General features: G+C 71.3%; 47 protein-coding genes and 2 tRNA genes (2 of these 49 running past the window's edge). 20 read left to right on the forward strand and 29 right to left on the reverse strand.

The features are described from left to right. From WME97_RS20695 to WME97_RS20705, 3 genes are all read right to left on the reverse strand, one after another. On the reverse strand, window positions 1–1,389 hold the 5' portion of the coding sequence (locus WME97_RS20695; RefSeq protein ID WP_437554200.1) for a sigma 54-interacting transcriptional regulator. The gene continues 186 nt to the left of window position 1, outside the view; only the first 1,389 of its 1,575 coding nucleotides appear in the window; it begins with the start codon at window positions 1,387–1,389; the stop codon falls past the left edge of the window. Window positions 1,390–1,814: 425 nt separating this feature from the next. Further along, entirely contained in the window at window positions 1,815–2,738 is a 924-nt protein-coding gene (locus WME97_RS20700; protein ID WP_437554202.1) for a hypothetical protein, read from the reverse strand. A gap of 123 nt (window positions 2,739–2,861) precedes the next feature. Continuing rightward, a complete protein-coding gene (locus tag WME97_RS20705; RefSeq protein WP_437554204.1) occupies window positions 2,862–3,122 on the reverse strand; it encodes a hypothetical protein in 261 nt (86 codons plus the stop codon). Window positions 3,123–3,200: 78 nt separating this feature from the next. On the opposite strand from WME97_RS20705, the gene WME97_RS20710 reads away from it, so the two are divergent. Together WME97_RS20710 and murJ are read left to right on the forward strand one after the other, a co-directional pair. Further along, window positions 3,201–4,715 (forward strand): alkaline phosphatase family protein, encoded by a 1,515-nt coding sequence (locus tag WME97_RS20710; RefSeq protein ID WP_437554205.1) that lies wholly within the window; start codon window positions 3,201–3,203, stop codon window positions 4,713–4,715. Window positions 4,716–4,775: 60 nt separating this feature from the next. After that, a complete protein-coding gene (murJ, locus tag WME97_RS20715; protein WP_437554207.1) occupies window positions 4,776–6,431 on the forward strand; it encodes a murein biosynthesis integral membrane protein MurJ in 1,656 nt (551 codons plus the stop codon). Here the strand turns inward: murJ and WME97_RS20720 are convergent. After that, on the reverse strand, window positions 6,400–7,014 hold the full coding sequence (locus WME97_RS20720; RefSeq protein ID WP_437554209.1) for a protein-tyrosine phosphatase family protein: 615 nt from the start codon (window positions 7,012–7,014) through the stop codon (window positions 6,400–6,402). The genes murJ and WME97_RS20720 overlap by 32 nt on opposite strands. Before the next feature lie 293 nt (window positions 7,015–7,307). On the opposite strand from WME97_RS20720, the gene WME97_RS20725 reads away from it, so the two are divergent. Further along, the gene (locus tag WME97_RS20725) at window positions 7,308–8,867 is read left to right on the forward strand and encodes a L,D-transpeptidase (RefSeq protein ID WP_437554210.1); all 1,560 of its coding nucleotides are present in this window, start codon (window positions 7,308–7,310) and stop codon (window positions 8,865–8,867) included. 59 nt (window positions 8,868–8,926) lie between these two features. Here WME97_RS20725 and WME97_RS20730 read toward each other — a convergent pair. The 10 genes from WME97_RS20730 to WME97_RS20775 all read right to left on the reverse strand — a co-directional run bounded on the left by WME97_RS20730 (window position 8,927) and on the right by WME97_RS20775 (window position 19,063). Further along, window positions 8,927–9,003, reverse strand: a tRNA-Met gene (locus WME97_RS20730). Between the two features lie 149 nt (window positions 9,004–9,152). Next, the gene (locus WME97_RS20735; protein ID WP_437554212.1) at window positions 9,153–10,541 is read right to left on the reverse strand and encodes an energy transducer TonB family protein; all 1,389 of its coding nucleotides are present in this window, start codon (window positions 10,539–10,541) and stop codon (window positions 9,153–9,155) included. A gap of 66 nt (window positions 10,542–10,607) precedes the next feature. After that, a complete protein-coding gene (locus WME97_RS20740; protein WP_437554214.1) occupies window positions 10,608–11,402 on the reverse strand; it encodes a TatD family hydrolase in 795 nt (264 codons plus the stop codon). Window positions 11,403–11,410: 8 nt separating this feature from the next. Next, window positions 11,411–13,684: a PrkA family serine protein kinase gene (locus WME97_RS20745; RefSeq protein WP_437554216.1), complete on the reverse strand. Its 2,274-nt coding sequence runs from the start codon at window positions 13,682–13,684 to the stop codon at window positions 11,411–11,413. 153 nt (window positions 13,685–13,837) lie between these two features. Then, window positions 13,838–14,359 (reverse strand): hypothetical protein, encoded by a 522-nt coding sequence (locus tag WME97_RS20750; protein ID WP_437554218.1) that lies wholly within the window; start codon window positions 14,357–14,359, stop codon window positions 13,838–13,840. A gap of 165 nt (window positions 14,360–14,524) precedes the next feature. Beyond that, window positions 14,525–15,796 (reverse strand): serine/threonine-protein kinase, encoded by a 1,272-nt coding sequence (locus WME97_RS20755; protein ID WP_437554220.1) that lies wholly within the window; start codon window positions 15,794–15,796, stop codon window positions 14,525–14,527. Window positions 15,797–15,809: 13 nt separating this feature from the next. Next, window positions 15,810–16,565, reverse strand: a complete 756-nt coding sequence (locus WME97_RS20760; protein WP_437554222.1) for a zinc ribbon domain-containing protein — start codon at window positions 16,563–16,565, stop codon at window positions 15,810–15,812. A gap of 35 nt (window positions 16,566–16,600) precedes the next feature. Beyond that, window positions 16,601–16,674 (reverse strand) — tRNA-Ile (locus tag WME97_RS20765). 339 nt (window positions 16,675–17,013) lie between these two features. After that, on the reverse strand, window positions 17,014–18,003 hold the full coding sequence (locus WME97_RS20770; protein ID WP_437554224.1) for a formylglycine-generating enzyme family protein: 990 nt from the start codon (window positions 18,001–18,003) through the stop codon (window positions 17,014–17,016). Window position 18,004: 1 nt separating this feature from the next. Next, window positions 18,005–19,063, reverse strand: coding sequence for an SUMF1/EgtB/PvdO family nonheme iron enzyme (locus WME97_RS20775; RefSeq protein WP_437554226.1), 1,059 nt, complete (start codon window positions 19,061–19,063; stop codon window positions 18,005–18,007). A 252-nt stretch (window positions 19,064–19,315) separates the two neighbouring features. Here WME97_RS20775 and uvrA point away from each other — a divergent pair, with 252 nt between their 5' ends. Both uvrA and WME97_RS20785 read left to right on the forward strand, forming a co-directional pair. Further along, on the forward strand, window positions 19,316–22,309 hold the full coding sequence (gene uvrA, locus WME97_RS20780; protein WP_437554228.1) for an excinuclease ABC subunit UvrA: 2,994 nt from the start codon (window positions 19,316–19,318) through the stop codon (window positions 22,307–22,309). 10 nt (window positions 22,310–22,319) lie between these two features. After that, window positions 22,320–22,445 (forward strand): hypothetical protein, encoded by a 126-nt coding sequence (locus WME97_RS20785; protein WP_437554230.1) that lies wholly within the window; start codon window positions 22,320–22,322, stop codon window positions 22,443–22,445. Here the strand turns inward: WME97_RS20785 and WME97_RS20790 are convergent. Further along, window positions 22,436–22,798: a TraR/DksA family transcriptional regulator gene (locus WME97_RS20790; RefSeq protein ID WP_012236416.1), complete on the reverse strand. Its 363-nt coding sequence runs from the start codon at window positions 22,796–22,798 to the stop codon at window positions 22,436–22,438. The genes WME97_RS20785 and WME97_RS20790 overlap by 10 nt on opposite strands. Window positions 22,799–23,325: 527 nt before the next feature. Here WME97_RS20790 and WME97_RS20795 point away from each other — a divergent pair. Both WME97_RS20795 and WME97_RS20800 read left to right on the forward strand, forming a co-directional pair. Beyond that, window positions 23,326–24,243: an NUDIX hydrolase gene (locus WME97_RS20795; protein WP_437554233.1), complete on the forward strand. Its 918-nt coding sequence runs from the start codon at window positions 23,326–23,328 to the stop codon at window positions 24,241–24,243. A gap of 3 nt (window positions 24,244–24,246) precedes the next feature. Then, window positions 24,247–24,834: a response regulator gene (locus tag WME97_RS20800; RefSeq protein ID WP_012236418.1), complete on the forward strand. Its 588-nt coding sequence runs from the start codon at window positions 24,247–24,249 to the stop codon at window positions 24,832–24,834. A 40-nt stretch (window positions 24,835–24,874) separates the two neighbouring features. Here the strand turns inward: WME97_RS20800 and WME97_RS20805 are convergent, their stop codons facing one another. Beyond that, window positions 24,875–26,692 carry an N-acetylmuramoyl-L-alanine amidase gene (locus WME97_RS20805; RefSeq protein WP_437554235.1) on the reverse strand — a complete coding sequence of 606 codons (1,818 nt, stop codon included), beginning with the start codon at window positions 26,690–26,692 and terminating at the stop codon, window positions 24,875–24,877. 213 nt (window positions 26,693–26,905) lie between these two features. Here WME97_RS20805 and WME97_RS20810 point away from each other — a divergent pair, with 213 nt between their 5' ends. Next, a complete protein-coding gene (locus WME97_RS20810) occupies window positions 26,906–27,322 on the forward strand; it encodes a YbjN domain-containing protein (protein WP_437554237.1) in 417 nt (138 codons plus the stop codon). A 576-nt stretch (window positions 27,323–27,898) separates the two neighbouring features. Here WME97_RS20810 and WME97_RS20815 read toward each other — a convergent pair. Then, window positions 27,899–28,306 (reverse strand): hypothetical protein, encoded by a 408-nt coding sequence (locus tag WME97_RS20815; RefSeq protein ID WP_437554239.1) that lies wholly within the window; start codon window positions 28,304–28,306, stop codon window positions 27,899–27,901. 535 nt (window positions 28,307–28,841) lie between these two features. On the opposite strand from WME97_RS20815, the gene WME97_RS20820 reads away from it, so the two are divergent. Further along, on the forward strand, window positions 28,842–30,209 hold the full coding sequence (locus WME97_RS20820; RefSeq protein ID WP_437554241.1) for a hypothetical protein: 1,368 nt from the start codon (window positions 28,842–28,844) through the stop codon (window positions 30,207–30,209). Window positions 30,210–30,245: 36 nt separating this feature from the next. Here the strand turns inward: WME97_RS20820 and WME97_RS20825 are convergent, their stop codons facing one another. After that, window positions 30,246–31,586: a sigma 54-interacting transcriptional regulator gene (locus WME97_RS20825; RefSeq protein ID WP_437554243.1), complete on the reverse strand. Its 1,341-nt coding sequence runs from the start codon at window positions 31,584–31,586 to the stop codon at window positions 30,246–30,248. Window positions 31,587–31,845: 259 nt separating this feature from the next. Here WME97_RS20825 and WME97_RS20830 point away from each other — a divergent pair, with 259 nt between their 5' ends. Together WME97_RS20830 and WME97_RS20835 are read left to right on the forward strand one after the other, a co-directional pair. Further along, window positions 31,846–32,643, forward strand: a complete 798-nt coding sequence (locus tag WME97_RS20830) for a hypothetical protein (protein WP_437554245.1) — start codon at window positions 31,846–31,848, stop codon at window positions 32,641–32,643. Window positions 32,644–32,744: 101 nt separating this feature from the next. Continuing rightward, window positions 32,745–33,932: a Stp1/IreP family PP2C-type Ser/Thr phosphatase gene (locus tag WME97_RS20835; protein WP_437554246.1), complete on the forward strand. Its 1,188-nt coding sequence runs from the start codon at window positions 32,745–32,747 to the stop codon at window positions 33,930–33,932. Here the strand turns inward: WME97_RS20835 and WME97_RS20840 are convergent. The 3 genes from WME97_RS20840 to WME97_RS20850 form a co-directional block, all read right to left on the reverse strand. Continuing rightward, window positions 33,922–34,050: a hypothetical protein gene (locus tag WME97_RS20840; protein ID WP_437554248.1), complete on the reverse strand. Its 129-nt coding sequence runs from the start codon at window positions 34,048–34,050 to the stop codon at window positions 33,922–33,924. The genes WME97_RS20835 and WME97_RS20840 overlap by 11 nt on opposite strands. After that, on the reverse strand, window positions 34,047–34,376 hold the full coding sequence (locus tag WME97_RS20845) for an FKBP-type peptidyl-prolyl cis-trans isomerase (RefSeq protein ID WP_012236426.1): 330 nt from the start codon (window positions 34,374–34,376) through the stop codon (window positions 34,047–34,049). Before WME97_RS20845 ends, WME97_RS20840 begins: the two co-directional genes overlap by 4 nt. A gap of 116 nt (window positions 34,377–34,492) precedes the next feature. Beyond that, the gene (locus tag WME97_RS20850) at window positions 34,493–35,338 is read right to left on the reverse strand and encodes a M48 family metalloprotease (RefSeq protein WP_437554251.1); all 846 of its coding nucleotides are present in this window, start codon (window positions 35,336–35,338) and stop codon (window positions 34,493–34,495) included. A 378-nt stretch (window positions 35,339–35,716) separates the two neighbouring features. Between WME97_RS20850 and WME97_RS20855 the strand changes: the two genes are divergently transcribed. After that, window positions 35,717–36,289, forward strand: coding sequence for a hypothetical protein (locus WME97_RS20855; protein ID WP_437554253.1), 573 nt, complete (start codon window positions 35,717–35,719; stop codon window positions 36,287–36,289). 117 nt (window positions 36,290–36,406) lie between these two features. Here WME97_RS20855 and WME97_RS20860 read toward each other — a convergent pair whose 3' ends face one another. After that, window positions 36,407–37,462: a hypothetical protein gene (locus tag WME97_RS20860; protein ID WP_437554255.1), complete on the reverse strand. Its 1,056-nt coding sequence runs from the start codon at window positions 37,460–37,462 to the stop codon at window positions 36,407–36,409. Window positions 37,463–37,641: 179 nt separating this feature from the next. Here WME97_RS20860 and WME97_RS20865 point away from each other — a divergent pair, with 179 nt between their 5' ends. The 4 genes from WME97_RS20865 (at window position 37,642) to WME97_RS20880 (ending at window position 42,578) form a co-directional block, all read left to right on the forward strand. After that, complete coding sequence (locus WME97_RS20865) at window positions 37,642–39,063, forward strand: protein kinase domain-containing protein (protein ID WP_437554257.1); 1,422 nt, start codon at window positions 37,642–37,644, stop codon at window positions 39,061–39,063. A gap of 198 nt (window positions 39,064–39,261) precedes the next feature. After that, the gene (pdhA, locus tag WME97_RS20870; RefSeq protein WP_437554259.1) at window positions 39,262–40,239 is read left to right on the forward strand and encodes a pyruvate dehydrogenase (acetyl-transferring) E1 component subunit alpha; all 978 of its coding nucleotides are present in this window, start codon (window positions 39,262–39,264) and stop codon (window positions 40,237–40,239) included. After that, the gene (locus tag WME97_RS20875) at window positions 40,236–41,219 is read left to right on the forward strand and encodes a pyruvate dehydrogenase complex E1 component subunit beta (RefSeq protein ID WP_437554261.1); all 984 of its coding nucleotides are present in this window, start codon (window positions 40,236–40,238) and stop codon (window positions 41,217–41,219) included. The genes pdhA and WME97_RS20875 overlap by 4 nt, the downstream gene beginning before the upstream one ends. A 39-nt stretch (window positions 41,220–41,258) precedes the next feature. Then, on the forward strand, window positions 41,259–42,578 hold the full coding sequence (locus WME97_RS20880; RefSeq protein WP_437554262.1) for a pyruvate dehydrogenase complex dihydrolipoamide acetyltransferase: 1,320 nt from the start codon (window positions 41,259–41,261) through the stop codon (window positions 42,576–42,578). Window position 42,579: 1 nt separating this feature from the next. On the opposite strand, the gene fxsT is transcribed toward WME97_RS20880, so the two are convergent. The 3 genes from fxsT to WME97_RS20895 all read right to left on the reverse strand — a co-directional run bounded on the left by fxsT (window position 42,580) and on the right by WME97_RS20895 (window position 48,200). Beyond that, on the reverse strand, window positions 42,580–45,450 hold the full coding sequence (fxsT, locus tag WME97_RS20885) for an FxSxx-COOH system tetratricopeptide repeat protein (protein ID WP_437554264.1): 2,871 nt from the start codon (window positions 45,448–45,450) through the stop codon (window positions 42,580–42,582). 147 nt (window positions 45,451–45,597) lie between these two features. Beyond that, the gene (locus WME97_RS20890) at window positions 45,598–46,674 is read right to left on the reverse strand and encodes an ATP/GTP-binding protein (protein ID WP_437554266.1); all 1,077 of its coding nucleotides are present in this window, start codon (window positions 46,672–46,674) and stop codon (window positions 45,598–45,600) included. A gap of 26 nt (window positions 46,675–46,700) precedes the next feature. Continuing rightward, window positions 46,701–48,200, reverse strand: coding sequence for an SIR2 family protein (locus WME97_RS20895; RefSeq protein WP_437554268.1), 1,500 nt, complete (start codon window positions 48,198–48,200; stop codon window positions 46,701–46,703). A gap of 258 nt (window positions 48,201–48,458) precedes the next feature. On the opposite strand from WME97_RS20895, the gene WME97_RS20900 reads away from it, so the two are divergent. Further along, window positions 48,459–49,424, forward strand: coding sequence for a formylglycine-generating enzyme family protein (locus tag WME97_RS20900; protein ID WP_437554270.1), 966 nt, complete (start codon window positions 48,459–48,461; stop codon window positions 49,422–49,424). Window positions 49,425–49,541: 117 nt separating this feature from the next. Then, window positions 49,542–50,486, forward strand: a complete 945-nt coding sequence (locus WME97_RS20905; RefSeq protein ID WP_437554272.1) for a metallophosphoesterase family protein — start codon at window positions 49,542–49,544, stop codon at window positions 50,484–50,486. A 165-nt stretch (window positions 50,487–50,651) separates the two neighbouring features. Here the strand turns inward: WME97_RS20905 and WME97_RS20910 are convergent, their stop codons facing one another. Continuing rightward, on the reverse strand, window positions 50,652–50,858 hold the full coding sequence (locus WME97_RS20910; RefSeq protein WP_012236438.1) for a cold-shock protein: 207 nt from the start codon (window positions 50,856–50,858) through the stop codon (window positions 50,652–50,654). Between the two features lie 920 nt (window positions 50,859–51,778). Between WME97_RS20910 and WME97_RS20915 the strand changes: the two genes are divergently transcribed. Both WME97_RS20915 and def read left to right on the forward strand, forming a co-directional pair. Continuing rightward, window positions 51,779–53,989: an ATPase, T2SS/T4P/T4SS family gene (locus WME97_RS20915; RefSeq protein WP_437554274.1), complete on the forward strand. Its 2,211-nt coding sequence runs from the start codon at window positions 51,779–51,781 to the stop codon at window positions 53,987–53,989. A gap of 135 nt (window positions 53,990–54,124) precedes the next feature. Beyond that, entirely contained in the window at window positions 54,125–54,637 is a 513-nt protein-coding gene (def, locus tag WME97_RS20920; RefSeq protein WP_437300843.1) for a peptide deformylase, read from the forward strand. Between the two features lie 18 nt (window positions 54,638–54,655). Here the strand turns inward: def and ribD are convergent, their stop codons facing one another. The 3 genes in view from ribD to fabF are tightly spaced (at most 24 nt apart) and all read right to left on the reverse strand, a layout consistent with a single transcriptional unit that may run on beyond the window. Then, on the reverse strand, window positions 54,656–55,801 hold the full coding sequence (ribD, locus tag WME97_RS20925; RefSeq protein WP_437554276.1) for a bifunctional diaminohydroxyphosphoribosylaminopyrimidine deaminase/5-amino-6-(5-phosphoribosylamino)uracil reductase RibD: 1,146 nt from the start codon (window positions 55,799–55,801) through the stop codon (window positions 54,656–54,658). 16 nt (window positions 55,802–55,817) lie between these two features. Continuing rightward, entirely contained in the window at window positions 55,818–56,279 is a 462-nt protein-coding gene (nrdR, locus tag WME97_RS20930) for a transcriptional regulator NrdR (protein ID WP_012236442.1), read from the reverse strand. 24 nt (window positions 56,280–56,303) lie between these two features. Continuing rightward, window positions 56,304–57,154: the 3' portion of a beta-ketoacyl-ACP synthase II gene (fabF, locus tag WME97_RS20935; protein ID WP_437554278.1), read on the reverse strand. 394 nt of this gene lie beyond the right edge of the window; 851 of the gene's 1,245 nt are visible here — the last part of the coding sequence; its start codon lies beyond the right edge, outside the window; it ends in the stop codon at window positions 56,304–56,306.

A 57,154-nucleotide genomic window follows, 5' to 3' on the forward strand; every position in this document is an offset into this window, starting at 1 on the left:
CCCGATCGTCGGCGCGGAGCTGGGCGGCCCTGCGAGCTCGACGGGGGTCCGATCGGGCGGCGGCGTGGAGCGTTTGGGCGCCGAGAGCGAGTGGATGCTCTCCGGCAGGTCGAGCGGGGTGATGACATGCCCCCGCGCGATGACGACGGCGCGCTCGATGGCGCTGCGCAGCTCGCGTACGTTGCCCGGCCAGGGGTACTGTTCCAGGAGCGCGAGCGTCTCCGGATCGAGCGAGCGCACGTTCCGGCGGTGCAGCTCGCTCGCCTGCCGGAGGAAGCGCTGCGCCAGCGGTCCGATGTCCTCCCGCCGCTCGCAGAGCGGCGGGATGCGCAGCGGCGCCGCGTTGAGCCGGTAGAGCAGATCCGAACGGAACGTGCCCGCCTCGCACATCGCCTCGAGATCGCGGTACGTGGTCGCGACGATCCGCACGTCCACCTCGATCTCCTTGGTCGAGCCGACGGGGACCATGCGACCGGTGTCGAGGACGTGCAGCAGCGCGGCCTGGCAGGAGGGCGGGAGGTCGCCGACCTCATCGAGCACCAGGGTGCCGCCCGCGCACGTCTCGAAGACGCCCTCTTGCGCGTGGACCGCGCCGGGGAAGGCGTCGACCTCGTGACCGAAGAGCGTGCTCTCGAGGAGCTGGGCGGGCACGCCGCTGCATCCGACGCGGATCATCTGCATCTTGTGGCGAGGGCCAGCCTCGTGGATCAGCCGCGCGAGCACGTCCTTGCCGGTCCCCGTCTCGCCCTGGAGCAGCACGGGCGCGGACGAGCGCGCGAGGCGCATCGCGGTCTCGAGCACCGGGCGCATCGCGGGGCTGCGCATCACGAGCCCCTCGTCGCCGACCGTGCGCAGCCCACCCACCGGCGTGGGTCCGCCCACCAGGTTCTCGATGCTCGGCATCTTTCTCCGTCCCGAGGCGCCGCGACGCCCGTCGAGCGCGTCGAGGTTCAGCACCGGCAGCTCGGCGCTCGCGATCACGCGCAGCGACGCCGTGATCTCGCCGAGCATCACCTCGTCGCCGGGCTTCAAGACGCCGTGCTCGACGCGCTGCCCGCTCAGGAAGGTGCCGTTCGTGGAGCCGAGATCCTGGATGAGCACGTCGCCGCGCTGGAACGTGAAGCGCGCGTGGCGTCGCGACAGGCTGCGCTCGGGGATCGCGACATCGGCGCTCGGATCGCGGCCGATGACGACGCCGACCCCCTCGATCAGCCGCACCGTCTCGGCGCCTTGCCGGTGGTAGATGATGAGCAGCACGTTCGGCTGCGTCCCGCGCTCGCGGCTCAGCTGCGTCAACGCATCACGGACCTGCGACATGGCGATCGGGTCCGTCACGCCCAGCTGCGACTCAACCTGGACCTCCTGTGCTCCGAGGTCGTCGTGCGGCATGGATGGCCGTACGCCCTTGGGCTCCACAGGCAAGTCGATGCCAGCGTGGCCTTCCTCAGACGCGCCCGGCGCGCGGACGTCCGGCGAAGATAGACTCGTCGGAGCGGCCGGACGCGAGTGATTCATGCGTTCTCTCTCATGCGTGCCCGAGGAGCCTCCGGCGCCAAATGTTGGCCCGCGAGCCCTGCTCGCGCTCGTCCCGTAATCCTATGACCATAAGCCAGAGGTTGCCCGGCGCGCAAGGCGCGAGCAGCACTTCGTCGGCGCTGCGGCGGTAAGCTTTGTTATCTCCGCTTCCTCCGCTTCCGCTTCCTCCCCTCCCTCGCTGCCTTTGCCTCTGCTGCCTCTACATCCCAGTCCTTTCTCTTTCGTTTCTGCAGTGTAGCCCTCGGACGCATCCTCTGCAGGCTGCCTCGGCGCTTTGCTCAGATCTCGCGCACAACGCGCTCGTCAGAGGCGAGCGATCGCGCGGATGGCTCGGCGCTGCAGTGTGCGCTGAAGCGAGAGCACGGGAGGTCCTCGAGCGACGGGAGCTCCGCATAACCGCGGGGACCGGCGATCTCGTTGAAGCAGCGCCCGAGCCAGCCCGGAATGACGAGCGCGTAGGTGCGCGCAAGCCGTCGAGGATCGTCCAGTGTGCGCAGCATCGCAAGGTAGGTCACTTCTCCATAGGTCGCCTTGAAGGCAGCCGCCTGCTCAGGGCGCGCCAACCAGCTCATGACGCCGGCGCGATCCGCCTCCGGGTGGAACTGGACCGCCTCGACGCCGGGCGCGACCTGCAACCCAAGGATCGCCCGCCCCTTGGAGATGCCGTCACGGCTCTCGCGGGCGAGGAGCTGGCCGCCGAGGGAGCTCAGCTGGCGCTCGTCGAGGTTCACCGCCTCCCAGTTGCGGTGCTCGAACGCGAAGAGACGGTCCCCAAACGGCGCCAGCAGCGGGTGTTGCTGGCCGACGGGCGTCGTGTAGATCGGCATGACGCCGAACTTGCGATCGGCGCGGGGCACGACGTCGGCCAGCTTGTAGTGATGGACGACGAGCTCGAACGAGTAGCAGATCGCGAAGAGAGCACGCCGGTGCGCGCCCCCCTGGATCGCCGACTCGACCACGCCGTCCACAAAGCGCGCAAAATCCCGCGTCCAGGGCTCGCCCTCCCCATCAAAGGGAGAGCCGGGCCCCCCTGACGCGAGGTACAGATCGCAGTCCGTAGGGATGGGTGCGTTGGTGTCTCTGGGGGACACCTCGACGACCTCGCAGGAGAGGCCCGGATTGCGCGCCTGAACGCGTTCGAAGAACCCCGCGGCGAGCCCGCGTAGACAGCGCATCGCCTGGTTCACGTGGCCATTGTTCATGTCCACGATGCACAACCGCAGCGGCCGGCCGTTCGCGACGGTAGCTTGCCGGCCGGGAGTAGGTGGAAGTGGATTGGAGCTCATCGGAAGGTGGCAGTTTGCGGACGTAGACCCCCACGTTTTTTACCCATACCACCCCGCTGACCTCGCGAAAAGAATGGTCTTCTCCGGTACGCCGGTTACGCCCGTTACGCCGGTTGCTCCCGCTACTTCAACTTCATCGGCTGCTCCCTTTACGTTCACGTCAGCCACATCCGTCACATCCGTCACATCCGTCATGTCTGTCACATCCGTAGCGCTTGTTATGTCCATCACACCAGGCACGTCCATTACAGCGGTTACATCAGCTTCAGTTACGTCCGCTACGTCCGCTTCATCGATCACGCAGCGGACGATTCGTCACCTTCTGGAGGAAACCAAAACTCCTTCCTCGGACCCGCGTTCGTGGGAATCCTGTGCGTGATGAACAAACGGAATGGTTCGACCCGTGATCCTCTGACCCGCCGCCATGTGCTGACCGGGCTCGGCGCTGCGCTCGGCGCCTCGGCCTTCGGATGCAGCACCCCAGAGGGCGCGATGTTGCTCGGCAACGCCCCGCCGAGCGCGGGCGGCGCGGACGAGAGCGACGGAGCCGGCGGTGCGGGTGGCTCAGAAGGAGCGGTCGGCTCAGGACGGCCGGAAGGTGGCGAGGCCGGCGGCGCTCCGGATCGCTGCGCGGAGACGGGAGGTCTGAGCCCGGCGGAGCTGCTGGCGCCCATCAATACCATCGTCGTTCTCTGTATGGAGAACCGCTCCTTCGACCACTATCTCGGCTCGCTGCTGCTGAAAGAAGGCCGGCAGATCGACGGTCTGACAGGCACAGAGTCGAACCGAGCGCTCGATGGGACGCGGATCTCGCCCTTCCAGCTCGACAATTTCACGCCCGCCGACCCGCCGCACAGCTGGGACGCTGCCCACACGCAGTGGAATCAAGGGATGAACGACGGGTTCGTCATCGCGCACGCAGGGCCGCACCAGCGCGACGTCATGGGCTATCACGTGCGGGAGCATCTGCCGGTCCTCTACGCGCTCGCAGACGCGTCGACGATCTGCGAGCGCTGGTTCTCCTCGGTGCTCGGCCCGACCTGGCCGAACCGGTTCTACCTGCACGGCGCCACGTCGAGGGGCGTCTCGAGGAACGTGCCGGTCACCGGCTTCACGAGCGTGTTCGAGCTGCTGAGCGACGCAGGGATCTCGAGCAGGAACTACTTCCACGACGTCCCGTGGTGCTCGGGTGCGTACTTCAAATTCAAGGGCGTCTCCGGGATCGAGCGCTTCTTCGAGGACGCGGCCGCGGGGATCCTCCCCTCGTTCTCCGTCATCGATCCCCAGTTCTTCGGCGCCACCGCGAACGACGATCACCCCGACCACGACGTGCAGCTCGGGCAGGTGCTCATCGCCAGCATCTACAACGCGCTGGCGAAGAGCCCCCAGTGGGGCCAGTGCCTCCTCGTGATCACCTACGACGAGCACGGGGGCTTCTTCGACCACGTCGCGCCGCCGTCGACCACGGACGACGACCCCCTGTTCACCCAGCTCGGGTTCCGGGTGCCGTCGCTCGTGGCAGGCCCGTTCGTCCGGAGGGGCTGCGCGGTGAGCACCGTGCTCGACCACGCGTCGGTGATCCGCACGCTGGAAGCGCGCTTCGATCTCCCCTCGCTGAACGCGCGCGCCGCCGGTGCGAACGATCTCTCATGCTGCATCGATCCGGCGCTCCTCCGCGATCCTCAGGAGCCGATCCTGCTGCCCGAGATGGACATCTCCCTGTCGCGGCTGCGCTCGCGCACCGAGTCCGGGATCTCTCATCCGGAGCTGTGGGAGGCCGCTGAGCGCGGGCTCATCCCGCGGCACCTCGATCGCCGGGACGAGGGTCCGGCCATCGCCCGGCGGGTGCTGGCGCACGCGGAGCGGCTCGGCACGGCGAGGCTCAGGGACTGAGGCGCCGGCCAGCCGGCGCCGAGGTCGCCCGGGGGCGGGAGGTCTGATAGAAGCGCCGCCGTGCCGCCCGATCTCCATCCGCCCGCCGCCATACAGGCGGGGACCACGCCGGCGAGCGCAGCCCCGGGCGCGCCCCCGGCGACCAGCGCAGGCCCGCCGGCGGCCGGGCAGGAGAAGGCGACCAGCGCGGCGCGCTCGTCGGCGATGGTCACCGCTGGGATCATCCTCTCGCGGCTCGTCGGGCTGCTCCGCCAGCGGGTGACGGCGCACTTCTTCGGGACATCCGAGCTCGCCGACGTGCTCGCCGCGGCGTTCCGCGCGGGGAACATCACCCAGAACCTGCTCGGCGAGGGGACGCTCTCCGCGACCTTCATCCCCGTCTACGCGCGCCTCCGCGCGGCCGGCGACGCGCGACGCGCGGCGCACTTCGCGCTCTCCGCCCTCGGGATCCTGCTCGTCGCCGCCGCGGTCGCGTCGCTCGCCGGCGTGCTCGCGGCGCCGTGGCTGTCCTTCCTGGTCGCGGCGGGCTTCGACGACGACAAGCTCGCCAGCACGACCCGGATCGTCCGGATCATCTTCCCGATGACCGGCCTGCTCGTGCTGTCCGCGTGGGGGCTCGGCGTGCTCAACGCGCACCGGCGGTTCTTCCTCCCGTACGCGGCGCCCGTCGCGTGGAGCGCCGCCCAGATCGCGGGGCTGCTCGCGTGCGGCGCGTGGCTCGGGATGCGCGGGGAGCCGCTCGCCGAGGCGCTCGCGTGGAGCGCGCTCGCGGGCGCGGCGCTGCAGCTCTCGCTGTTGCTCCCCTCGGCGCGCTCGCTGCTCGGCGGGCTCAGGCCGCGCCTTGACGCGCGCGACCCGAGCGTCCGAGAGGCCGGCAGCAAGCTGCCAGCCGCGCTGCTCGGCCGCGGGATCATCCAGGTGTCCGGGCTCGTCGACACGCTCCTCGTGAGCTTCCTCGGCGCCGGCGCGAACGCGGCCTTCGGCTACGCGCAGACGGTCTACCTCCTGCCGATGAGCATCCTCGGTGTCGGCGAGGCCGCGGTCGCGCTGCCCGAGATGGCGCGCGACACGGCCGAAGCCGACGTTGCGCGGCGCAACGAGGCGCTGTCGCGCCGACTCGGGGCGTCGCTCGCGCGGATCACGGTGCTGACCGTGCCGGCCACGGCCGTGTTCATGGTGCTCGGACGGGAGCTCATCACGCTGCTGCTGCAGACCGGGACGTTCGACCAGGAATCGACGGCGAGGGTCGAGCCGCTCGTGTGCGCCTACGGCCTCGCGCTGCTCGGGAACGCCGCCGGGCGCGTGCTGATCACCGCGTCGTTCGCGCTGGGGGACACGAGGACCCCGGCCCGCTACGCGCTCTATCGCGTGGTCGTCAGCACAACCGTCGCGCTCCTCCTGATGCAGTGGCTCGACGTGCTCGGCGTGGTGCTCGGCGCCGTCATCGCAGGGTGGGTCGAGGCGATCGCCCTCGGGTACCGCGTGCGGCGCGAGATCGGCGGGCTCGGGCTGGATCAGCTCCGGATCGGCCGCGTGGCGTTGCTCGCGGCGATATCGGTCGGCTGCGGCGCCGCGTTGAAGGCGGCGCTGCCCGAGGCGGTGGCCGCGGCGCCGTGGGGTGCCGCGCTCATCCTCGCTGCGTGCGGCGGTGCCTTCGCCGTTGCGGCGCCGGCGCTCGGGCTCTTCAACCTGAAGTCCCTCCTGCGCCGGAGGTGATCACGAGCGGCGCCGCGCCCGCACGGCGCTCGGCGTGCGCACGGTGCCACGCGACGTAGCGCTCGACGAACGCGCGCTGCACGGGGCGCAGCGCGACGCGCGGGCGCCGTCGCTCGATCAGGGCGAGCGCCTCGCCCACCTCGATGCCGCCGCGGGTGGCGAGGTAGCAGAGCGCGAGCGTGACGCTCCTGCCCACGCCGCTCGCGCAATGGACGTGGACACGGTGGCCAGCGACGATATGCCGCTCGAGGAACGCCACGCCGCGCGCGGCCTCCTCGATCGTGGGAGCGCACATGTCCCAGCAGGGGATGCGCAGGTACTCGACCCCCGCCGCGCGCAGCGCGAGCACCGGATCGTACAGCTCGCGCGACACGTTGATCACGGCGCGGACGCCGAGGCGACGAAGCTCGACCACGTCGCCTGGAAGAAGGAACCCCCCGATCAGGAGGTTCGGGCTCACCCACGTGCGCCACGGGTGCCGCAGCCGGAGCGACGCGGAGGCGCGGCGCAACGCCAGGAATGCATAGAAAACCAGGGCATACGGCGCGAGCAGGAGGAACACCACCGCAGGGCGAAAGCGCACGCGCACCTCATGGCGTCGACGCTCGCTTCGCGCCAGCGGCCGGGCGGCACGCGCGCCGACGACGCGCGCCCACGACACGCGCGCCGAGCGCACCGACGATACGCAGGCGACGCCACGGAACTTGGCCCAGCGCGCGCGAACCGGGCATGCGTCGGCAGATGCCGCTCGCTTCCTTGCCGACGGATCTCTCCCGCTCGGCCTCGCCTCCGCGCCTCCGGACGCCGCTGCCCTGCGCGCCACGGCGCCCCGACCGCGGCCCCCGCTCGCGACGCGTCGATGGGCGGCTCGCAACCTTGCTCGTCGCGCTGACCGTGTGCGGATGCAAGCCGGGAGGCGCGGCGGTGGAGCTGTCGAAGGAGGGGGCGAGCGACGACGCGCTCGAGGTCGCCGCGCTGCCAGCGGACGGCCCCAAGCTGGTCGCGCTTCGCGCAGGGACGCCGGTGCTCGCGCGTCCGCAGGCGGGCGCACGCAAGCTCGGCGAGCTCTATCCTGGCGCCGCCGTCGTGAGGTCCTCGGAGCCGTACGGACGCGCGGGGTGCAGCGGCGGTTGGTATGCGATCCGCCCTCGCGGGTTCGTCTGCGCGGGCGACGGCGCGACGCTGAACACCGACGTGCTCGCGCTCCTGCCGGCTCTGCCCGACACGTCGCGGCCCCTCCCCTACCGCTATGGCCGCGCGCGAACCCAGGGCGCCCCGGTGTATTTCGGGGTGCCCAGCCGCGAGGAGCTGCAGCACGCCGAGCCGGATCTCGATCGCCATCTCGAGCGTGTGCAGCGCAGCGACGCGCAGCTCGGCGCGTCAGCCAACGACGTCCCGCTGGACGCGCGCGGCGTCTCCTCCGGGCCCCCGGTGCTGCTGCCGAGAGGCGACGGCATCGGCGAGGACGGGCGCAGGACCGAGGCCGGATACTTCGTCTTCCCGATCGCCGACGTGATCGCGCCGCTCCCGCCCGTCGCCGTGCTCGGCATCGACATCGGCGGAAAGGACGGCGCCCGCGTCGATCTGCGCGCGGCGCTGAAGACGGTGGCGCTGCGCAAAGGCAGCGGGGTCGCGATCACCCGCACGTTCACCTCGGAAGCGACCGACGGACGCAGGTTCGGCGTGACGCCGGAGGGACGGCTCATCCCGACCGACCGGCTCCAGGCCGCGCTCGGATCACCGTGGCACGGCCTCGATGTCGAGAAGCTCGGACTGCCTGTGGCGTTCGTCCATCGCCACGACGTTCACACGTGGTCGCTCGGCCGCGGTAAGGCGAATGAGAACGACGAGGAGCTCGAGCGCCACACGGGCGTGCCGCTCACGGGCAAGTTCAGGACGGTGGACGGCGTCCGCTTCGAGGAGGCGCGCGACGGCTTCTGGCTGCGCGCGCAGGACCTTGTCGTCGTCGTACGTCGCACCAAGCTCCCCGACTTCGCCAAAGGCGCGCAGCGCTGGCTCGACGTCAGCCTGGTGAACCAGACCCTGACGGCCTACGAGGGGCAGAAGCCCATCTACGCCACGCTGATCTCGTCCGGACGCGACCAGCTGCGCGACCCTGAATCGACCGCGTCCACCGGGCGCGGCACCTTCCGCGTTCGGAGCAAGCACGTCACGCGCAACATCGATCCGCGCGAGGTCGCCGACAGCTTCGACGTCACCGACGCCCCGTGGGTGATGGACCTCGCGCCGGGCCAGGCGATCACCGGCATGTACTGGGGCGCCGGGGTCGGCGAAGCGCAAGGCTTCCACGACATCGCGCTGACGCCCATCGATGCGCGGCGCATCTTCCTGTGGGCCGAGCCGGAGCTCCCCGAAGGGTGGCACGCTGTGTACAGCAACGACGAGGAAGGAACCCTCGTCCACGTGCGGCCTTGATGTTCACGCAGCCACCGCTGGCCCTCCGAGGGAGGCCAGCGGCCGACTGTCACCATTGCTGGTGCCGAAGGAGGGAATCGAACCCCCGACCCGGCGCGTATGAAACGCCTGCTCTAGCCAGCTGAGCTACTTCGGCAAAAGTGAGGGCGGACTAGTACCGCCCCGTCTCCACTCTGTCAAGCGAGGTCGTGCGCGTTACGACGCGTGATCGTCGCGGTCATCTCCGCCTCCTCGGTCATCCCGGTCATCCCGGTCATCGCAGTCATCCCCAAAGTTTGCTCGGGATCACCGTTCGCGCTCTCGGTGCTTCGGCAGGACCGCGGGGTTCCTCGCCTCGAACGGCATCGACCACCGGAAGCTCTCGCCGAGCTCGGGCGGCACCGGGGGGTACGGCGAACCGCGCAGCACCGCGCGCCGGCAGTTCTCATCGAACTCGGGGATGCCGCTCGGCCGCGTCACCGACGCGCTCCCCACGGTCCCATCCGCGCGGATCACGAAGGTCACGATCACGGTCCCCTGAAGCCCCTCGCCTGCGGCCCACTTGGGAAACGCGTCGGCCCACAGCGGATGCAGCTTGGCCATGACCTGCCTCATGTAGTGGCTGCGCCTGCGATCGAGCGGATCGTTGTCGAGCAGCCGGCCGCGCCCTGAACCGAGCGCGCTGGAGCGCGCACCGCTGCCCGCCACGCCGCCCGCGCCGGTCGCGCCCGGTCCTGCCTGTCCGCCTGGCCCGAGCCCACGAGCCCCTCCGGCCGAGCTGGCGTGAACGAGCGACTGGATCGCCGTCGCCACCTCCTGCTCGCTGTCCACCGTGTCGTTCGGGCGCCCCACGGCGTCCGCGGGGACGGATGGCGTGCCCACCGCGACCATCGGCCGCGCCAGCGGAACCGCCGCGCTCTCGCGGTGATCCTCGCCGGGCCGCCCGTCGCGAACGCCCAGCCCCGCCGACGCGCGCTCGCCTCCCTCCACGGCGCCGCCGGCGGCGCGCGGGCTCGCCCCCGGGGAAAGCGTCGCGTCGCGCGCAGCGGACACGTCGGTCGCGCTGTCGATGCCTGCAGGCTGGGCCGCAGCGCCGAGCACACCGCCGCGACGCTGCGGCGCGCCGCCATCGCGCGCCCCGAGCGACGGATCGCGCTCGGCCGACGTGCGTCGCTCGGCCCGACGGCCGATCCGCCCCCCCGCGAGGAACGTGAGCTCCATGGGCTCCCGGCTGGCGCGCCAGTCCTCGCGCGATGCGCGCTGGGACGACGAGCGGATGCGCTGGATCTGGCTCCTGTCGAGGCGCGAGCGGATCTCTGGAGACAGAAAGGTCGCGTCGTCCCTGTCGGCGAGGTTCAACGCAGGCAGCTCCGCCGCGTCGGTACCTCCACGCCCGCTCGTCCCCGTGTCCGGCCGCGGTGCGTCTTCCCCTCCGCCGCGCGAAACGCGGACGGCCAGCTCGGACGCGGTCGCCGCCACGCGGTCGAGCGTGCCGTCCGTGACGACGGGCAGCTCGATCTCGATCGGCGCGCTCATCGCGGCTGGCGACCCGACCGTCCGCGCGCGCGCTACCTCCGGTGCCGAGAACGAGCCTGCGACGACCAGCGCGCCTGCGCCCACCAGCCCTGCGTGGGCTGCGACGGAGAGCGCCCACGCGGATGCGATCCGGCGGCCGTCGCGAGACCTCTGCGCCATCGTGCTGTCACTATGCCTCGAAACGTGCCTGGGGCGAGCCCGCAGGCGCGAACGCGCGCGCTCGTCTCAGCCGGCGAGCGCGCCGTCCTGCGGAAGCCGCAGCCGCCTGCGGGTGTTCTCCGCGGTGCGCGCGGCCAGCGCCTCGAAGGGCTCGCCCCGGAGCTCCGCGACGAAGCGCGCCGTGTGCAGCACGTGCCCTGGCTCGCACCGTTTCCCCCGGAACGGCACCGGCGCGAGGTAAGGACTGTCCGTCTCGACCAGGATCCGATCCCCCGGAGCCCAGGCGGCGACCTCCTGGATCGCGCGCGCGGTCTTGAAGGTCACGATGCCCGAGAACGAGAGGTCGAAATCGAGCGCGAGCGCTCGCTCGGCGAACGCGCGATCCTCGGAGAAGCAATGGATGATGCCGCCCACGTCGCTCGCCTGGGCGCGCTCCAGGATCGCGAGCGTGTCTTCCGGCGCCTCGCGCGTGTGGATGACGATGGGCTTCTCCACCCTCCGAGCGAGGGCGACGAGGTCGGCGAAGACGCGCTGCTGTGTGTCCTTCGGCGAGTGCAGGTAGTGGTAATCGAGGCCGATCTCGCCGACGGCCACGACCTCGGGCCGGCGCGCGAGGACCTCGAGCTCCGCGAGCATCCGGTCGTCCAAGGCGGAGGCATCGTGCGGATGGACGCCGACCGCGGCGTGCACGTCGGCGCGCCGCGCCGCGAGATCCGCGGCGAAGCGCGCGGCGGAGAGATCCGCGTCGACGCCGACGACCACGAACGCGTCCACGCCGGCGGCCCGCGCGCGGTCCAGGACGGCGTCGGCTCCTTCGCGGAAATGACGCGGATCGACGTGGCAGTGCGAGTCGATGATCATGCTTCGCTTCAGGTGACGAGCTCCGCGAAGCGCGCGCGGAGCAGCGCGCTCGCGGCGTCGAGCGCGCAGCGGTCGCAGTAGCCCATCCCGCGCAGCCGCTCGAGCGCGCGCGTCGCGTTCCTGCGCTCCTCTTCGCGCAGCTCGCCCCAGCCCTTCTCGGACTTGCCGTCGCTCTGCGCGTCGCGGAGGAGCGCGACGAGATCGCGAACCAGGAGCGCCACGCCCTTGCGCCGCTCCGTGAACACCGCCTCCCGCAGCTTGCGGATCTGCTGCGGGAACACGACCGCGTTGACGATCTTCTGGCCAGGGTGGTCGATGGCCCACGCCGCGATGGCCGAGATCAGGCCGCGCCGGTGATCGTCGTGCTTCGTGCGGACGCCGAGGAGCCCCTCCACCTCGCGCATCATGCGCTCGTCCGGGTTCTCGAAGTCGCCGGTGTGCGGGTTCCTGATCTTCTCCCCCTTCACCCAGACGCCGACGTGGGAGACGTACCGATCGAACAGCTCGGCGTAGCGCGTCTCGTCGACGAGGCCGCTGGCCGTCCGCATCTCCTCCTCGGTCGTGTCGAGCAGGCGCGTGCGCACGACCTCGCGGAAGAGCCGGTGATCGTGGTAGCCGCCCGCGAGCTGCTTCTCCTTGAGCCAGTCGTACTCCGCCTGCCGCTTGCAGAGCGCGTCGAGCTCCGAGAGCACCGCGAACGGGGAGAGGCACGCGTGATCCTCGCTCTGCGCCGCGTCGAGCAGGAGCGTCCGCACCTCACGCGGCGAGACGCCGAGGCGCCCCTCGAAGTCCACGGACGCATCGCTCTCGTGGTAGATCGCCTCGATGCCCGCGCGCAGGACCTTCTGCGCCTCGGCGTCGAACCGCTCCGGTGCCGTGCCCGTCGCGAACAGCTCCATCTTCTCGACGGCCGTGAGGCTCGAGACGAGCGGCGCGAGCGCGTCGGGGTACCGCTTCGCCTCCGGCTGCCGCATGCGGGTGAGCACGGCGAACTGCGCGGCGACGCGCGTCGCGTGCGGGGCGACGTGGCGGGTCACGAACGGGACGATCTGCGTGTCGTAGATCGCCTGCTCGTCGGGGTAGCTCCGGAGGTAGGGCGCGCGCAGGAGCTCGAAGCGCCCGCGGAAGCTCGGGAACTCCGGGTGCTCCCGGAAGGCGTTGAGGTGCACGTCGTTGGCGCTGCCGATCATCACGACGTTCGTCTGCACCGTCTGCTGCGGCAGGCTGACCTCCCCCGTCTCCAGCGTGAGCTGGAGGTACCGGAAGGCGTCGAGCGGTCGCTTGAGGAGATCGCTGAACTCGAGCACGCCCCCGGCGGCCTCGATCAGCTCACCGTGCGCCTCGAAGAGCGTCGTCGCCTGAAGCGAGGTCGGGAGCGAGGCGAGCGAGCGATCTGCCGTGATCTGCCGCTCGCCGGCGTCGACCGAGAGCTCCGGGCCGATCGTGACGGCGCCGACGCGGTAGCGGCGGGAGATGAAGTACCGCTCGACCTGTACGTGCCGCAATGTCTCGACGAGCGAGCCGCCGCTCGCGACGAGGAGCGCCTCGAAGACCTGCTGGTTCTTGTGGGACAGCTTGCCGCTCATCAGCCACTCGGGCGGCGGCTCCGTCGCGCCGGCGTCCTCGTAGAGCTTCAGGATGAGCGCCCGCCGCTCTCGCACCGGGAGCAGGAACAGCGGGTGATCCCTGAGCTCGATCACGAGCCGGGCGTCGATCTGATCGTCCTCGAGGTGGGCGTAGCTCGTGCCGTCCGCGGCGCTCGCCTTCACGTCGCCGCCGAAGCCGATCGAGCCGCGCATCGTCTTGCGGCTCGGGAACACCCAGTGGAAGCGGTACACGGCCCCCTCGTCGAGGGTCGAGTAGTGCTCCAGGGCGCGCAGGATGCAGGCGGCGAGCGTGCTCTTCGCCGAGCCGTTCGGCCCGTGCATCAGGACGAGCCTGTTGGCCCTGCCCTCGCGCACGAAGTTGCAGAGCACCCGGTAGACCTCGGACTGCAGCTCTTCGTGGCCGATCAGCGCGAAGTCCCGCCCGTGGTAGGAGGCCGCGGCCGGCGCGCCCTGCTGCGCGGGCTCGGCTGCGGGCAGCTCCCACGGCAGATCGAAGAGCTGGAACCGGGTCAGCTCCCCCCAGGGCTTCTTGATCGTCCGCGTGCCGAAATGGTCGAACATGTCGCGGACGTAGCGAGCCGCGTCGCGTCCGAAGCGGACCGGATTGGAAGCGAAGAGCTCCAGGTACTGCTGGAACGAGAGGACCCGCTGCTCTTCGTTGAAGCGCCTGGCCATCGAGGAGGCGATGGCATCGAGCTCGGAGAGGGCCTTTCGAGCCCGCTCAGCCGCACTGCCTTGGACCGTCTGGCTGGGGCCGACCTCGCTGGGCTGGCCCCCCCGGCAACCGGAGGTGTCGTTGTTCACGTGAGGCTGAGTTTACCGTTCCGCCTACTGCACGTCGACGACCGCCTCGAGCTCCTGCTTCTGCATCAAACAATTCGCGGCGCTGCAGATGCTGAAGGAGAGCACGCCCGCCACCTTGGTCTTGCCCTTCTTGGCCGCCACGAACGGGACCCTGAGGGAACCCTTTTTCTCCTCGAACATGCCGTCCTCGCGCTTGAGCAAGGGCTTCGGGTACGAAACGCCCTCGGCGGCCGCCTCGGTGACCTTGAACTTGATCGGGTATTTGTCGTTGATGTGGTAATCGCCCTTGGACAGGAGCGACACCTCCACGAGCCCCTCCTGGCCGGCCTTGTACGTCCCTGTCGGCTTCATTTCGAGGGTGTAGACCGCATCCTCGACCTTCGATTTTCCGCCCTGGGGTGGGGCCGCAGGTGCTGCGTCGGGGGCGCCGCGAGAGGTCGCCGCTTCGCTCTGGCTACAGCCGAGGACGGGGAGCCCGGAGAGCGCGATCAGGCACATCGCGGCGGAGAGGGGCTTGCCGGTCCGAGTTGAAGGATGAGTGCTCATGGTCAACACAAATAACACAGCGGCGGCGCCAGCGCGAACGCGGGGCCCCGGCGCCCAGGACGATGGCGCACTGAACCGGAGCGCGCGCGCCATACGCCGCCGCCTCCGCCGCCACTGCGGCGCGTAAGGCGCAACGTCGCACGAGCGCACGGCCCGGCGCCGCCGTCAGCGCGAAATCAGCAGCGCGACGAGCGCACAGAGCAGGACTGCCGCGCCGGCCACCGCGGGGATGAACCACCGCGGCAAGCGCTGTGGCACGCCCATCACGATGTCCTCGGCGAACGTCTCGGAAGCGTCCGGCGAGGGCGCGATGACCGCGGCGGCGCTCGACCCGCCGCTCGCGCCAGCGGGGACCGCGCCCACGCTCGCCGAGGCATGCGGCTGGCGGGCCAGGACCGACGGCAGCGCGGCGCGGATCCGGGCCGCGAGCTCCTTCTGCGGCAGGTGCGCCCAGTCGCGGTGCGACCCCGCGAGGCCGTACGCCTGGCCCACGCGATCGGCGAGCAGGCCGACGGAGGGCAGGCGCGCCTCCGGGCTCTTCATGAAGGCCTCCTCCATCACCGGATCGAGCGAGGCCGGCGCCCCGTACGCCTTGCCCGCCACGCTCGGAGGCAGCGGATTGTTGCCCATGATGGCCACGAGGATCATCGGACCGGTCGGCGCGTGGAACGGGACCTGCCCCGTGACGCACTCGAACACGATCGCCGCGACCGACCAGACGTCGGCGCGATGGTCCAGCGCGAGCAGCCCCTGCGCCTGCTCGGGGGACATGTAGAAGGGCGACCCGATCGTCGTGCCGACGACGGTCAGCTTCTTCGCGCCCTCGCTGTTGTCGCGCACGCTGCCGAAGTCGAGGATCTTCACCCTGTCGCCGTCGTGCGTGCCGACCAGGAAGATGTTGTCCGGCTTGAGATCGCGGTGCACGACCTTGCGCTTGTGCGCCTCCTCGAGGCCGAGCGCGATCTGCGACAGCATCCGCACCAGGCGCTCGGGGGGCAGCACCTTGTCGCGCTTGAGGACCGTCCGCAGCTCCTCACCCTCGAGGTACTCCATGACCAGCGCGAAGCTGTGGTCCTCGGTCTTCTCGAAGGCGAGCACGTCGACGATCTGCTCGTGGGGAAGCGACGCGCTGACCTCGAACTCGCGGTGAAAGCGCTCGACGCTCACCTCGTCGAGCGCGACCTCGGGGTGGAGGATCTTCAGGGCGACGCTGCGGCCGGTCCGAAGATCGAGCGCCTGGTAGACGCGCCCCATGCCCCCGTCGGCGACGATCCGCCAGATCTGGTAGCGCCCGCCGCAGAGGGTCGCGCCGACGCGCCTGTCCTCCGGGTGGACCGGCGGCGCTACCTCAGCGACCGGGATGAGGCGCTGCCCGTCGACCGGACAGAAGCCGCTGTCGTGCGAGAAGAGCCTGAAACAGGCGGAGCACGTCTTCAAGCCGCACCCGGGATCAGGCGCGGGAGGGGTCCGCGGCCGGCGTGCTGCCCGACGCGGGCTCCGGCGGCATGTAGTAGAGGATCCGGTTGCAGTTCGGGCACCGCTCGAACTCATCCTGGCGGCGCATCTTCTGGAACATCATCGGCGGCACGGACAGGTGGCAGCCGAGGCATGTGCCGTCGTACGTGCGGGCGATCGCGACGGGCCTGCGCGTCCGGATCGACTCGTAGCGGCGGTACAGGACGACCGGCAGCTTGCCGACCACCTGCTCGCGCGCCTCGGCGCGCTGGGCGCGCTCGGCCTCGAGCGCAGCCAGCGACGCCTGCGTCCCCGGCGCGCTGCCGTCGATCGCCCCCGCCAGCTCGACGCGCTTCGCCTCCGCCACATCGATCGCCGAGCGCGCCCCCTCGGAGGCCGAGTTCAGCCGCTCGATCTCTTCCTCGCGATCGCGGTGCAGCTTGCGCAGCTCCTCGATCTCGCGCTGCGCCGCGTTGGACTCGCGCTCGTTCCGGGAGCGCTGCAGCTTCTCCCGCGAGCGCTCGATCTGGCTCGACATCTGGCGGAGCTCGACGACGAGCTCGGAGCGCGTCTTCTCCATCGCCGCCAGGGTCTCCCGATCGCCCTTCAGCCGCTCCTCCAGCCGCTTCAGGTCCGACCGCATCCCTTCCAGGCTGCCGCGCTGCTTGTCGAGCTGCTCATCGATGCGGCGGATCTCGCTGTCGATGGCCGACAGCTCTTCGAGGAATGCGATCTGCTCGCGGATGCTCACGTGCTTCCTTGTCTCCTTCTGTTTCGTGGCTTTCGTGGGCCCACCTGGACTCGAACCAGGAACAGCCCGGTTATGAGCCGGGGGCTCTGACCGATTGAGCTATAGGCCCTGGAACAAGGGCGAACCCCCGATCGGGTCCGCCCACTTTCGCACCGGCGGACAACGTAGTCCAAGCGGCGCGCAGTTGGAAGGGGAGCGGTTCGGCCGGACCGGGTTCCACGATGGCGCCACGGCGGTCGGGGGTGGGCTCGGCCGTGAGGGAAGCCCGTTCGCAGACGGGGCGCAGCGCGAGGGAGGCCTCGCCGGGCATGGCGCACGGACATTGCGCCGGCGTGCGCGGTCAGTCCACGCCAGAGGCCACGCCAGAGGCCACGCCACAGGCCACGCCAGAGGCCACGCCAGAGGCCACGCCAGAGCCGCGCCACAGGCCCGCGCGGGCTGCGGCCCCTCACGGCCCCTGCCGCCCGCCCGGATCGACCATCGGGCTGCGGCGCGGGATGCGCGCTGTCTTGGCCGCCGGGGTCACGGCCTTGCCCCCGTCGAGCGCGTCGGAGCAGCACCGGAACCCGACCTGATAGAAGCGGAACCACCGGTTGTGCGTCGACGTGACCGGGCGGCATCGCGAGCGGATCGGCCCCCAGTAGCCCCCTTTCAGCGTCGATCGAAACGGCTTCTCGTCCAGCGTGCCGAGCTCATTGTTCACCCACTCGTCGACGTTGCCGGTCATGTCGCGCACGCCGAAGGGGCTGACGCACCGGTGCATCTCCCCGGACGCAACCCGGCGATCGAGCCGCTCGACCTCCGCCGAGATCTTCCATGGGTCAGCGAACGTCTCGAGCACCGGCATCGAGATCTTCTTGTCGATGTTGCAGGCGTCAGGATCGCGAGCGATCCCGTAAGGATAGGGCCACATCTGCGGCCCCTCGCACGCGAACTCCCACTCCTCGCCGGAGCAGAGCCGCTTGCCCTCGATCTCGCAGGCGCGCTTCGCCTCCAGCCAGTTGACCATCACCACCGGGCGGACGCCCTCGATGTTCGGGTACTCGAAGACGTCGATGCAGAAGCGCCGGTGCTGGAGGCGCCCCTCGCAGAGGACCTCCGGCTCGAACCGCGCGCAGATGTCCTTCTCCTCGTCGATGTAAGCGGCGCAGTGGTGCCCGACGTACGGGCAATAGATGCCGTCGACGAGCACCATCCCGCCGAGGCATGCCGCGCGGCTCTCCGGGTCGACGCGCACGTACGCAGGCAGCGGCGGAGGCGCCGGAGGCGCCAGCGCGGGCGCGGGCGGGGCCGGCTCCGGCGGGGCGATGCTCGCAGCCGGGGCCGCGCTCGCCGCCTCGAGCGGCCCAGGCGGCCTCTGGAAGCGCGGGGCGAAGAGGAGCGCGCTCACCAGGGCGGCGACGACGAGGGCGGCGATGAAGGCGATGCGCTCGCGCATGTCAGTCGTACACGCCGTCCTTCTCGCGGTCGCGCTCGATGAAGGGCCGCGGCGGCGGCGTGACGACGCCGTCGACCGTGTCCGAGCAGCAGCGGAAGCCGACCTGGTAGAACTTGAACGTCGGCCCGTGCCCTCCGGTCGTGAGCCGGCAGGTGTTCCGAACAGGACCCCAGTAGCCGCCGTTGAGCGTGGCCGGGCGCGACGTGCCCGGATCGTCGGCGAGGTTGTCAGTCCACTCGTCGACGTTGCCGGAGAGGTCGTACGCCCCGTAGGCGCTGATGCAGTTCGGGTGCGATCCGATGGGATCGGCCTGCCACAGCCGGGCGATCTCGCCCTCGCGGGTCGCCTCGTCCACCATGGCGTCGATGTCGAACTCGATCGCGGCGCGGTCGATGTTGCAAGGGCTGGGCGTGCGCACGAAGCCCCAAGGATACGGCAGGCGCTTCGGTCCTTCGCAAGCGAGCATCCACTCGGAGCGCCGGCACAGCCGCCTGCCGATCGAGGCGCAGAGCGACTTCGCCTCGTACCAGTCGACGTAGACGCGCGGGAGCTCGCCCACCCGGTTCGGCCACTCGTGGCGGTCGATGCAGAAGCGCCGGTGATCCGAAGGAGCCCGGCAGCGGGCGCCGCGCCCGTACTCGGGGCAGCCATGGCCGGCTCCATCGCCGCTGCGGGTGCAGACATACGGGAGGGATGGACAGAAATCGCCCTCCACGAGGCTCATGTCGGCGGGACACGCAGCGCGCGCCGCGGGATCCTCCGCGAAGGGATCGACCAGCGGGGCCGCCGCGGCGGCCTGCTGGCTCGCGCTTCGCGGAGCCGGGGCCGCACCGGGAGGCGAGCCCGGAGCGGGCGCTGCTGCCTCCCCCTGACCAGCGGCCGTGGCGGGTGCAGGCGTGGACGATGCTGGTGCCGCGGGCCCGACAGAAGGTGCCGCAGCGGGGCCGGGCTCGGAGCGCCCGGACGGAGAGGGCGGCTCGAGCAGCAGCGCGTCGAGCTCAGGGGCGTACCGCGCAAGGAGCGCGACCACGCCGAGCGCAGCGCCGGCGCCGACCGCCATCAGGACACTCCTTGCACGCGCTTCCACCTGCGCGCCCTCTCATAGTCCAGCTCGCAGCGCAGCGACGTGAGAAGAATTGCAAGACAACCGGAAGACCTGGCGCGCGCCGTGCGCGGCGCGTCGCGGCGCGCGGCGCGCGACGGGGCGGGGCCACGAGGGCAACAGGGGGCAACAGAGCCAACAGAGCAGCGAGCGGCGAGCAGGAGCGGCGCCACGCCCGCTTCCGTGTGTGATAGCTCTCCGGTTCCCCCTATGGATCGACTGGTCGTTCGAGGCGCCCGGCAGCACAACCTCAAGAACGTCAGCGTGTCGCTTCCGCGCGACCGCCTGGTGGTGATCACCGGCCCGAGCGGCTCGGGCAAGTCGTCCCTGGCGTTCGACACCATCTACGCGGAAGGGCAGCGCCGCTACGTCGAGTCGCTCTCCGCCTACGCGCGGCAGTTCCTCGAGCAGCTGTCCAAGCCGGACGTCGAGTCGATCGAGGGCCTCTCGCCCGCCATCGCCATCGAGCAGCGCGCGCTGGCGAAGAGCCCGCGATCGACCGTCGGCACGGTGACCGAGATCTCGGACTACCTCCGCCTGCTCTTCGCGCGCGTCGGCACCCCGCACTGCCCCGCGTGCGGCAAGCGGATCGAGGCCCAGACGGTGCAGCAGATCGTCGACCGCATCCTGGATTTCGGCGACAAGACGCGGGTCACGATCATGGCGCCCATCGCGCGAGGCCGCCGCGGAGAGCTGAAGCTCGACATCGAGCGGCTGCGCCGGGAGGGCTTCGTGCGAGCGCGCATCGACGGCGAGATCGTCGATCTCGGCGACGAGATCGTCCTCGACCGGACGCGCGCGCACGACCTCGACGTGGTCGTGGACCGGATCGTGGTCAAGGACGGCATCAAGGGCCGGCTCACCGACTCCGTCGAGCTCGCGCTCAAGCTGGGCGAGGGCAGGCTGCTCGTCGACATCTCCAGCGACGGCATGAAGATCGAGCCGCTCTGGATGAGCGAGCGCTTCGCGTGCATCGACTGCGGCATTTCGCTGCCGCCCATCGAGCCGCGGATGTTCTCCTTCAACGGCCCGCACGGCGCGTGCCCCGCCTGCGACGGCATCGGCGCGAGGACCCGCATCGATCCGGACCGCGTGGTCCCCGATCCTCGGCGCACGCTCCGCGAGGGCGCGGTGGTGGCCTGGGGGCGCCGCGGCTCGCTCTCGCTCGCCACGGAGACGGAGCGGGCCGTCAGCGCGCTCGGCTGCGATCCGGACGTCCCGTGGGCGAAGCTGCCGGCGGCGGCGCGGCAGGCGATCCTCGAAGGGAGCGACGCCCAGGGCGCCGGCGGCCGGGGGAAGAAGAGGGCCGCCTACGAGGGGATCATCCCGCGGCTCGAGCGCCTGCTGAGCAGCGGCGAGCCCGCCCTCGCCGACGAGGAGGAGGCCGATCCCGACGAGGACAGCGCCGCGCTCTCCGACGAGATCGGCCGCTTCGTCATCACGCGCGTGTGCGACGCCTGCGACGGCAGGCGCCTGCGCCCGGAGGCGCTCGCCGTGCGCCTCGGGGATCGCAACATCGCGGACGTCGGCACCCTGCCGCTGCGCACGCTGCGCGTCTTCCTCGAGGGCCTCATGCCGCCGAAGGAAGGCGCGCCGCAGGCCGCAAAGGGAAGCGCGCCGCGGGCCCCCGCCGATGGGCAGGCCGCGGGCGAGGCCCACGTCGATGGGGCGCTCGCGCCGCGCGAGCGCGCGATCGCCGAGCCGCTGCTCCGGGCGGTGATCGCCCGCCTCGGGTTCCTCATCGACGTCGGGCTCGACTACCTCACGCTCGACCGCTCCGCGCAGACCCTCTCCGGCGGCGAGGGCCAGCGCATCCGCCTCGCGACGCAGATCGGGGCCGCGCTCGTCGGCGTGCTCTACGTGCTCGACGAGCCCTCGGTGGGCCTGCACGCGCGCGACAACACGCGGCTGCTCGAGGCGCTCAGGCGGCTCGTGGACCTCGGCAACACCGTGGTCGTCGTCGAGCACGACCGCGACGCCATCCTCGCGGCCGACCACATCGTGGACATGGGCCCGGGCGCGGGCGTGCACGGCGGCAACGTGGTGGCGCAGGGCACGCCGGAGGAGCTGAGCGCCGATCCGGCGTCGATCACCGGCCCGTACCTCAGCGGCAAGAAGCAGCTGGCGATCCCCACGAAGCGCCAGCGCCCCGATGGGCGCTTCATCCGCGTGAGCGGCGCGCGGGCCCACAACCTCCTCAACGTCACGGCCGAGATCCCCGTCGGCCTCTTCTGCACGGTCACCGGCGTGTCGGGCTCGGGCAAGTCGAGCCTCATCGTCGACACGCTGCTGCCGGCCGCGAAGAACGAGCTGTACAGGAGCTCCGCCCCGATCGGCGCGTGCGACGGCATCGAGGGCCTCTCGCACATCGACAAGGTCATCTCGATCGATCAAGCCCCGATCGGCCGCACGCCGCGCTCGAACCCGGCGACGTACACGGGGGTCTTCGGGCTGCTCCGCGAGCTCTACGCGGGCCTCCCGGAGGCGAGGACGCGCGGGTACAAGGCGGGCCGCTTCTCGTTCAACGTGAAGGGCGGTCGCTGCGAGGCCTGCCAGGGCGACGGCGTGCTCCGGATCGAGATGCACTTCCTGCCCGACATCTTCGTGACGTGCGAGACGTGCGGCGGCCGCCGGTACAACCGCGAGACGCTCGAGGTGCTCTACCGCGGGATGTCGATCGCCGACGCGCTCGACCTGACGGTCGAGCAGGCGATCGACCAGTTCGAGGCGCTCCCCCGCGTCCGGGAGCGGCTCGCCGCGCTCGCGCGCGTCGGCCTCGGCTACATCACGCTGGGGCAGCCCGCGACGACGCTCTCGGGCGGCGAGGCGCAGCGGGTGAAGCTCGCGCGCGAGCTCGCGCGCAAGGCCACCGGCCGCACGCTCTACGTGCTCGACGAGCCGACGACAGGCCTGCACTTCTCCGACATCGAGGTGCTCACCGCGAGCCTGATGAGCCTGCGCGACGCCGGGAACACCGTCCTCGTGATCGAGCACAACCTCGACGTGATCGCCTGCAGCGACTGGGTGATCGACCTGGGCCCCGAGGGCGGTGAGCGCGGCGGGACGATCGTCGCCGCTGGCACCCCGGAGGACATCGCGCAGGAGGAGGCGTCATTCACCGGCGCGTACCTGCGCGAGGTGCTCGTGGCGTCGAAGCGTCGCACCCCGCAGCAGCCGCGCAGCCGCGCGGCCGCCCGCAAATAGCAGAACGGGCGTGGCCCCTGCCGGTCCGCGCGACGTGGACCGGGAGCAGGAGCGCACGCCCGACGGCGCCGAGGCCCCCTCGCGCGAGGAGGCGACCGGCGGCCGGCCTCCTCGCGCGGCGCAGCGTCAGCCGTAGTCCTTCTCGACCCGCTCCTGATCCTCTTTGCAGCGGATGCACAGGGTCGTCTCGGGGCGCGCCTCGAGGCGCTTCGCCGAGATCTCCTCTTCACACTCCTCGCACTTGCCGAACGAGCCGTCCTCGATCTTCACGAGCGCCTTCTGGATCTTGTCGAGGAACGACTTCTCGCGGCCACGGAGCCGGAAGGTGAACGACTGCAGGTACTCGCTCGACGCGAGGTCCATCTCGTCAGGGAGATCGTTCGCGTCGAGCATCATGTCCTCGGTCAGCGTTTGCTTGGCCTTCTTGACGATCTCGTCGCGCTTCGTCTCAAGCAGGGTCTTGAACTTTTTCAGCTGGGCCTTGTTCATAGGTCCTCTCGCGTCGAATGCGCCGTTCGGCGCTGCCGTCTGAGCTCCCTGGCGCATGCAAGCCGCGGGGCGCTGACCCCGGCTGCCGGGACTTACGGCTCCGCGACATGTCCGGAGAGGCCAGACAGCCCCCCGAAATTGCGAGGCGCGGGATTCTAGGCGTGGGAGCCGAGCCCGTCAACGACGCCTCCGTCGCAGGCAGAGATCGCCCGAATTCACTGCGGCCGATGCCTCTCGATTCACCCTCGGTCGCCATCAAAGGCCACCACGCCCGCGACCGACCGGACGCTGCGGCATCAATCGGCATCGGTTGTCGGGACAGCGTGGAAAGCATCTGCGGGAAGTCCCCGAGCCGCCGGAAAAGGCGGCGGACTTGGCCTCAAACCCGCATGCTCACCCCAGAGCACGCCGGAAATGAGACGCAGCGGACGGTTTGACGAAAGGCAGCTCACGTGGAACAAATTTATCCCATATTGCTGGATTTCGATCAGAACCGAACCCCGGTCCGTCCCCGCGATGCCTCCACGGTGATCGTCCTCCGTGACGGTCGCGCTGGAATCGAGGTGTTCTGCGTTCGCCGCCACGCGAGCTCGAGCTTCATGGGGGGCGCCGTGGTGTTCCCTGGTGGGAAAGTGGACGCGCAGGACGGCGCGGAAGTCTGGAGGGATCGGGCGACCGAGCCACCGGCGCGCGCCGCTGCGTTCGCGACGGGCGAGACGCCGGCGCGAGCGCTGTGCGTGGCCGCGTGCCGCGAGACGCTGGAGGAAGGGGGCATCCTGCCAACCGATCTTCCTCTGTCCGGCGACGAGGTCGACGCGGTGGGGCGGGAGCTCGCCGCCGGGGCGCCGCTCGATGCGATCCTCGCGCGGCGCGGCCTGAAGCTCGCGCTCGCGGCGCTCGTCCCGTGGGCGCGGTGGATCACGCCCCTCGCCGAGGCGCGGCGCTTCGACGCGCGCTTCTTCCTGCTACCGCTACCGTCAGGCCAGATCGGGCGACACGACGGGCACGAGACGACGATGAGCTTCTGGGCAGCGCCGTCCGACGTCCTGGAGCGCGCCGCGCGTGGGGAGATCCTTCTCGCTCCGCCGACTTCACGCACGCTCGAGCTCCTCGCCGCGGCCCTGGACGTGCGCAGCGCCGTGGCGCTCGCGGAACGCCAGTCGCTCTTGCCGATCTGTCCGCGCTTCGTCCCGGGCGCTGGGGCCGAGTCGCCCTACCTGGCGCTGCCAGGCGACCCTTCGCACGAGACGCGCGATCGGCGCGCCGAGGGTCCGACCCGTTATGTCCTGCGCAACGGGCGCTTCGTCGCCGAAGAATGCTGCGCACATGGATCCCTGATCCACATCAAACAGGAACGAGAGCCAGATCCACCCGTGCCGACCAGCTTCGACGCCCCCCAGACGAATGCCCCCTCCGTGCCGGCGACGCCTGATCTCGAGGAGTGAGCCATGGAAACGAACCCGAAAGAGAACACGACGCAGCCCGAGCTGTTCACCGCGAGCGACGTCGCGCGCTTCTGTCAGGTGGACCTCAAGACCATCCACAATTGGGCGGACAAGGGGGAGATCCGCCACTTCCGCACGCCCGGACGGCACCTCCGTTTCCGGCGGCTGGACGTGCTCGATTTCCTCCGAAAGTACGGCTACCCGATCCCGGAGATCCTCCGGATGGGCAAGCCGAAGGTCGTCGTGGTCGACGACGACCCCTCCGTCCTCGCCGCGCTCCGCAAGACGCTGTCGCGGAGGTTCGACCTGACGACGTTCCAGGATCCGTTCGACGCGCTCGTCGCGGTGGGCAACCTCCAGCCCGACGCGCTCATCCTGGACATCATGATGCCGGGCCTCGACGGCGTGCGCTGCCTGGAGCGGCTCCGCTCCATCGACGCGACCTCGCACATCCGCTGCATCGTGTACTCGAACCACGAGGACATGAAGAAGAACGCGACCGAGGCCGGCGCCTACGACTTCATCAAGAAGGGCGAGGCCGGCGAGCTGCGCGACTCGCTCGAGCGGCTCATGGGCCTCGAGCGAGGGTGACGCCTGCGCGGGCGACGCCCGCGCAGGCCAGCGGCGCCCCTCACTTGCCCTCGCGGTAAGCGCGGATCGCGTTCACGATGGCGTCCGCCATCTTCTGCCGGAAGTCGGCGGTCGCGAGGCGAGCCTCGTCCTCGGGGTTCGAGATGAACGCGGTCTCGAACAGCGCGGCCGGCATGTCGGCGCCCGCGAGGACGAAGAAGCCCGCGCCCCTGACGCCCTGATCCTTCGTGTCGGGGTAGCGGGGCGAGAGCGAGGCCAGCGAGGACCGCTGGAGGAGCTCGGCGAAGTGGCGCGAGCGGGCCGCCATGTCGCCGACGTTGAGGTTCGACAGGATCGCCGCCACCTCGAGGCGGGCGCCGGGATCACCTGGGTCCACGCCCTGCCCTCCCCGCCCGGCGCGGGCGGCGTTCTCGCGCGCCGCGAGCTGCGCCGACGTCGCCTCGCCGTCGTGAGGGGCCGCGAGCGAGAACGTCTGGACCCCACGAGCGCGGCCGTTCTCGCTCGCGTTGCAGTGGATCGAGACGAACAGGTCCGCGTGGAACGCGTTCGCGCGCGCGGTGCGGAGCTCCAGCGGGACGTAGGTGTCGCTGTCCCGCGTGAGGAGCGTCTCGATCTTGAGCTCGCGCGCGAGGAGCGGGGCGACGCGGTGGGCGACGTCGAGCGTCACGTCCTTCTCCTTCAAGCCGGTGGGGCCGACGGCGCCGGTGTCGTTGCCGCCATGCCCCGGGTCGATCGCGACGCGCCGGACCTCTCGCGCGCCGCCGGGGCTGTCCTTGTCATCGCGCAACGGAGGGCGGGTGCTCACGTCGACGACGATCCGGAACGGATCGGGGAGGTAGAAGATCCGGCGGTGCAGGTTGGCGGCGAGATCGAGGACGACGCGCGTTCCATCCGGCTGGACGCCGACGCGCACCCGCCGCAGGACGCCGCCGACCTCGATCTCCCGCGCGATGCCGCGCGACGTCGCCCTCGCGATGTCGACGAACACGCGCGCGTCCTTGCCGGCGCTCTCGTCCGCCGCGAGCGTGCCGACGTCGAACGTCGTCGGCGCGGAGAGCTCGACCACGACGCGCGCCCCTTTGTCCGAGCCGTGCCGCTCGATCGAGGTGATCTTCACCGGGCCGGTGGGCGCGGCCGGCGCCCGGGGGGCGACGACGACATCGCCGGTGGCTTCGGCGGTCGTCACCTGCACCGGCGCCGCGCCCGCCGAGCTCGCGGGCGCGGCGGAGGAGCCCGGCGCCGGGCTCGATGCGAGCGCGAGCGCGAGCGCGACGCCCTCGACGCGGTGTCCCTCCTGCTCCAGCGCGCGCAGCGCATCCCCGCTCGGCCGGTAGGCAGCGGCTTGCGCGAGCGCGAGCGCGAGCGCGCCCAGGCACTGCGAGCGCGGCGCGCCGCCGGACGGCGCGGGCGGGGCGAGGGCCGCGTAGCGCCGCGAGACCAGGTAGAGCTCGCGGTACGCGACGGCCGCGTCGTGAGCGAGCTCGCCGGCGAGCAGCGCGCGGCGGCGCTCGGCCTGGCACGCGCGCTCGACGTTGGCCGGATCGGCCGAGGCGCGGAAGGCCGTCGCCGCCGCGCTGTAGAGCTCCATCGCCTCGCGCGCGTCGGTGACCGCCTGATCGAGGCGGAAGAGCCGCACGCGAAGATCGCCGGCCAGCTCGGCGAGCGAGGCCGCCTGCGCCGGCGCCCCGGCCCGCGATGACGCGATGGCGACGGCATCGGCGAGGGCGACCGTCTCGGCGCGGGGTGGGAGGAGCGCAGCCGGATCGAGCAGCGCGGCGGCGCGCTCCTCGTCGGAGACGCCGGCGGGCGCAGCCGGCGCGCTGCCCTCCGCGCTGCACCCGAGGGTGGCGTGCGCCACCACTGCAAAAAGCGCGATCACCGCGAACGCCGGAGCGCTACGATGTAACCACGCCGGGCTGGTGTGCTGTCGGTTCGCCAGTTCAGCCCCGCGCGCCGAGCGACTGGCGATTCGTCCAGGAGGTTTCACGTGCCCGACCTCACGCCCACTTCATCCACAGGACCCCTCTACGCGGACCGCGCGTCGGGGGAGAGGTTTGCCGACGCGACGAGCATGGTCAACGCGTATCTCGCCCGGTACAACGCGAGCTCTCAAGGCGGTGCCAGTTCGCCGAGCGGCGCTGGCGACAGCACGCTCGACGAGACGGGGTACGCGCAGCTTCAGCACGGGAGCGCGACGATCGGCGTCAACGTGCTGGAGGCGCAAGGCGTCCTGATGGTCTTCTCTCCCATCATGGCCGTCCCCCTGAGCGGGCGCGAGGCGTTCTACAGGCGTCTCCTGGAGCTCAGCTTCGTCATCACCTCCGACGCGGCCTTCGCGATCGACAAATCGCGCAACGAGGTGGTGGTGCGCTGCCTGCGGCGCCTCAGCGCGCTCGAGTACGAAGAGTTCGAGGATATCGTCACGACGGTGAGCCAGGTCGCCGACACCTGGGATGACGCGTTGCTGCGCGAGGCGCGCGGCGGATGACCCGTTCGCGATGGTTTCCGGAGGCACCAGGGGGGTGCTCATTCCCGCCGTACGCGGCAGCTGGTGATGCGCCGATCCGTCGCGAGATTGCGGTGCAGCAGACGCGGGTGGTAAGTTCCTCACCGCGATGACTGCGGGGGAGCAACCGACGACCGCGGAACCTGGTGAGCGCTCCCTCTCTGCTGAGGAGGCGGAACGGATCGCGTCGTCGATCCGGCCATCCTGGGAGGGGTTCGACGAGCTGTCGGGCGCCCGAGGCGACGCGCGCGGCGGCGCCCTTGGTCAGGAGCCCGGCGCATCCGCTGCGAAATCGTCGGAAGCCCAGGCGGCCTCCCCCGCCGAAGCGCCGGCGGTGAAGCCTGGACCCGCGGTGGCGCCTTCTCCTGCTGCACCTGCGGCGCCCACGACGCGCGTCATCGAGGCCCCACCAGCCGGCGCGTCCGGCGTGTCCGACACCGTGATCGAGGGGGTCCCGACCATCGCGATCGGCGAAGACCCGCCGGGGCCGCCCGCGGCGGGGGCCAACTCCCGCGACGCGGGAGCGGCGGGGGCCGGTGAGCAGGCCAGCCCCTCGCCTCAGCCGCTCATCGACGCCCGGACGGCCGGCGGCGCCGCGGACGCGAGCGCCCCGATTGCCCAGGAGAGCGGCGCGGTGACGCGGAACCAGCCGCCCGCGCCGGCAGGGAAAACACAGGTAGGAATGGGTGAGCCGGCGGCCGCGGCCGGCGCGCACGCCCCTGAGCCGCAGCCGCAGCCGCAGGTGGACCGGTCCCCCTCCCCGCCCCCGGAGAACGAACCGCCGTCGGCACGGCCGGCGCGCAGAGGCTCCCGCGCGGCGCATCCGGCGAGGGAGAGCGCTGATTCCGTGGCCGCGTCCGGCGTCCGCACGGAAGACCAAGATCCGATCGAGATCCCCGTGTCCACGCCGAACAAGACGGCGCTGCGGGTCGTGCTCGCCCTCGCGGGCGTGGCCTTGCTGCTCATCGTCGTTCGCACCTTGCGTCAAGACGACGCCGGACAGGATCCAGGGCCCCCGGCGGCATCGTCGATGGCGGAGACACCCGCCGCAGCGACCACGCCCCCCGCCGCCTCGCAGGCGCCTCCCGCGGCAGCGACGGCCGCCCCCGCTAAGGACGACGGCGCCTCGCCGGCGCCGAGCGCCTCAGCGTCGCCTCCGGCTCCGACGGCGACAGCATCTGCCGCCGCGGCGGCGCCTCCCTCTGTCACGACGCCTCCTGCGGCCACGGCGCCTGCATCGGCCACGGCGCCTGCTTCCGCCGGGAGCGCAGCGACGCCCGCGGTGCCAGCGACCAGCCCGAAGGCAGCCCCCCCTGCACAGAGGCCCGCGCCTCCAGCACCCGCGCAGCGTGGCACGAGTTCGACAGGAGGCAGCAAGGGCGGCGGCATCATCCGCGATGCGCCGTTCTGAAGCGCACCTCTCTCTCGCCTCGGCAGCGAGGCCTGCTGCAATCGTATCCTTTCGCGGACGCCGACGAGGCGAAGCCCGATCTGAGGAGCCATGAAAACACGCGCCTGCGCCCCAGTCCTCCTGCTCTCGCTGATCGCTCCCGCCGTGCTCACGGAGGCCGGGCTCCCCCCTTCTCTCTTCAGCGAGCCGCTGAGCTTCGCGCAACCGTCCGATCCCGTGACCGAGGTCGCGCGCCAGCGCTACGAGGAAGGGGTCAAGGCGTACGACGCCGGTCGGTTCGAGGAGGCACGCACCGCGTTCCTTCAGGTCTACGCGCTCAAGCGACACCCGGCAGTGCTGCTCAACCTCGGCCAGAGCGAGCTTCGCTCCAATCACCTCCAGGACGCCGGCAAGCACCTGCAGCAGTTCCTGCGCGAGCACGCCGCGGCGACGCCGGAGCAGCGCGCCGCAGCGGAGAAGGCGATCGCCGATGTGAAACGGAAGACCGGCTTCCTCGTCGTGACCGCTGACGCGAATGGCGCGGACATCAGCGTTGACGGCGTCCTCATCGGCAAGGCGCCGCTGCTCGATCCGGTGTTCGTGACGCCCGGCAAGCACACCTTGTTCGCGACCTACCTCGACCGATCAGCGACCACGCAGGTGGACGCGAAGATCGGCACAGCCACGCCCGCGACGCTCACCCTCGGAACGACCGGTGCGACGCCCGCGACGCCGCCTGTCGGCGCGCCCACCCCGGCGACGCCGACCGCTGCGCCCACCTCAGCCCCCCCGGGCGCCGTGCCGACAACGCCGGCACAGCCTCCGGCCACGAACACCACGCCGCCAGCGCCGGGCGCGACCGCTCCCGGCGCGATGGCTCCGGGCGCCGCCGCGCCGAGCCCCTCACCGTCACCAGCAGCGCCGACGAGCTCGGGCGCCGTCAGCGTCTCGACGAGCAGCACGATGGGCTCGATGAGCTCGGCGCAGGCCTCCGGCGGACGCGAGCCGTTCTTCCACTGGTACGCTCGCAAGCCGCTCGCCTGGGCAGGGACCGGCGTCGCCGGGGTCGGCCTGGTCATGGGGATCGTCGGCTCGGCCATCACGGTGGACGCGCGCAGCAGCGCCGACGACATCGGGCAGCAGATCGAGACGTACGTCGCGGGTCACCAGAGCGCGATCCCCGTGAACCGCAGGTCTCAGCCCTGTGGCGCGCGCGAAGATCCGTCGGGCGACCTCCCCGACTTCAGGAACGCGTGCGGAAAGCTCCGCGAGAAGCTCGACCGCTTTGACGGCGCGGTCCCTTTGGCGATCACAGGGTGGGTCCTCTTCGGCGTCGGGGTCGTCGGCACCGCGACCTACGCCATGATCGATTGGTACCCGCAGAAGCAGCAGACCGCGGCCGACGGGCCGCGCATCACCGCGATCGCGCCGTTCGTGGCGCCAGGTCAGGCCACGCTCAGCGTCGCAGGCGCCTTTTAGCGCTGCGGTCCGGTGCGCTCGCGCCGCGGATCGAGCTCACGTATCCCTCGCGGCACGAAGCAGATCCCGCATGGTCGACCGCGGGACATCCGCGAGCCGCGCAGCGGCGCTGACGTTGCCGCCCACCTCCTCGAAGGCGCGGAGCGCATCGGCGGGCGTGATCTTCCGGCGGACCGGGGGCTCGCGATCCGCGATGACCGCCGTGATGTGCTCGGGCAGCACACGGCCATGCGCGCGCAGCGCGGCCTGGATGAGCACGTTCCGCAGCTCCCGGACGTTGCCTTGCCAGCGATGCGCCCTCAGCGCGGCGAGCGCCCCAGGGGACAGCTGGCGCCGGCCAATCTCGGAGCTCGCCAGGAGGTGCTCGGCCAGGAGCGGGATGTCGTCGGGCCGATCGCGCAGCGCGGGGAGCTGAAGACGGCACACCGCCAGGCGCTCGTAGAGATCGGCGCGGAAGCGACGCTCACTGACGAGGGTCTCCAAAGGCTCGCAGGTGGCGACGACGAGCCGCACGTTGACCTGCGTCGCCCTCTCCGCGCCCAGCGGGCGGACCATCCCCTCCTCCACGACGCGCAGCAGCTTCGCCTGGACCTCCAGCGAGAGCGCCGCGATCTCGTCGAGGAAGAGCGTCCCATGGCTGGCCTCGACAAACGCACCCTGACGCTCTCGAACCGCGCCGGTGAACGCACCCCGACGATGGCCGAACAGCTCGGACTCGGCGAGCTCCCGCAGGATCGTGGCGGCGTTGAGGACCACGAACGGCCGGTCGGCCCGGGTGCTCTCCGCGTGGATCGCCCGGGCCACGAGGTCCTTGCCCGTGCCCGACTCGCCGCGCAGCAGCACGGGGAGCTGGAGCGGCGCCACCCGCCGCACCGCCGCGGCGAGCTGCCGCATGGGCCGCGAGCGGCCGATGAGCCCGGGGAGCGGCGGCCCATCCTCCTCGATCACCGGGATTTTTCGGGCCGCCTCGACGCACATCGCCGTGCGACCGATCTCGAAGCAGCCGCCAGGAACGAGCATCGCCTGCCGCACGCGGACGCCGCCGACGCGAACGCCGTTGCGAGAGCCGAGGTCCGTCACCTCGATCGATGCGCCGCGGTGCGCGACGCGGCAGTGCCGGGCGCTCACCGCGGCATCGTCGAGCCTCACGTCCGCAGCCGGAGCGCTGCCCAGGATGAGCTCGGCCCCCGGCGCGACGGCGATGCGCGCTGGAGCGCCTCCGCCGGGATGCTCGCAGCGGAGCCACACCGTGGCGAGCGCGTCGCTATCGTCCACGATCTCCACGGTGACGTCCCGGATCGAGAGGGGCTCACCGCCGCGCGCGCCGGGGTCCGATCGACCGCCGGGCCCTCCGACGAGCGCTCCCGGCAGCGCCACGAGGGGCGCGGCCGGCGCCGCAGGCGGCGCGGACGCCGCCCTATCGCCGTGAGCCGAGGTGAGGGGTCTAAAAGGGCTGTCGTGGTCGCTGCGGATCTGTGCGTCGTCCATGTCCAGGAGGTTTGTCGTCGGCACGCGAGGCGCAGTTGCGTCGCCCGGACGACATTCCTGCTCGTCGGCACGCGCCCCCTTTGCGCTCTGGACCGCGCTGTTCTAGAGGCCGTTCGTGAGATCGCGCTCGACAAGGTGGACCGCGCCGATGCTCGGCGTGGCGGCAGCGGGCTGGGTGCTCTCGGCCAACCAGGCCCTCGCCCAGCCCGCAGATCAGACGACGGCCGCAGCCGAGGAGACGGCCGCAGCCGAGGAAGAAGAGGAGGCCGGACCGGAAGCCGGGGTGAAGCGCCCCGCCGGGCCCGACGAGCGAAGCGGACACCTTCTGCTCCAGGGCCGGGCCGGGTACAGCCAGCCCTTCGGCGGCATGGCCGCCGGTCAACCGGTCACCGACACGGTCTCGGGCGGGTTCGCCTTCGGCGCCAACCTCGGCATCGGCTTGAGCCGCGTGACCGTCCTGGAAGCAAGCGGCTCCTACACCCTGCTCCCGGCAGCGGCAGGCTGCAGCGACTGCTCCGGCCGAAGCCTCGACCTGGGGCTAGGGTTCGTCTACCACGTCGCCCAGGGGATCGCGGTAGACCCCTGGATCAGCTACGGCGTGGGGTACCGGCGAACGGTCTTCACATCGCCGGAGGCCTCGGCGGCCGGCTCGACAGCGACCGATCGTGTGTTCCACGGTCTCGATGTCGCCCGCATCGCGCTGGGCGCCGACTTCTACCCGGCCCCGATCCTTGGCGTCGGCGTGTTCGCCGAGCTCGACGCCGGCACCTACCTCTCCCGCCCTGACGAGGGTTCCGACCCCACGGCTTACGGATTCTTCCAGTTCGGTGTGCGCCTCGCGCTGGATCCCCTACCCCGGGGCACGCGACCACCGGCAGCCTCGGCCGGTACGTCACCGAGGATCGCCGCTCAAGCGACCGGCTCCCAGGGAGCAGCCCGCCGCTAAAGCAGCCGGAATGTGGGCGGTCCAGAGCGAGGGGCAGGTATAATCTGCCGCGAATGGGCGAGTTCAGGACGAGCAGCCGCACCCGACCCGTCGCGGCTGCCGTGACCGACGTAGGTCGCCAGCGAAAGCACAACGAGGACAACATCCTCGTGAAGTCCGAGCTCGGCCTCTTCGTCGTGGCGGACGGCATGGGCGGGCACAACGCGGGCAACGTCGCCAGCGCGCTCGCGACCAAGTCGCTCGACAACTTCTTCGAGGCGACCCGCGCCGGCAGCTTGCCAGGCCCCGTCCCGGCCGACGAACAGGAGCTCGATCCGGAAGCACGGCGCGTCGTCGCGGCGATCCGCAAGGCGAACCACGATGTGTTCGTCATCTCGAACACGTACACCCAGCACCAGGGCATGGGCTCGACGGTGGTCGCCGCCTACGTGTCGTGCGAAACGGAGCAGATCCACGTCGGGCACGTCGGCGACAGCCGCTGCTACCGGATCCGACACGGCGAGATCGAGCAGCTCACGAAGGACCACTCGCTCATCAACGACGCCCTCGCGCTCAAGCCCGACCTGAGCCAGGACGAGCTGGCGAGGCTCCCGAAGAACATCATCACGCGCGCGCTCGGCATGAAGGACGCCGTGAAGGTCGACATCCGCTCGGAGCACACCCAGCCCGGCGACGTCTTCCTGCTCTGCTCGGACGGGTTGAGCGGGATGATCTCGGAGCAGCAGATGCTCGATGTGTTCGACGTCACCCAGGATCCGCACGAGGCCTGCGAGCTCCTCATCGAGATGGCCAACGAGGCGGGCGGGACCGACAACATCTCGGCGCTGATCGTCCGCATCCAGCTCGACGCGCAGGACGAGCGGCAACCGAACAGCGCCGAGCTCGACGACACGCGGCCCCTCCACGTCGATGAGTTCGGCGAGACGGTTCCGCCCGCGGCGGTCCACGAGGGACAGCTCCAGGTCGACGAGGTCGATCTCGACGTCGCGGCGCAGCAGGTCCACTCCATCGCGGACAGCAGCCTGCGGAGCCAGGCCCACAGCGCGCCAGGCACGGTGGCGCGCATGGCCGCCGCGCCGCTCACGGATCGGCGCTCGCGGGCCGCCGCTGGCTCCGGTCGCTACACCGCGGTGACGACGGCGGCGAGGCCTCCCGCGAAGGAAGCCCCGCCATCGAAGCCCGCAAAACGCGCGACCGAGGTGCGGGTCGCGCGGTGCGCGCACTGCAAGCACGAGCTCTTCATCGGCAACCGGTTCTGCGTCGAGTGTGGCGCCCCCATCAAGCCGTGAGCCGCGCCGCGGGCGCGCTCGGGTCGGCCGCGTCGGCGTCGACCTGCGCGCCGGCGGCGTCGGCCTGCGCGCCGGTCGCGAGCAGCGACCGACGCCGCGGGCCGACGCCGCACGTCACTTGACCGCGAGCAGCTCGACCTCGAAGACGAGGGTCGAGTTCGGCGGGATCACGGGCGGGAAGCCGCGAGCGCCGTAGCCGAGCTCCGGCGGGATCGTCAGCTTGCGGAGGCCGCCGATCTTCATGCCGGCGACCCCCTGATCCCATCCCTTGATCACCTGCCCGGCCCCCAGCTTGAACGAGAATCCCTGGCCGCGGTCGCGCGAGCTGTCGAACTTGTCGCCGTTGGTCAGCGTGCCGACGTAGTGCACCGTCACGAGCTGGCCGTGCTTCGCCTCCGCGCCTGTGCCTTCCTTGAGGTCCTCGATCCCGAGCTCTGCTTGCATGGTCGACTCCTTTCGGCGCGATGGGAGGAGCGCTGCACGGTCGCGTCAAGCCGAAGCAGCAGATGAGCCCTCCGGACGAGCGCCCGCGAGCGCAAAGACGCCCGTGGAATCGTGGCTCAGCCGCCGAAACCAGGGAACGTGAACACGGGCGCGCCTCCGGTCATCCGCCAGGTGTTGGCGGTCTGCTGGACGACGGGCTGCCGCAGCAGCGGGTGCGGGTGCGTCTGCTCGAAGGCAAACAGGATCGTGGCGGGCGTGAGCTGATCGAGCGACGCGAAGAAGCCGAGCGTGAGCATCGCGCCGCCCTCGGTCCATCGGTACCCCTGCTGCCGCGCGCCAGCGGCGAGCAGGTTGTTCACGCCCGCCACGTCCGCCGCGATCTCGTTCGGCTGGTTGAAGATGGGGAGCGTGCGCGACAGCATCCGCCCAAGATCCGCGGGCGTGACGCCCCGGCTCCCCCCCTGCCCGTTCGCGCAGCCCGTGTGCCCGAGGTGATGGTGGCCGAGCTCGTGGCCGAGAACGAACGCGAGCTGCTCGTGGTAGAGCTGGCGCTGCCGCTCGACCTTGCGCGCGTCCGTGTGCTGCACCGGATCGACGAAGCCCACCGGCGGCCGGACGATCGGCTGCCCAGGCCGCTGCCGCTGCGCGAGCATCCGCAGGAACTCGTCGAGCTTCCTCGTCCCGAAGACCTCGTCGGTCGCCTTGAACTGCGCGATCTGCGCCTCGACCTCGAGCAGCCCATCGGTGATCGCCATGAACGGCATCCGCTGGTCGTCACAGCCGGCGAACGCGTTCACCTCGCCCACCGTCGGATCGGCGATGAAGGGGATGCCCCTCACCTTCTGCTGCGAGGCCGCCGGCAGCGCGCCGATCAACGCGCCCATGACGACGCCGGCCTCGGACTGGAGCCAGCTGACGTTGATGTCGTTGATGGGATCGCCGAGCACAGGCAGCCCCGGCATCGTGGGCACGTTGAAGGTAGGCGCCGGCACAGGCCCGGTCTGCGCCGGCGGGTACCCGGGCTGCTGCGGGTACCCGGGCTGCTGTGGAGGAGCACCCTGCTGGGGCGCGCCGTACGGAGGATAGGCCTGGCCGTACGACGGCTGAGACGCAGGCCGGCGCGAGCTGCCTCGCTGACAGCCTGCGACCAGTCCGAGAGCCAGAACGAGGGCGCCGATCGGTCGAAGCAGATTCATCGCCGCGAGCATAGCGCACGGCGAGCGGGTCAACCTCGCCGCACCGCGCGCAAGATCTCGTCGCGCGGTCGCGGTCCGTGGCGCACGCCGCGGCGCCGCGATGAGCCGAAAGCCGGGCGCCGGGCGTCAGGCGCAGGAGGACCGATGAACAGACACCGTGCCTGGTCTGCCGCCGCCGCCACCCTGTGGATCAGCGCCGCCGCGCTCTCTGGCTGCGGCGGCGCCTCCGTCGCGCAAGCCCCGGTGGCGCCGGAGCCCGCCGGCGCGACCTCGATGTCGCCGCACAAGGGAAGCGCCGTCGAGACGGCCGATGATGCGCTCGCGGAGCTCGAGCGCGCGGAGGACGAGCTCGATCAGGCGATCGGCGCGCCCGCGCAGCGCGACGAGGGCCGGGCCGTGGCGGAAGCGGCGCAGCCGGGAGCGCCGCCGCCGGCGACTTCACCGCCGAGTCCGAGCGTACCCGACAGCCGAGCCGCGCCGTCACCGCGGGCGACGGCCGCCGGCGGCGAGCCCCCGGCCAAGAAGATCGAGGCCGAGCCGACGTCCGCGCCGCCGTGCGAAACCGCGTGCCGCGCGCTCGCGTCCATGAGCCGCGCGGCGCAGCACCTCTGCGGGCTCGCAGGCGATGCGGACCAGCGGTGCGATTCCGCACGCGCCCGGGTCAAGAGCGCGACAGACCGGGTCGAGGCGCGGTGCCCGCGCTGCGCCGAGCCCTGAGCCTCGACCAGGGACGCACCGCCGGCCGCTCCAGCTCGACATGAGCGGCGCTGCCGTCGCGCACAGCTGTGCCCACCTCGATGCGGGCCGAGCGCGCCTTCCGCTCAGACGACGGCCTCACGGGCCCGGCGCGAGGAGCTGAAGCAGCCGCACATTTTTGTACATATCCCCGAGCGAGCCTGCCGCCGCATGGCCGGCCTTCGCGAGCAGCTCGAGCTCCTCGGGGCGCACCTCCACCTGCACCGTCAGCCGGCCGGCGCCCGGCTCCACCGCGAGGGTGGCGCGCTTCGCGATCTCGACGAGCGCCGCCCCGGACTCCGGGCCAACGAGCGCCTTCAGCGCATCGACGTTCGCGCGCTTCTCCTCGAGGAGCTTCCGGAGCTCTTCGGCCGCCTCGGCCGACGCGGCGTCGATCGCGACGGTCGCCGAGAGCCCGCCCTTCGTCGCGACGCCGACGGTGACAGCGCGCGGGCCCGTGGAGCCGGTCAGGATCGCGCGGAGGCTCGGCTTGCTCTCGGAAAGGAGGGCGACGCCCAGGAGGGGACGAGCCCACCCGATGTGCGCGAGGCGCGACGTCGCCTCGTCCCGGCTCGCCAGCGACGTCCCCGCCTCCTCGGCGTCGATGCTCGCGCGGATGTCCGGCTCGGCGCCATACAGCAGGATCGACCCGTCGCGCACGGCGATCGCGTCCTCGCCGGCGCGGAGCAGGTACTTCACGCCTTTGTACTCTGCCTGGACGTAGCTGTGCGTCGCCAGTCGCTCCGCGAGCTTCTGCTCGTTGAAACGCCCGCGCGCGACCACGAGCGACGGGGCGACGACCAGCTTGTCGACGTCGAACCCGAGATCGACGCCCGTCGCCTTCTTGATGTCGTCACGGGTGCGCTCGATGTGCAGGCGCACCGCGCCCCCCTCCGCGCCGAGCGCCTGCAGGTCGATCTGGTGAGGGTCGACGATCACCACGCCGGGGACGTTGCCTTGGACATATTCGAGCAGCGACTCGTCTCTCGGGAAGGTCGCGGCGCGGAGGTGCGCCACGCCGAAGCCGAGGAGCCCGGTCTGCTGGGCGAGGACGATGATGAGAACGAGGCCGACGAGCACGATGTACTTGGCCTTGCCTCGCTTCTTCGTAGCTCCGGCGACCTGGACCGGCTTCGACGCGCTCTCGGTGCTCATCTGTGCTCGCTGCGCCCTCTCTGGGATGCTGCGCGCCGCCAGGCCCCTGCGGGAACCGCCTCCGCAGAACCGCAAGCGCCGCTCGTGGACCCGGGGCGCGCTGCGGCAGAGCATAACCGGAAGCGAGACGCCGGCCAGGCCTTCCGCCGGGGCCGCCGGCCGGATAGAACCGACGCGACGTGCCTCGATCCTCGTCCTCCGATGGCGGCGGCGCGCTCGCACAGCCGAGCGATAGCTCCGTGCTGCCCGCCGCCCTCGGCCGCTACCACGTGCAGCGCCTCCTCGGCGAGGGCGCGATGGGGCGCGTGCTGCTCGCGCACGATCCGCTGCTCGATCGCGACGTCGCGCTGAAGCACCTGCGCGACGACCTGCGCATCCCGCGCGACGTCCGCGAGCAGCTCATCGTGAGGATGCGCCACGAGGCGCGCGCCGCAGCCCGGGTGACCCACCCGAACCTCGTCACGCTCCACGACGTCGGCGAGGACCCGGACTTCGGGCTCTACCTCGTCTTCGAGTACGTCGAGGGGCCGACGCTCAAGCAGCACCTCCTCGAGCGGCCGCTCTCGGCGTCCCAGGCGGCGCGCCTCGCGTGCGAGCTCGGCGAGGCGCTCACGATCGCGCACCGGGCAGGCATCGTCCACCGCGACATCAAGCCGGAAAACATCATCCTCTCCGCGAACGGCGGCAAGATCGCCGACTTCGGCATCGCGCGGATCCCGGACTCGACGCTGACGCACCAGGGAGGGCTCATGGGGACGCCCGCGTACAGCGCGCCGGAGACGTTCCGCGTCGGGAAGTTCTCGCCCGAGAGCGATCAGTTCTCGCTCGCCGCCGTCATGTACGAGGCGATCTCGGGGAGCCGCGCGTTCCCGGGCGACGACGCTGTCTCGGTCGCCTCGAAGATCGCGAGCGACGAGCCGCCGCCGATCGCGAAGGAGCTCGGCCTCCCCCCGTCGCTCGATCAGGTGCTCGCGCGCGGGCTGTCGAAGAGACCCGAGGACAGGTACCCGAGCTGCGACGAGTTCGGCGCCGCGTTCGCGAACAGCCTCGAGTGGGCCGCCTCCAGCCAGATGCCGAGGCGGATGCTGGACAGCGCCGTCACGGCGACGCCGGCGCCGCCCGCCGAGCCAGCGGCGGTGCGCGCAGATCCGCTCGACGCCGACTTCCCTCCCCGCGAGCGGAAGGCGGGGCAGATCGCCGTGGGCGCGGCCGTGGTCGTGGCCACGGCCGCGCTGCTCCTCCACACCGCGCTGCGATCTGCAGACGCGCCCGCCGAGGAGCCCGCCGTCGGAGCAGCGCCGATCGCCTCGTCGGCCGCCACCGCGCCCCGACCGCGCCCTGCGCCGTCGACGCGGCCTGCGCGCCCGAAGCACGACCCCGCCGACACCACGGCGCGCGCGACGGTCAGCGCGGAGCCCAGCGCCGCGGAGCCCAGCGCGAGCGCGCCGGGCAGCGCCACGACCTCGCCCGTGCCGACCGCGCTCCCCGAGGACGAGCAAGGCGCGGACGCCGGAACACCGGAGACCGACGATCTCGACGTGCCAGAGACCACAGAGCCCGGCACGCAGGACGCCGGTGGTGCCGATGCTGCTGCGCGTTGAACGGGTGACATCGCGGATGCGTTGTCACGCGGAAAAAACTCCCGTAAAGGAGCCCGAGTAAGCACCGTCGCTGTCCTGCACGGCCGACGTCAAGCGCCTCGCTGGGTCCGTCGCAAGCTCCGGAGAGGCCCTGGAATTACGCCGATCGCTGCCCTAGCGACTGTCTGAATTGCTGTTCTGCCCCTTGAGATCCCCGCGATGACTACCCTGACAAACGGCGACGATCTCCATCTGTCGCTCTACCGAAAGATGTTTCAGATACGCCGCTTCGAGGAAGAAGCGGCCCGCGCGTACGCGCAGAGCAAGATCGGCGGGTTCCTTCACCTGTACATCGGTCAGGAGCCCATCGCCGTCGGCGCTTCCGCGGCGCTCCGCCCCGACGACTACGTGATGACCACCTACCGCGATCACGGGCTCGCGCTCGCCCGCGGGATGAGCTCGCGCGCCGCGATGGCCGAGCTCTACGGCAAGGTCACCGGGTGCTCGAAGGGGCTCGGCGGCTCGATGCACTTCTTCGACAAAGAGCACAACATGCTCGGCGGCTACGGCATCGTCGGCGGGCACATCCCCATCGCCGTCGGGACCGCGTTCGCGTCGAAGTACCGCGGCGAGGACCGGGTCTCGATGGTGTTCTTCGGCGAGGGCGCGGTGAGCATCGGCGACTTCCACGAAGGGATGTCGCTCGCGGCGCTGTGGAAGCTGCCGATCGTGTTCGTCTGCGAGAACAACGAGTACGCGATGGGCACGCCGCTCTCCCGGACGCTCTCGGTCGAGGACGTCTCGCTCAAGGCGCTCGCCTACGGGATGGAGCGCGATCGCTTCAACTCCGAGCACGTCCTCCAGGTGCGTGATCGCCTCGCCGAGGCCGTCGCGCGGGCGCGCACGAACTCGGAGCCGACGCTTGTCGAGATCAGGACGTACCGCTTCCGGGGCCACTCGATGAGCGATCCCGGCAAGTACCGGACGAAGGAGGAGCTCGACGAGCGCAAGAAGAAGGACGTGCTCCTTCGCTCGCGCATCGAGCTCGAGGAGAAGGGCCACAAGGCCGCCCTCGAGGCGATCGAGAAAGAGGTGGAAGACGAGATCACCGACGCGATCCGCTTCGCCGAGGAGAGCCCCGAACCCGGGCCCGAGGTGCTCGAGCCCACAACCTATGCAGGACCTTTTGCGCGATGACCGTCCTAAGATTCCGTGAGGCGGTTCGCGCCGCCATGGTCGAAGAAATGGAGCGCGACGAGCGGGTGTACCTCGTCGGCGAGGAGGTCGGGCACTACCAGGGCGCCTACAAGGTGACCGAGGGGATGCTCGACAAGTTCGGGAGCAAGCGCGTGATCGACGCGCCCATCACCGAGAGCGGGTTCACCGGCATCTCGATCGGCGCGGCGATGGTCGGGCTCCGGCCGATCGTCGAGTACATGACGTGGAACTTCTCCGCCGTGGCGTTCGACCAGATCCTCAACAACGCGGCGAAGCTCCGGCAGATGTCCGGCGGGCAGCTCAGCATCCCGCTCGTGCTGCGGGCGCCGAACGGCTCGGCGAAGCAGGTCGGCTCGCAGCACTCGCACTCCATGGAGCACTTCTACGCGCACGTCCCCGGCCTCAAGGTCCTCGCGCCCGCGATGCCGGCGGACGCCAAGGGTCTCCTGAAGTCGGCGATCCGGGACGACAACCCGGTGCTCTTCATGGAGAGCGAGACGCTCTACGGCGTGAAGGGCGAGGTGCCCGACGACCCGGATTTCATCGTGCCGATCGGGGTCGCCTCGATCGTGCGCGAGGGGACCGACGTCTCGATCATCGCGTGGAGCCGGATGGTGCACGTCGCGCTCGAGGCGGCCGCGGAGCTGGAGAAAGAGGGCATCAGCGCGGAGATCGTGGACCTGCGTTCGCTGCGCCCGCTCGACGAGGAGACGATCGTGAAGAGCGTCACGAAGACGCACCGCGCGGTCGTGGCGCACGAGGGCTGGCCGTACGGCGGCGTCGGCGCGGAGATCGCCGATCGCATCCAGCGGCTCGCGTTCGACGACCTGGACGCGCCCGTGCTGCGCGCGACGACGCTCGACGTCCCGATGCCCTACAACGCGCGGCTGGAGCAGTACGTGATCCCGCAGGCGTCGCGGATCATCGAAAATGTTCACCGCGTTCTTTACAAAAGCTGACTGAGCGGACCCACATCCCCGATCAAGGTTGATAGACCCATGGCGAAGGTTCTGGAACTTCCGAAGCTGTCCCCGACCATGGAGGAGGGGCAGATCAGTGCCTGGCACAAGAAGGAAGGCGACGCGATCGACATCGACGATCTGCTCGCAGAGGTCGAGACCGACAAGGCGACCATGGAGTACAAGTCCTTCGATCGAGGGACGTTGCTCAAGATCCTCGTGCCTGCGGGCAGCGTGGTTCAGCTCGGCCAGCCTGTCGCGATCATCGGCACCCCGGGCGAGGACGTAAGCGCCCTCGCCGGCGGGAGCGGCGGCGCTGCCGCGGCGAAGCCGAGCGCGGCGGAGGCTCAGCCCAAGGGAGAGCGCCCCGCGCCGCCGGCCGGCGGCGACGCGCCCGTGACGAGCCCGCCGCCCGCGGCGCGCGGCGAGGCGGTCTCGCCGCCCACGCAGCCGGCCGCGCCGCAGCCGTCGTCGAACGGACGCGTGAAGGCGTCGCCCTACGTGCGGAAGCTCGGCCGAGAGCGCGGGCTCGACCTCAGCAGCGTCGCCGGCAGCGGTCCGCGCGGGCGCATCGTCGCGCGCGACCTCGATGGGCTGAAGCCGGCGCCGGCCGCCGGGGCGGCCAAGGCGACCGCCCCCGGCGAGCTCGCTGCGCCGGAGGTGAGGCCGCTCAGCATGATGCGCAAGGCGATCGCCCGGCGCCTCACCGAGTCCAAGCAGACGGTCCCGCACTTCTATCTGTCGATCGACGTCGACGCCGATCCGCTGAACGCGCTTCGCGAGCAGATCAACGCGGATCTCGCGGCGACCGCCGCCGAGGGGGAGAAGCCGGCCAAGGTCAGCTTCAACGATCTCCTCGTCAAGGCGTGCGCCATCGCGCTCGTGCGCGTCCCGGAGTGCAACGCGCAGTTCACCCCGGACGCGATCCTCGTTCACCAGCGCGTCGACATCTCGGTCGCGGTCGCCGTCCCCGAGGGCCTCGTCACGCCGGTGGTGCGCGACGTCGATCGCAAGCAGGTGCTCGACATCGCGGCCGAGGTGCGCGAGCTCGCCGGGCGAGCCAAGGCGAAGAAGCTGCGGCCCGAGGAGATGGCGAACGGCACGTTCTCGATCTCGAACCTCGGCATGTACGGGATCGACAACTTCGGCGCCGTCATCAACCCGCCCGAGGGAGCGATCCTCGCCGTGGGCCAGGTCCGTCGCGAGCCCGTCGTGCGCGGCGAGCAGATCGTGCCGGGCCGCCGCCTGAGCATGACGCTCTCCTGCGATCATCGCGTCGTCGACGGCGCGGTCGGCGCGACCTTCCTCAAGGTCCTGCGCCAGCTCCTGGAGCACCCGACGCAGATCCTGATCGGCTAGCTCAGGTCGCCTCGGCGCTGCTCCCCAGGGCGTCGCCGAGGCGCGCCAGGTTCCGCGAGAAGATCTGCACGGACGGGTGCGACGGCCCGAGCGCCTTCGTGGCGATCGCCACGGCGCGCTCGATCTGCTGCCACGCGCCCGACAGATCGCCGAGCGCCTGCAAGACCCGCCCGAGGTTGTTCACGATGCTCGCCACGACCGGGTGATCCGGACCGTACGTGGCTTGCGCGATCCCGAGCGCGCGCTCCAGCTGCTCGCGCGCCCCGGGCAGCTCGCCGAGCGCTTGCAGCACGCTGCCGAGGTTGTTGCAGCCGATCGCCACCGCCGGGTGGTCCGGGCCGTAGGTCGCCTCGGCGATCTTCAGCACGCGCGCGAAGTTCGCGCGCGCGCCCTCGAGATCGCCGAGGTCGCGCAGCACGCTGCCGAGGTTGTTGATGTCGCGCGCCACGTCCGGGTGATCCGGCCCGTAGGTGTCCTCGACGATCGCGAGCGCCCGCTCGAAGTCGGCGCGCGCCCCGGCCAGGTCTCCGAGATCGCGCAGCACGCGCCCGCGGTTGTTCAGCGCGAGCGCGAAGCGCGGGTGGTAGAGGCCGTAGCTGTGCTCATCGATCTTGAGCGCCTCCTCGAACTGCTCGCGCGCTCCCTTGAGGTCGCCGAGATCGTGGAGCAGCCGACCGAGGTTCGTGCGCCCGATCGCGACCGTCGGGTGGTCCGGGCCGTAGGCGCGGATGTCGATCGCGAGCGCCCGCTCGAGGTGCACGCGCGCGCCCGCGAAGTCGCCGAGGTCGCGGAAGAGGGCGCCCAGGTTGTTGAGCCGTATCGCGACGCTCGGATCGTCGGGGCCGTACGTCGCCTCGTCGATGGCGAGGGCGCGCTCCAGGTGCTTGCGGGCGCCCGGCAGATCGCCCTGATCCATGAGCACGCTGCCGAGGTCGTTCACGTCGCGCGCGACGTCCGGGTGATCGGGGCCGAAGCTCGCGATGTCGATGGCCAGCGCGCGCTCCAGGTGCGCCCGCGCGCCGCCGAGATCGCCGAGGTCGTGGAGGACGCTGCCGAGGCTGCGCAGCACGGCCGCGACCTTCGGATCGTCGTGGCCGAACACCGCCTCGTGGAGCGCGAGCGCCCGCTCCAGGTACCCCTTCGCCTCCGCGAACGCGGCGCGCCCCTGCAGGTAGACGGCGAACCGGGCGAGGAGCCGCCCGCGCACCTCCCGCGCGACGTCGTGCGCTTCGGCCTGGCTCGCCGCGGCGAGCGCGTGCGGCAGCCATCGGGCGCAGAAGGGCCACGTCTCCACCTCGTCGCTGCTCTCCGGGAACGCGTGGTCGACGAGCCGGACCGCCGCCTCGGCCCACACCTTCCGGTCCTCGGGCGAGAGGCGATCGCGGACCACCGCCTGGACGAGCCGGTGCACGGAGAGCGCGCCTTCGTGCACGTCGATGAGCGAGTAGCGGCGGAGCGCGGCGACCGCCTCGTCGAGCATCAGCGGATCGCTCAGCGCCTCCGCGAGCGCCGCCGGCAGGTGCGGCGCGGCGTCGGCGAGGCCCTCGCGCGGGATGTCATCGGGCGCCAGGTACGCGCACAGGCTCAAGAGATCGACCGCGACGGGCGAGAAGCGCTGCGCCTCCTGGAACGCGAGGCCCCAGGTCGTGGCGATCGGCGTCGGGTAGTCCATCGGCATGCCGCGGAGCAGGAGCCCGCGCTGGTGATCACCGAAGGCGGCGTGGTAGGTCGCGATGGACGAGCCCGTCTCCTTGATGGTCGCCGCCGCCTGCACCAGCGCGAGGGGGAGATCCCCGAGCGTCTCGGCGAGCTTCTCCGCGGCGCGCGCGTCGCTCTGCCCGGCCCGATCGAGCAGGAACTTCACCGAGTCGGCGCGATCGAGCGCCGGCACGGTGAGCGGGGTGGCGATGCCGCGGAAGCTCGGGTTGCGCGAGGTGATGAGGATGTGCCCGGTGCGCGGGTGCGGGAGGTACGGGGCGACGTCCTGCGGGTCGTTCACGTTGTCGAAGATGAGGAGCCACCTGTCGTTGCGCGACAGCCACGACCGGGCCGCCTCGATCGCGATCCGCTGGTCGGCCTCGTTCTGCTCTGGCAGGTCGAGGGCCGCGGCGAGGCGCGCGAAGTCCTCGGCCGCCGTGGCCGGCTCCTCGGCGCGGATCCACCAGACGACGCTGTACTGGCTCGCGTACCGGTGCGCGTACTCGGCGACGAGCTGCGTCTTGCCGACGCCGCCGAGGCCGCTGATGGACTGCGTGAGCGCAGCGGGCCCCCCCGTGGTGAGCGTGCTCCGCAGCTCGCTCAGGAGCTGGTCGCGACCGGTGAAGCCCGGGTTCCGCGGCGGCAGCTTCTTGATGTGAGGCTCCGCGTCGGGCGAGCTCGACGGCCTTCGAGCGGTCGGCCGCTGCGTCGGCGGCTCCGTCTCGCGGACGGCGCTCCGGATCCCCTTCGCGATCTCCGTGAACGCCTCGCTCTGGTTGGGGTAGCTCGTCACGGGCCGCGCGCGGCTCGGCAGCGGCTGCAGCTCGCCGAGCAGCGTCTTCTCCCAGGCGCAGGGCCGCAGGATCACGGGGATGACCCGGCACTCGCCGGACTCGTGGCGAGCGATCGCGTCTCGCATCTCCGGAGAGAGCCACGCGTCGGTGGAGAGGAAATCCGCGCTCACGAGCAGCAGCACGACCCGCGCCTCGCGCAGCCTCGCCGCGGTCGCCTCTCGCCGCTCCCTCCCTCCGCCGAGCGCGAAGCCCTGGTAATTCCGGATGACCCCCTGCCGCTTCAGCGCGTCGAGGTGGGTCTCGATCTTGGGCCGCAGGTCCTCGTCCCTCGGTGAGTAGGAGAAGAACACATCGGCGGGGCTCGTCGCCAAGGCAACCATAGTTCCTCTCGCGGGCCTTAAAGTCTCACGACGGACCTGACGCGCAACGAGAATACGCGGTCGGAAAAGACCCAGGAAGAGACGGTAGTTGTCGCTCTCGGCGGGTACATGCGGGTCGAACCTCCATCGTCTCGTGGGGGGCTTGCCTTACCCCGACTCCGGCTCCGTCCTACCTTCGCGCTCCTCTTCCGTGCTCGGGGAGATCCGGCCGGAAGCCTGAACGATGCGGCGTGCCGCTTCCATCCATCGCCGCCGATCGTCCCGCCGCAGCTGGTTGCGGACGACGATCTTCACGAGGCGGTGGACGCTGAGCGCGTGCGGCCGCACCTCGATCAGCGAGTGCAGGCGCAGCATCGCGATGGCGTCGTCGAGCGCGAGCGGATCGTATTCGCCGAGCGACCGCCGAGGGATCGCGTCCATCGGCAGGAACGAGCACAAGCTGAGGAGCTCCGCCGCTGCCTGGTGGCTGAACACGGCCGCGAGCGAGCTCTCCCAGGCGGTCGCGACCGTCACCGGGAAGCTGACGGGGCGCTCCAGGAGCGCGGCCGGCCGCTGCCGGAACAGGGCGAGGTACTCCGCGAGCGGGCGTCCGGTCTCCTCGATGTAAGCGCCGGCCTGCGCCAGGGCGAGCGGCAGATCGCCGAGCTCCTCTGCGAGCGCGTCGGCCGACTCCGCGTCGGTCTCGCCCGTGCGCTGGAGCAGGAAGCGCACCGACTCGGCGCGCTCGATGCCGCGGACGTTCACCGTCGCGAGACCGCGCCAGATAGGGTTCTGCGACGTCGTGAGGATGTGGCCGCCGTGGGAGACGCTCGGGATGTAGGGCTCGACCTCGCTCGGGTCGCGCACGCCATCGAAGAGGAGGAGCCAGCGACCGCGGCGCCCGAGCTTGCTGCGCACCACGCCAACCGCGCGAGCGGGATCCAGCTGCTCGTGCTCGGGCAGCCTCATCTCCGCGGCGAGCGTGACGAAGGAGGCGTCCATCGTCGCCTGGCTCTGACCGTCGATCAGGAAGACGGTGTCGTAGGCGCCGGCGTTGCGGTACGCGTACTCGATCGCGAGCTTCGTCTTGCCGGTGCCGCCGAGCCCGCAGAGCGGCGCCACGCCGCGCCTGGCGAGCGCGGCGCCGATCTCGGCGAGCAGATCGTCGCGCGCGGCCAGGTTCCGGCTGGTCGACGCGGGGACGCTCCAGATCCCGGGCGGCGGTGGCACCTCTGAATGGCTCACCGGCTGGGCGCCGGCGCTCGGTGAGCTCAGGAGGGGTTTTGGGTGAGCTGCTCGACCTGCTTTCGGATGCCCTTTGCGATGTCCGTGAACGCCTCGCTCTGGTTGACCCAGCTCGTCACCGGGCGCCCGCCCCGCGGCAAGCTGCCCAGCCTGCCGAAGGGCGCGCCCTCCCAGTCGCAGGCGTCGAGGATGACGGGGATGACGCGCGCCTCACCCCGTTCGTGGCGCTCGATCGCCTTCTGCATCTCGACGTCGTAGCAGAAGTCCGACGCGAGGAAGTCCGCGCTGATGAGCAGGAGGATGACCTTCGCGGTCTCGAGGTGCTCGGCCAGCGCCGTGTCGCGCTCCTCGCCAGCGCCGATCTCGCCGTCGTGCCAGCCGCGGATGACGCCCTTCCGCTTGAGGATGGCGAGGTGCGTCTCGAGCTTGTCGCGCAGCTCGCGGTTGCTCTCCGAGTACGAGAAGAAGACCTCGATCGGGCTCGCCGGAGGCTCGGAGACGCGCTCGCGCCGCGACGCTCCGAGCGCCCCCGTCATCGTGACCGTGTCGTCGTACGCGGCCGAGTCCGGCGGGAGATCGTACGGCGCGCCGAGCGGCGACGACGAGGGCGGGAGCTCGAGATCGGGGATCGGGGGCGGAAGGATCGAGCGGCCGCGCGACGTGATCGCGCGCGGCCGGGGCGCGCACGTGCGCTCCAGGATCGCGAGCACCCGGTCGTGGCTGCCGTCGGGGGTGTCGTAAGGCAGGAGCAGGAACCCCATGTCCGCGAGCGTCTTGCGGCGGAGCGGCGTCAGGCTCGAGCCCGGGGCGATGACGAAGCGGGGCGGCGGCGAGGCGCCCGAGAGCGCGTGGATGTCCGCCAGCATCTCGTCGAAGTTCCCGTCGGCGCGCCCGAAGCCGATGAAGAGCACGGGGCACCGCGAGAGCACGGTCGTGAGCGACTTGCGCACGTCGGGCGGCGCGATCGACGCGAGGAAGCGCTCGCGCGCGAACACCCAGCTGTGCGGCTCCTTCAGCGTGCCGTGCAGCTTGAGGATGAACCGCCGCCGCCACGCGACCTCGTCGGTGACGCGCCACATGGTGTCCCACTCGAAGCCGAAGGCGCGCTCGAGCAGGTGGTTCAGGTTCGTGGTGAGCACGGCGCGCAGCTTGTCTCGCAGCGCGGCGATCGCGATCGCGATCCGCGGCGGCTCGAGCCCCTCGTCGTCGAGCGCATCCTCGACGAACGCGTTGAACTCCGCTGGGCCGAGCGCCTGCTCCGCCGCGCCCAGCGCCTCGCTGTAGCGCTGCGATCGCGCGAGGGACGCGACCTCGGCGATCGCGACCTCGTCGCTGGTCTGCTCGCGCACCCTCTCGACGAGCAGGTCCACGAGCTGACGCCACGTCGGCAGCCCGGCCGCGGCCGAGATGCCTCCCCCCACGAAGAGCACGAGCTCTCCGCTCTCGAGCGCCTCATGCAGCGCTTCGATCACCGCGGCATCGACCTCCGCGCTCACCGTGTTCGCGTTGTCCATAAGGGTTGACATCGAGCCCCTCGAGTCTATCGCTCCTCGGCGCGCAGCGCACTTTTGCGGCGCGTCGCGCGGTTCGCCTTCGTCGCGCGACGCGCGACGCGCGACGCGCCGCAAAAGTGCGCCGCAAAAGTGCGCCGCGCGGCGCAGGGTCGAACGCTCGACCAGGCGGCCCGCTGGGGTCATCACGTCCGAGACGACCGACCGTCGCATCGAGCGAAGTCGGAAGAGGCGGAAACAGTCCGCGAGGCTGGAGCATGCTACGTCTCCGACATGCGTCCGGCGGCCCTCTTCACGCTGGCCACGGTGGCCTCGCTCGTCGCGTTCTCCCTGGCCGGCGTGGCCGCTCCACCCCCCCGCGCGCGGCGCGCCCCGCGCCTCCCGGCGCGGGCGGAGGCCGCGCTCTCGGCGGCCGCCGCGGGGCAGCCCGCGCGCTCGCCCGCGAGCGTCGTCGCGCTGCGCGCGCCCGGTCCGCCTGCCGTCCTCGTGCGCGCGGGGAGCTTCATGATGGGATCGAGCGAGGTCGAGATCGCGCACGCGGTGACGCTCTGCAAGCTCGAGCCGGCCGGTGAGCTGTGCGTCGACGAGACCGAGGCGAGCTTCGCGAACGAGCTCGTGCCCCACGAGGTGTACCTGTCGGATTTCTGGATCGACCGAACCGAGGTGACCGTCGCGAGCTACCGCCGGTGCGTCTCCGCCGGCGTCTGCGCCGAACCTCCGTATGCCTCCGGCGGGCAGCGGTTCGATCGGCCCGAGGTTCCGGTGGTGCTCGTCTCGTGGAGCGACGCGCAGCGCTACTGCGTCTGGGCCGGCGGTCGCCTGCCGACCGAGGCCGAATGGGAGCGGGCGGCGCGGGGCGTGGCCGGGCGCCGCTACCCCTGGGGCCATGTCTACAACCCATTCCACGCGAACCACGGGAGGCTGTCGTTCGACGAGCTCGACGACGGCGACGGCTTCCTCGAGCTCGCGCCCGTCGGATCGCTCGTGGCCGGCCGCACGCCCGACGGCATCGACGACCTCGCCGGCAACGTCGAGGAGTGGGTCGCTGACTACTACCATCCCGAGTATCCAAGCGGCAGCGCGAAGAACCCGCGGGGGCCCGACATGGGGGAGGAGCGCGTGCTGCGCGGCGGCAGCTACATCCTGGGTCGGCCCTGGCTGCGTGGCGCCGCGCGGGGGCACGACTCGCCGACCAGCCGCCGCGCGTGGCGCGGCTTCCGCTGCGCGCGCGACGCCTGAGCCGCGGCGGGCGACGCTCGAGCCGAGGCGCGCTCCGAGGAGCGCGGCGGTTGGCCGCTGCGCTGGCCGAGGCGCGCGGCGGTTGGCCGCCGCGCCGGAAGAGCCCATACTGCGCCCGTGAGGATCGCGCATCTCTCTGACCTGCACCTCCTCTCCCTCGAGGGGGCCATCCCGTTCCGGCTCCTGAACAAGCGTCTCACGGGCTACCTCAACCTCCGCTTCCGGCGCCACGCCATCCACAAGCCGCACGCGGTGCACGCAGCGGCGCGGGAGATACGGCGGCTCGGCGTGGACCACGTCGTCATCACCGGCGATGTCTCGAACCTCGCGCTCGAACGAGAGTTCGTCCTGGTCCGCGACTTCTTGCAGAGCGGTCTCGGTCTTCCGCCCGAGCGGGTGAGCATCGTCCCGGGGAACCACGACGCGTACACGAAGGGCGCGCACCGCTCGCAGCGCTTCTCTCAGTACTTCGCGCCGTACCTGCGCTCCGACCTCGTCCTCGACGCGCCTGGGAAGAGCGACGACGGTGAGGCCACCCGCGATGGCGGAGGCTCGGCGTTCCCCTTCGTGCACCTGCGCGGGCCCGTCGCGATCATCGGCCTCTCGACCGCCTGGCCGCGTCCCCCGCTGGTGGCATCGGGGCGGCTCGGCCCGGTCCAGCTGCGCGCGCTCGAGCGAGCGCTAGCGCACCCGGAGGTGCGGCGGCGAACGCCGGTCGTGCTTCAGCACCACCCCTTCCATAACCCGGCGAGCCGGGCGAAGACGTTGCTGGAAGGCCTGGGTGATGCCGCGGCAGAGGGGCGGCTGCTGCGGCAGGTGCGCCGCGGCTTGCTGCTGCACGGGCACCTGCACCGGCGCATTCACCGCAAGCTGCACACCGAGCGGGGTCACATCGACGCCGTGGGCGCCACCAGCGCTTCGCTCCTTCACGACAGCGACGAACGGATGGCCGGGTTCAATGTCTACGAGATCGACGACGCGGGGACGATCGGGGGCATCACGTCGCACCGCTTCGTCCCGGGTCAAGACGCGTTCCGCGAGGTCCCGGTCCCCGAGCGATGAGCTCGGCGCTCGGCCGAGCGCCCCACCGGAGCCGCGCGCAATCCATCCGCCGCACGCAGGACCGTCCAGGCGGGCGCGCGATGTTCGGGGCTCGGCAATGCCGTGACTCGAGCGCAGCGGGGGCGCAGCGCGGGCAGTCCGGTGGGGCTCTGGTCAGGAGGAAAGTCAGGCGGTGGCGCGGATCACGTTGACCGCCTGCAGACCTTTGGGACCTTCTTTGATCTCAAATTCAACGGTCTCGTCCTCGAACAGACGGCGGCGCCCCTCCCCGTTGATCTGCGAATAGTGAACGAAGACGTCGGGGCCAGTCTCTTGCTTGATGAAGCCCCAACCCTTCTCGTCGTTGAACCACTTAACCTTGCCAACTGCCATATTTCCTCCACTTCAGAGCTCGTCGATACCCGAGGCGCGCAAGCTGGCAGTCGGGAGGTGACCACGGCTGCGGTCCCTGATTCCGATGCGGGCTTGGCTGCATGCAGCAAACCCCCCTCGTAGACAGATCCAGCTTGCGCAGGGCGGCTGCCCAGCCGCTGGTTGATGTGCATGCGCGGCGACTTCGACGATTCTCCCCGGTCCGAGCGGGCGCCAACGTAAACGGCTCGATGCGCCAAGGTCAAGCAGCGATGATGGTTCGGCGAGCGCTTGCGCGAGGCAGTACCGCTTCACCGGCAGTCTCCGGTTGCAGCAGCCGCCGATGAGAATTTCGCGCCGTACAGCGGATCCTGACGGCGAGTACACGATCACGCGCGGTGTCGGCGCGCCGTGGGGTGCGAAGCAGAATTCGCGCAGCCGTCAAGATTTGCGCTCTTATCGAAGAACCTTGTCCTTCGGCCCGCGCAGGGCGTGTCGTGGTCCGTGAGGGCTTCGGCATGTCACGCAACGAGCCTCGCACGTCGGGCAGCGTGCTCCTGGCCTCCGCCGCAATGGCGCGGCGACTCGGGCGCGCTCCTCGTGCTGCGCGCGTCGTGGGAGCGAGCGACGCAGCGCGCTCCGGGCGCTTTCCGAGCGCAGGCCAGGCGCTTGCGGAGCTTTTGCCGAGGACATCGATCGAGCGTCGCAGCGGAGCAGGCGACCTGCTCGAAGGACATCACGCACCCGGCGGCACCGGCTCAGCCTGTTCGCCGACGTTCCCCTGCGCGCGCTGGCGCGACAGCGCGGCGGCTCGATCCCGGGACCGGCATCGCGCGCTCGACCTGCACCGCGCCCCGTGCGCTCAGGGGGCGCAGGCGGCGCAGTCCCGGGCTCGAGGCCGCTCGCCGCCCGGGAGCAGGAATCGAAGGCATCTCGTTGACATGTCTGTTCGAGCTTGCTCGTATGGCGTGGCGAGGGCATCGGGTCTCACCTCCGCCCTGGCCCCGCGAGGCGACGAGATGTTCTCGGTGATCATCAGCGAGAAAGGGGGCGCGGAGCGCCGCGAAACCTTCGACCGGACAGAGATCAACGTCGGCCGCGTGCAGGGCAACGACCTGATGCTGCCGAAGGGCAACGTGTCGAAGCGACACGCTCGGCTGCTCTTCCGCGACGGGCGCTTCATCGTCACCGATCTCAAGAGCACGAACGGCACGTACGTCAACGGCCGGAAGATCGCTCAGGCGACGATCGTTCGCGAAGGCGACAAGATCTACATCGGCGACTTCGTGCTGCGGATCGAGACGGCGGCGGCCGGAACGGCCCCTCCGGACAGCACGGCGCCTCCGCGCGCGCCGGAAGAGATGTCCGGCGAGCCGGGACCTCTGCCCGATCGCGGGCCGCCGCCGTCCGCCGACAAAGGGCTGCACCGGTCGGCGCCGTTGCCGCTGATCAACGAGAGGGGCGAGCCGTCGCGCACCAGCCAGGGCGTGATCAGCCACTTTCCCCTCGAGAACGATCCGGACGAGTCGGTCGACGCGGCCGCGGCCATCCCTGTCCCCGGTCCGCCGCGCATCCCTTCGCCTCGTCCGCCGCTCACGCCGGGCCCGCAGGGCGGTGCGTCCGTCCCGCCGCTGCCTGCGCACCCGGCGATGACCACCGCACCGCCGGCGCGCGACGGCCGCGCCGTCAACGCCGCCACCCCGCCCCCCCAGGCGCCGCGCCCGTACGCGACCGCGACCCCGCTGCCTGCACAGAGCACAACGAGCACCGCCGCGGTGTCGCCGCAGGGCGCCTCGAACGTCGCCGTCCATCCGAGCGTGGTCCCCATCCCGAGCCGGCGCGCCATCCCACCCGTCTCGGATCGGGTCGACCGGGGACAGGGCGACTCGACGCAAGCCGTGGCGCACCGCCGGGCGCTCGGGCGCCTGATGGACCGGCTCGCCGACGTGGTCGATCTGACGCCGCTCGACAGCGGCGCGCCGCCGGACAGCGCGCTCGCCCAGCGCATCGCGCAGGCGACCTCCGCGGGCGCGGAGGCGCTCCGCGCGGCAAGCGAGCTCCCCCCCGAGATCGACGTCGAGGCGCTCGTGGCCGACGCGCAGCGGGAGCTCCTTTCGCTCGGCCCGCTCGACCGCTTGCTCGAAGACGCCGAGGTGAGCGAGATCCAGGTGTTCCGGTACGACCACGTGATCGCGATGCACGGGCGCAGGCGCGTCATCGCGGAGGTCGGGTTCAGCAGCGAGCGCGCGGTCGGCCGGGCCATCCGCCGGCTCTGCATGGCGGCCGGCCAGCCGATCGAGGCGGGCGCGAGCTTCGTCGAGCGGACCCTGCCGAAGGGGCGCCGCCTGTTCGCGGTGCTGCCGCCGGCCGCGACGTCCACCCTGGTGATCCGGAAGCCGCAGCGCCCCGACGTCACGCTGGACGACCTGGTGCGCAACGGGACGATCTCGCGCGCGATGGCCGGGCTGCTCGCCCAGTGCGTGCTCGGTCGCGGCAACCTCCTCGTCACCGGGACGCGGGACGCCGGGACGGGCTGGCTGCTCGGCGCGCTCGCTGCCGCGGCGCAGCCCGACGACCGGTTCGTGGTGCTCCAGGAGGAGGACGAGCTCGCCCTCGATCAGCCGAACACGCTGTCCATCGCGCTCGGGGCCACGACGGACGAACGCACCCGGGCCGTGCGGGCGGCCGTACGCATCCGGCCGGAGCGGGTCGTGGTGAGCTCGTTCTCTGGCCACGTCGCGGCCGAAATCGTGGACGCCATCGGCGGCGGCATGGACGGCGTGCTCGCGGCCTCCCGGGCGCCGACGCTGCGGCAGGCAGTGACGAGGCTCCCCGCCGACATCGCCGCGACCCGCCCCGGGATCACGCCAGAGACGGCGCGCGAGTGGCTGGTCTCGTCCTTCGACCTCGCGATCGAGATCGCGCTGCTCCGCGACGGTCGCCACCGGGTGCTCCGCATCGCGGAGCTCGCGGTGGAGGGCGGGCAGATCGCCATTCGCGACGTCTTCACCTTCGTGGTCGAGCGGACGGCCGCCGGCGGCGCGCTCGAGGGGACATTTCACCCCTCCGGGCTGGTGCCGGACATCGTGGAAGATCTTCAGTCCCGCGGGGTCAGCGTCGATACGTCGACCTCGTTCCGGCGAAATCGCTAGCGGCTGGCCGCGCGAAGGCTGGCCAGCGTGGCCAGCGCGAAGTACGCGCAACCGACGCGCAACCCACGCAACACGCGAGAGGAGAGCGTCTTGACGGGCGCCAGCTAGGAACGGAGGTTATGATGCCCAGTAGCCATGGCCATCCGCACCATCCTCCACTATCCCGACCCGCGCCTGCGTCAGAAGGCACAGCCGGTCGGGGACATCACGCCCGAAATCACGAAGCTTATCGACGACATGGCCGAGACCATGTACGCGGCGCCCGGCGTCGGCCTTGCGGCCACGCAGATCGGGGAGCCACACCGCGTCTTCCTCGTTGACATCGCCGCGGACAACGAGCCGAGCAACCTCCTCGTGTTCATCAACCCGGAGATCGTGCGGCAAGAGGGGCAGCTGACCGGCCCCGAAGGGTGCCTCTCGTTCCCTGGCATCAGCGAGGACATCAAGCGGGCCGAGCGCGTCACCGTCCGCGCCCGCGGGCGCGACGGCGCGACGTTCGAGATCGCGGCCGACGGCCTGCTCGCCGTGGCCATCCAGCATGAGCTCGATCACCTCGACGGCGTGCTGATGATCGACCGGATGGGCACGCTCAAGAAGCGCATCGTCCAGCGGAAGATGCAGAAGCGCGGAGCAGAAGCCGCGAGCTGACCTGCCCGGGCGCGCCGATCAGCTGCGCGCCGGGAAGGCGAGAGGGCCGCTGACGTACGCGTCGCGGCCGCAGAGCTCCCAGCGTGGATCGACGATCCGGGGCGCGTCGCCCGGCGTGTCCGGACCCGCCCAGTCGACCGCGCCCGGCCGGCCGCGGGGGCCGAGCAGGATCGGGGCGACGAAGGCGTGCAGCTCGTCGGGCAGGCGCGACGCGAGCAGGCTGCCGGCGAGCTCGGCGCCTCCTTCGACCAGGATGGAGACGATCCCCTGTGAGGCGCAGAGGCGCATCGCGGCGGTCACGTCGACCCGGCCCTCGGCCGAGGTTGGGGCGCGCAGGACGACGCAGCCAGCGTCGACGAGCACCTGCTCCGCCTCCTCGGGCGCGTCGGCGCCCGTGAGCACCCAGGTCGGCACCTCCCGCGCCGTCTGGGCGAGGCGCGTGTGGAGCGGCAGCCTGAGCCGCGTGTCGAAGACGAGCCGGATGGGGCTCCGCCCTCCGGGCGCGAGCGCAGGCTCGCGCAGGGTGAGCCGAGGGTCGTCGGCGAGCGCCGTGCCGATCCCGATCGCCACCGCGTCGTGCCGCGAGCGGAGCTCCTGGACCTTGGCGCGCGCCTCGGGGCCGGTGACCCACTTCGAGGCCCCCGTGCGGGTCGCGATGCGGCCGTCCAGCGACAGGGCGAGCTTGAGCGCGATGTGGGGGATGCCTGTCGTGATGAACTTGGTCCAGGGCGCGATCAGCGCGCGAGCCTCGGCGCCGGCGGCGCCGAGCTCCACGGCGAGCCCGGCGTCGCTGAGCCGCTGCGCCCCGCCGCCGACCACCGCGGGGTTCGGATCGGGCGCGCCGACGACGACGCGCTTGATGCCGGCGCTCAGAATCGCGTCCACGCAGGGCGGCGTACGCCCCTCGTGGTTGCAGGGCTCCAGCGTGACGTAGAGCGTCCCCCCACGCGCCGCGTCGCCGGCGGCCGCGAGCGCCAGCCCCTCGGCGTGGTCCTCACCCGCGCGCGCGTGGTGCGCGACGGCGACGACCTCCCCCGCAGCGTTCAGCACCACCGCGCCGACCGGGGGGTTCGGCGACGGCATCGCCTTGTGCGCCTCCTCGATGGCGAGGCGCATCATCGCGACGTCGAGCTCGGGATCGGGGCTGGGGGGCTTCGCAGACATCGAAGTGCCGGATCTACTAGGGCGCCTTGGCCTTCACAAGCTTGCCAAGCTCGACCATGAACTGGTCAATGTCCCGAAAGGAACGATAAACGCTTGCGAACCGGACATAGGCGACCTCATCGAGGGTACGCAGGTGGTTCATCACCCGCTCGCCCAGCTCGGTCGACAAGATCTCCCGCCGCTCGGACTCCTGCGCCTCGCGCTCGATCGCGTCGGCGATGGCCTCGATCTGGTCGGTGGACACGGGCCGCTTGTTGCATGCGATCCGGAGCCCTCGCACGAGCTTCTGCCGGTCGAACGACTCGCGCCGACCGTCCTTCTTGACGACCGTCGGCAGGATGTCCTCGACGCGCTCGTACGTCGTGAAGCGGCGCTCGCACGAGGCGCACTCGCGCCGACGCCGGATCACCTCACCCGCGCCGCCAGCGCGGGAGTCGATGACCCGGTCCTCGAGATGGCCGCAAAATGGGCACTTCATCGAGCCATCCAGCGCGGCGCGCGATCAGCCGTCGAACTGGGAGAACACGAGCGACACGTTGGTGCCGCCGAAGCCGAAGGAGTTCGACATCACGTGCTTCATGCGGCGCTCGCGAGAGGTGAACGGGACGTAGTCGAGGGTGCACTCGGGGTCGGGATCGTCCAGGTTGAGCGTCGGCGGCACCGCGCCGTGGCGCAGCGCGAGGGCGCAGACCGCCGCCTCGACCCCACCTGCGCCCCCGAGCAGGTGGCCCATCGCGGACTTCGTCGAGCTCACCCAGAGGCGCTTCGACGCCGCGTGATCGCCGAAGGTCTTGAGGATCGCCCGGGTCTCCTCGATGTCCCCCTGCGGGGTCGAGGTGCCGTGAGCGTTGATGTAGTCGATCGCGTCGGGCGCGAGCTTGGCGTCGTCGAGCGCCATCTTCATCGCTCGCTGCGCCCCGGCGCCGTCGGGCGCCGGCTTCGTGATGTGGTACGCGTCGCACGAGGCGCCGTACCCGACGACCTCTGCGTAGATCTTCGCGCCGCGCTTCTTCGCGTGGGAGAGCGACTCGAGCAGGAGCGACCCGGCGCCCTCGGCGCAGACGAAGCCGTCACGTCCCTTGTCCCAGGGGCGGCTCGCCCGCTGCGGCTCGTCGTTGCGCCTCGAGAGGGCGAACATCGCGCAGAAGCCGCCGATGCCGAGGCCGGTGATCGTCGCCTCCGCGCCGCCCGTGAGCATGATGTGCGAGCGACCTCGGCGGATCCACTCGAACGCCTCACCGAGCGAGTGCGCGCTCGACGAGCACGCGCTCGTGTTGCAGTAGCTCGCGCCCCGCAGGTCGAGCGCCATCGCCACCTGCCCTGCGGCGAGGTTGGCGATGACCGTCGGGATGA

The organism is Sorangium sp. So ce367, from assembly GCF_051520455.1.
Taxonomy (GTDB): Bacteria; Myxococcota_A; Polyangia; order Polyangiales; family Polyangiaceae; genus Sorangium; species Sorangium cellulosum_B.

Bases quoted from the DNA above. Each gene is read 5' to 3' on its own strand.
- WME97_RS20860 (WP_437554255.1), bottom strand. From the start codon at position 37,462: ATGAGCACCGAGAGCGCGTCGAAGCCGGTCCAGGTCGCCGGAGCTACG.
- nrdR (WP_012236442.1), bottom strand. From the start codon at position 56,279: ATGAAGTGCCCATTTTGCGGCCATCTCGAGGACCGGGTCATCGACTCC.
- WME97_RS20895 (WP_437554268.1), bottom strand. From the start codon at position 48,200: ATGTCAACCCTTATGGACAACGCGAACACGGTGAGCGCGGAGGTCGAT.
- WME97_RS20700 (WP_437554202.1), bottom strand. From the start codon at position 2,738: ATGAACAATGGCCACGTGAACCAGGCGATGCGCTGTCTACGCGGGCTC.
- WME97_RS20745 (WP_437554216.1), bottom strand. From the start codon at position 13,684: ATGGCCAGGCGCTTCAACGAAGAGCAGCGGGTCCTCTCGTTCCAGCAG.
- WME97_RS20900 (WP_437554270.1), top strand. From the start codon at position 48,459: ATGCGTCCGGCGGCCCTCTTCACGCTGGCCACGGTGGCCTCGCTCGTC.
- uvrA (WP_437554228.1), top strand. From the start codon at position 19,316: ATGGATCGACTGGTCGTTCGAGGCGCCCGGCAGCACAACCTCAAGAAC.
- WME97_RS20810 (WP_437554237.1), top strand. From the start codon at position 26,906: ATGGTCAACGCGTATCTCGCCCGGTACAACGCGAGCTCTCAAGGCGGT.
- WME97_RS20790 (WP_012236416.1), bottom strand. From the start codon at position 22,798: ATGAACAAGGCCCAGCTGAAAAAGTTCAAGACCCTGCTTGAGACGAAG.
- WME97_RS20880 (WP_437554262.1), top strand. From the start codon at position 41,259: ATGGCGAAGGTTCTGGAACTTCCGAAGCTGTCCCCGACCATGGAGGAG.
- WME97_RS20735 (WP_437554212.1), bottom strand. From the start codon at position 10,541: ATGGCGCAGAGGTCTCGCGACGGCCGCCGGATCGCATCCGCGTGGGCG.
- WME97_RS20775 (WP_437554226.1), bottom strand. From the start codon at position 19,063: ATGGCGGTCGGCGCCGGCGCTGCGCTCGGCGTGGTCGCGCTCCTTGCG.
- pdhA (WP_437554259.1), top strand. From the start codon at position 39,262: ATGACTACCCTGACAAACGGCGACGATCTCCATCTGTCGCTCTACCGA.
- WME97_RS20850 (WP_437554251.1), bottom strand. From the start codon at position 35,338: ATGCCGGGGCTGCCTGTGCTCGGCGATCCCATCAACGACATCAACGTC.
- WME97_RS20855 (WP_437554253.1), top strand. From the start codon at position 35,717: ATGAACAGACACCGTGCCTGGTCTGCCGCCGCCGCCACCCTGTGGATC.
- WME97_RS20845 (WP_012236426.1), bottom strand. From the start codon at position 34,376: ATGCAAGCAGAGCTCGGGATCGAGGACCTCAAGGAAGGCACAGGCGCG.
- ribD (WP_437554276.1), bottom strand. From the start codon at position 55,801: ATGTCTGCGAAGCCCCCCAGCCCCGATCCCGAGCTCGACGTCGCGATG.
- WME97_RS20820 (WP_437554241.1), top strand. From the start codon at position 28,842: ATGAAAACACGCGCCTGCGCCCCAGTCCTCCTGCTCTCGCTGATCGCT.
- WME97_RS20815 (WP_437554239.1), bottom strand. From the start codon at position 28,306: ATGAGCAGCAAGGCCACGCCCGCGAGGGCGAGCACGACCCGCAGCGCC.
- WME97_RS20750 (WP_437554218.1), bottom strand. From the start codon at position 14,359: ATGAGCACTCATCCTTCAACTCGGACCGGCAAGCCCCTCTCCGCCGCG.
- WME97_RS20830 (WP_437554245.1), top strand. From the start codon at position 31,846: ATGCTCGGCGTGGCGGCAGCGGGCTGGGTGCTCTCGGCCAACCAGGCC.
- WME97_RS20915 (WP_437554274.1), top strand. From the start codon at position 51,779: ATGTCTGTTCGAGCTTGCTCGTATGGCGTGGCGAGGGCATCGGGTCTC.
- WME97_RS20910 (WP_012236438.1), bottom strand. From the start codon at position 50,858: ATGGCAGTTGGCAAGGTTAAGTGGTTCAACGACGAGAAGGGTTGGGGC.
- WME97_RS20800 (WP_012236418.1), top strand. From the start codon at position 24,247: ATGGAAACGAACCCGAAAGAGAACACGACGCAGCCCGAGCTGTTCACC.
- WME97_RS20740 (WP_437554214.1), bottom strand. From the start codon at position 11,402: ATGATCATCGACTCGCACTGCCACGTCGATCCGCGTCATTTCCGCGAA.
- fxsT (WP_437554264.1), bottom strand. From the start codon at position 45,450: ATGGTTGCCTTGGCGACGAGCCCCGCCGATGTGTTCTTCTCCTACTCA.
- def (WP_437300843.1), top strand. From the start codon at position 54,125: ATGGCCATCCGCACCATCCTCCACTATCCCGACCCGCGCCTGCGTCAG.
- WME97_RS20770 (WP_437554224.1), bottom strand. From the start codon at position 18,003: ATGCGCGAGCGCATCGCCTTCATCGCCGCCCTCGTCGTCGCCGCCCTG.
- WME97_RS20710 (WP_437554205.1), top strand. From the start codon at position 3,201: ATGAACAAACGGAATGGTTCGACCCGTGATCCTCTGACCCGCCGCCAT.
- WME97_RS20875 (WP_437554261.1), top strand. From the start codon at position 40,236: ATGACCGTCCTAAGATTCCGTGAGGCGGTTCGCGCCGCCATGGTCGAA.